The following is a 56,287-nucleotide window of genomic DNA, read 5'->3' as shown; positions in this document are numbered from 1 at the left end:
AGCTCATCCACTGCTTGACGTCGAGATGACGGTCGACAACTCGATTGTTGATCCATTTACCTCCGACGCTGATATTTTGATACGCATTGGTGAGTTGCACGACTCTGCTTTAATCGCGCGTAAACTTGGGGATTACGAAGTGGGGTTTTGTGCCTCCCCCGCTTACTTGCAGCACCAAGGGACACCTAAGGATTTAGAAGAACTAAAACATCATGCCTGTTTGGGGTTTGTATTCAGCCAGGGACAAACACTACAAAGCTTAAAGTTGGAAACGGATGCCTTTAGTAAGAACAATGCTCGCTTAGCCTCTAACAACGGACATGTACTCAAATCCGCTGCGCTTCAAGGGGCTGGTATAGTACTGCAACCGAAGATGCTCACAGAGAAAGAAATCGAGCGAGGGGAGCTAATTGAAATGTTGAGTGATTTCGAGCCGGAGCCAAAGCCCATCTATCTACTATTTAGAAGCCGAGCGTTATCTCTCAAAACTCGCACTTTTGTCGACTTTATCGTGGAAAGCTTACAAGATTAAACACGCGATAAAGCCGACCTCTAGTCTTAGATAAGGTTAATCTAATACTTTAATTTCTATCGCGAAGATGCCATGAACAGGGATCATTTCTTTGTATTCATGGAAGCTATAGAGTAGCTCGATACCTTCTTCAATGGTGTCACACAGCGTCGACAGTACTTCCATACCTTCACCCAGTAGCAAGGCTTTCGGGTCTGGATATTGCCTTACTGCCACAACTTCGACCGTGAGTGCATTTGGATCGATCACGTCTAATCCAATAAACGGAGGTCCCGAAATCACTTGGAACGAGATTCTGTCTCCAACGGCAAGCTCATCGTAACGAATCGCTTCGTAGCTGTTATTGGTTCTGATCTCTACTTTTTTTGAGCCCGCACGAATCGCTTCAAGTGGGCCTCGGTATATTTCTAATGGATGAGTGTTCATGATTTCACGCTCAATATTTCACGTTTGGAATAGTGTGCAAATCATAGCACGAAGGTTGGCCTAATAGCGTTGAAAGCACTAGCAAAATGACGCCCTCTTCACGCAACAATTGACGATCAAAACCTGTTTTTATCAGCTCTCGACCTTTGTAAACACCAACTGGGCTTTGTGCATTCCCTTACCAACTAACACTATCGCGACTGCGCCAATAAGCACCGGAGTAACAATAAAACCCCAACTTTGGGCTGAAAGCATGATCAATATTGGATTAGCCCCAGCAGGCGGATGTGTGGTCTTCGTTAGCAACATTGCGCTCACCCCTAGTCCAGTTGCTATCGCCAATGTAGCAGGAGTAACACCGACATATTGAGTGAAACACACTCCAATAAACGCGGTAATTAAGTGACCGAGAATAACATTTTTTGGCTGAGCAAGTGGGCTCTGAGGGACACCAAAAACCAAAACCGCTGTCGCACCAAATGGTGCCATGATTAACGCGACTTCTCCTAAAGACTTTTCCATGTAAGACAATAGCCCTATTGCCAATGCTGCGCCTAGCCCTGCAATACTCGATACAACAATATGATTCATAAACACCTCAAAAGTAGACCACTCTGTCTACACAAGATAGTAGACAGAGTGGTCTACCCATGTCAAACTCATTTTTTACCGGAGGATTCAATGAACCCAAAACGCCAACATCTGCTCGATACAGCTTTAGATCTGTTTTACAAAAACGGTATTAATTCGATTGGTATCAATGAAGTGTTAAAGGTTTCTGGTGTCGCCAAGCGCACGTTATATAGCCACTTTGAAAGCAAAGACGCGCTAATTCTGGCAGTGTTAGAACAACGACATAACACCTTTATGAGTTGGCTAGAAGGTAAGTTAGCGGGAACGAGTTCCAACCAAGAAGTCATCGAACAGCTCTTTGTAGGGTTAAGTGATTGGTTTAACAGTCAGGAGCCAGAGCTTGGAGAGCTTGGAGAGTTTAGGGGCTGTTTTTTTATCAATACATCCGCAGAATTTGCCGACCTTAACAGCGAGATCGCTTGTTATTGCAGCTCTCATAAACGACAGGTTAAACAGCTAATTGGCCAACATTTACATAGCGACAATGACAAGCTACTCAACGCGATTTGTATCATGAAAGAAGGCGCGATAATCAGTGCGTACATGACAGGCAATGGGGACGATATCGCCCAGCAGAGCATTGAGGTACTTAAATCTATAGCTTAGGCTGCCACAGTTAGGGAATACTTTAAGGTATCACCGCCTATAGCCACATAGACTCATCCGCTTGTACCTTAAAACTCTGAGCAAACAGAGTTACAGCTCTTTTTCGACTTTATCTAGCCAACAGGGTAATTTTTGGTTAAACCAATCAAGGTACATCGCGGCTTCTGGTTTATTTCGTTGTACCAACAAATTGCTCACTTCAACAGCGATCCAGCACTTCGCAATAATGAGCTGTTTAAGCAAGGCTGCTTCTGAGACGCGCGTATTATGGCGGGAGTATTGAGCAACCACAGATTCATAGTCTGCCATACTACCCATCTGATAAACCAAAGGCGCTAAATCAATCGCAGGGCTACCAAAACCAAAGCGCTCCCAATCAAACAACACGAGATCGCCATTGTGCCTCATACCCCAATTGCCATCGTTAGTATCGCCAGAAATCAGCGTCGAACATTCAAAAAGCGGATGGGCTAGCGTCTGGATGTGCCTAATACTCGCTTGAGTGGTTTCCGGCAAAGTGAGCGCTTGCAGTGCCTGTTCAGTCTCTTCTGGTATCCATTGGTGTCTTTTTACTTCAAAATTGGGTTGATAGTTTGAGCCGTGTATTGCTGCAAGTTGTTCGAACGTGCGCGTATCAGATTGCAATTGCTGCAAACTCATCGAATTGGGGATAAATTCAATGCATAACTCATATCCCTCTATGGCTACAACCTTTGGCGTGTGTACTCCAAGTAATGCAGGCGCTGCATGCTTATAGAATCCGATTTCAATAGCAGAGGCATTTCGTTTCTTAATGCAAGGTTCACCAGACACTTCAGTCATTGTGACCGTGGCTTGGCCCATTTTAGACAGTTCTTGCTCGCTCATTTTTGACCTCTCTCACTACGCTTAATCGCAATCACCGAGAAAGTATGCCAATGCTTCATCCGACCAAGTGACGTTTTCGCGTGTTCGTCACGTTCAGTGAAACTGATCACCTCAAAATTTGCCAGTAGATCAGCCACTTCAGCCCTAGTTAATGGCGTGGTCGGGCTACGATAATTCGACGCCCAACTGTCTTTTTCTCCCATAAAATCACCAGCAAACACCCCTCCAATATCTAAGCACGCCTCTATTCGCTGCCATACTTTTGGGAAGTATTGAGGGTCCGCAAAAAATAGGCTGGAATGAGCGACAACTAAACTCGCCTTCGGGTAATCGAAGCTTTCAAATGTAGATTGAGTAACGTCTACCAATGGCTGCCCGCCGAAACGATCCCGACAAATAGCAATAGCATCAGAATTAATATCAAACCCATGAACCTGATAACCTTTATCCGCTAAATAGGCCACATCACTCCCAGTGCCACAGCCACAATCAATCGCGACTTTGAGGTCACATTCCACTTTGCTCTCTGCCTCTTGGGTGGCAAAAGAATGAGGCCGCTTGAGTGCTTTTTCGTAGTACTTCCGCCAAATTTCTGCATTTTCTTCCATGAACATTCACTTTTTATTTTATTGCCTAAGAACACCAACGCCTTTCCCTATCTGGAGTCGATCATACCAATCTGATTACGGCATTCTCATTAACTCACGCTCGATCGGCGCCCATAATTGAGCAAAGGGCGTGAATTTCTGACGTGGGATAAACTTTTTCGCCGATAAGTTGGCATTGAGGAACACCTCTTCTAACGCCCACACGTGGTGATCAGCAAACATACCCCACGCTTTCACCCCATCGCTCAACGCTTCTTGGCTTAGGGACTTTTGCGTTTGATAGCCACGAATGAATGCGGTCGACTTGCTTACGTCCAGCTGAAACATGTAAGCGCACGCTCTTGCGACTTCATAAGCAGGCGGCATGTACTGCAATAAATCCCAATCAATCACACCACTGACGTTATCTTGTTCGTCAAAAAACAGATTAAAATGGTGGTAATCGCCATGAATTAAGGAACGCTGAGTCGTTGGAATATAATGATGATCATTAGACTGCGCTAAATAGTTTCTTTGCTGTTTAGCCCGCTGTAGAACCCATTCATCTTCACTGCCGGCCTTGCGAATTTCTTCTATCACTAAGTCTAAACGAGTTAACCATTCACTTTTGTCCCACTTAAGTTCAACAGTAACAAATCGTCCGGAGTCTAATTCAGCCAAGAGTTTGTGAAGCGTCGCGAGCATTTCCCCTGCACAAAAGGCGTGAGAAACCGTCAGATCCGATTGGCTAACCAACCTGCCCTTAGCAGCAGGAAACAACGCATAAGCCTTACCGTACATTTGCACAAAGCTCTTACCTTTTTCCGTCGGTAAAGGGGGAATAATTGCATCTACATGGTTTGATAATGAGCACAACAAATCATGCTCAGTTTGAATCTTTTTCAGATCGTCAGTGCGATATTCCCTTAAGTAGTACTTTGCGGGAGAGCCGAGGGCGAAAACACGGTTAGTCGCACCTAAAGATTCTGCAAAAATAGAAGCAGGCTCAACGCTATACCGCCACTGCTGAAGGACGCGTGTTAATCGTTCGCTTTCCATTTTTGTCCCTCACTGGTTATCTGAAATTCATAAAAAGCGATACACACGTTCAACTTCAGCTAACGCCAATTGGTCCGCTGCAATATCGATTGGAGCGGAGCCAATTGAGTACCACTCTACGGCGTCCGCTTCTAGCGACACGATGTCACCTTCCCATACATCAACGATGTAGTAATGGAGCAGCTGCAACTCTTTAGTCGGGTGATAAAGGGAGCACAAATAATGGTAATGGGTTGGGGTAACATCGAGCTCTTCTTTCATTTCACGGTGGAGCGCTTGAATTTGATTTTCGCCCACTTCGATATGACCACCGGGAATGGCAATAAGACCTGGGTCAGTTGCCTTATCTAGGGCGCGCTTTTCGAGCAGTATTTGGTCTTTATTCACTAAAAGAAATGATACACATTCATGCACTTTCATCTGTTGTTCCTATACAAACGGTCTGAACTGAGAGATCTAGGTCAAAAGTAGCAGCCAAAGCCTCCTGACAAGTTTTGACATTACCACCCTGTAAAGTGCCAAACAAACTCACATAACATCAATGAGATATCATTATGCTCACTCTCGATTCTATCGTGCTGTATGTTGACAACGTTCAAGTCAGTCAAACCTTTTATACGGAGACTTTCAACTGCACAGCGCAGGTTCTATCCCCTACTTTTGTCGCGCTAGATTTTGCGACTAACGTAAAGATCACACTCAAGCAAACGTCAGATCTCGCTCCAATAAGCAATATAACAGGAGGCGGTACAGAACTTTCCATACCAGTACCTGACAAAGCGAGCTTCGATAAGCTGTACCGGGATTGGACGGAACAAGGCGTCCAATTCGCACAATCACCAGAAGAAATGATATTTGGTTTTAACTTTGTAGCATTAGACCCTGACGGACATCGCATTCGAGTGTTCACCGCTTGATCACGGATAGCACCATCAAGCGATGTTATTAGCTGAGGGTATTTTTTCTACTCAAACGTAAGGCTGAACGACGGCATTGCAGCGATCGATGGTCGCCTGCTTTTCGCCTACTGGAGCGACGTAATGAATCGCGGCATCGGCTTGCTGCTGGCCTGAAAGCTTAGTCAGCATCCAATGGGCTAAGTAGTACGAAGACAAACAGCCGCCAGCGGTTGCAATATTACCTTTGGCATAGAAGGCTTGTTCCAGTACAGAAACTCCAGATTCGATCACCCAAGGTTTGGTGGTTAAATCTGTACATGCTGGAATTCCTTCCAGCAGTCCGAGCTTTGACATCAATAACGTGCCGGAGCATTGGCCGCCAATAATCTGAGTTGTCGGGTCTAAATCCAAGCGTGATAACAGCGCTACGTCGGTGGCAATGTCTCTGGTTAGTGCGCCACTGCCAAACAACACTGCATCAGCATTGTTAGCAAACCCCAAGGGCTGCTGGGATGCTACCGTAACACCGTTCATTGAGGTGACGGTTTCACTAGGGCTAGTGATCTGAACATTCCATCCAGCCTCTTTCATCCGATTCATTATCCCAAAAGCAATGAACGAATCGAGTTCATTAAATCCTTCAAAAGTGAGTACCGCAACGTCCATATTTGTTATCCATTCCTTGTTTTTATTTATGTTCTACCAAACCCAACCAGTGCTATTGGCGAGAATTAACGAAGCTGTAACCAACCGGATAAGAATGGAGCCCATCGAAGTCTCCTTTACTCAATTCAACACCTTGTGAACGCGCAATTGCATACACCATACTCATATGAAACATATAGTTAGGGATAATGTACTGAAAGATAAAGTCTGACTGACACAAGTGAATTTCAGAGAACCCCGCTTTCTCTTGAATAAATTGACGGTCATCTGGGACTACATTTCTTTGAGCTTCGAGATAGGCGAGCGTGTCCGCGATTTGGTTTAACAGCGCACTTTTACCAGACTGCTCCCGAACAAAAGATACAGACTCAACACCTAAAAGCGGGCAGTACCCTCTAAGAATAAAGTTGGCGGCGATTTTTGCGTTTTTCTCTAACGAAAACATATCGTCAGACAATGCAGTGGAAAACAACTCGTCTGGTATTTTGCTGACAATCACTTCAAGCTGAACCAGATAGGCTTTAAATAATGACTTGATATTGCTACTCACGGTGCACTCCATGTGTGGTAAATAGATCGTTCGCGCCAGCTTCGTAAAGGCATGCGCTAACGATTTTAAGCAAACCTCTTCTCACGGTCGCTTCTAGCGCTATGGCAACATAGACTTTCTCATTCGAAGATCGGTTATCACCTTCCCTTCAAACTCCTCAGAAACGCTCTCTTGAGTGAATTCAAAACCTCGCTTGGAATAAAATTGAATCGCCGTTTGATTACTGTCTAGCACGTATAGAGAAATCCACGATGCCGACTGGATTCGGGCTAGACTCTCAACATGCTCCATCAGCAGCCCACCCGCTCCTTTGCCATAAATACTCGGGCAAAGATAAAGCTTATCCAACTCTAAAGTGTCTGGAGCCGATGGTTTTATCTGATATGAGAGGAAACCCACCACTTGTTGGTTCTGCTCAATAACACTCACACCAGTGGTATCGAGTTTGATTGCATCATGCCATTCAACCAGCCTCAACGCTTTGGTATATCGGTTGATGTAGCCTATTGGCATTAATCCTTTAAAGGCTGCGTGCCATGATTCAACATGAATGGATGCTATGGATTGAGCATCCCTCTCCTGCGCTGTTCTTATCGTGAATGTCATCGTCGTCCGTTGAATATAAGTTCGATTATTGAAAGCGTTAGCTCTGAGCAAGCTGACATCGCATCTCTATCAGTTGGTGTTCTCCAACCACTTCAACATCACGTATGAACTGAAAGCCAAACTTTTCATAGTAGGCTCTTAGGTATTGGTGCGCATGAATTTCTATAGAGCGAACACCGCTTTTTCGAGCGTAAGCCATCACAGCATCGACAATTTTAGAAGCAACTCCAGAGCCGCGAAACTCTTCTAGTACCGCCACTCTCGCCATGACCGCATGGCCAGTATCAATGTGTGATAAACGAGCGGTAGCCACCAATGAGCCGTTACTTTTTACTAACGCGTGGCTTGAGGATTCGTCTAATCCATCAAGATCCAATGCTTGAGGGATGTTTTGTTCGATGACAAAAACTTGCTGTCGAATTGTTTGAGCGTGGGCGATAAGCTCAGAAGAGTTTCCAATGACAACTTCCATGAATGAATGGCTCCTATGTGTGCGATAAGCTTTCCTGAGAGGCAATCACAATCCATGAATTCGACAAAATTCATGCCCCTATTGACTCAGGTACTGATTTCATTGGAGCGAAAAACACTCAAGTCTTCAAGCTTATTTTATAAACTGACGAATAAGACCGCTGAGGTGATGCTGAATAAACGCCACATCCGCGGAAAAGAAATCTTGTAGGGGAATATCTTGCGGGTTTAGCCAATGAAAAGTTTGCTGGCGTTCAGGGTCTATAGCTTGTGGTCTTGCTGCACTAGGAGCACTGAACACAATATAATGAATGACTCCACCATATTCGTTTTCAGCTTGATGGCTGGCCACCGCCGTTAACTCGCGCAGACCGACTTCTTCCCACAACTCCCGTGTTGCAGCTTGCTCGCCAGATTCCCCATCGTCAACCGCTCCACCAGGAAACTCAAAGACCATGCCTTGATTAGTTCTAAACCTTTGTTGTATCAGAACCTTACCGTCTTTAACGACCACCGCCATAGATAAGTTTTTCACTTCACATTCCTTGTTTAGCAATTTCTATAAAATATAAAACGGTGTGTTAAAAGGCGCTTTAACCATAGATTCCCAAAATAGCTAGCTAGTTCAACATCAGACCGCTAGCGTTTTTTCCATGAATAACAATCTCTTGCTTTGGAAGTCGCCAGTTTTAAAGATTTTATAACCTAGTTTTTGATAGATATGTTGGCCTCGTTCATTTTCAGCAAAAACATCGAGCCATACTCTTTTTCCACCAAACTGACTGGCACAATAGCCTTCCATCAAGGTCACGGCAGATTGACCAATGCCTTGGCCTTTCTTGCCCACAACAATGCGTCGAAATTCGATATCGTCATTATCGTGAACTGCCAAAATAATAAAGCCGGCCAGTACTTGATCATCATAAATAGACAAATAAGTGATGAGCTCATTTTCCATTTCCAAACGATGCCGCTCTGCGGAGTAGGGAATGATGAAATCAGACGTGTCACTTGCCGACTCAAAGGCGACAAAGGTCGGGATATCTGCAAAGGTCGATTCTCTTAACTGGATCATGGCTACTCACTGACTATTCGTTAACGAATGCTAAAGTGCCACGGGTTTCGAATCACATCAAACGGCACACGTTACTTCGTGATCCATTTCGTTACCAATAGAGAAAAATCGACGATTACACTTTCTACTTCTCCACAGCTCCACTTATCCAACGCCTTCACTCTAGCCATTCAAGATAGTTAGTAAACCGATATTCATTAGCCTGTGAAATAATCTGAAACCAACAAAAAAGCCCCACTCCAAACTGGAGCAGGGCTTTAAATTCGTTAGCGTTTATTCACTACAGATTGTTTGCTCTTGAAGGCAAAAAGACTTCGCCAAGCATGCAACGAACTGAACCGCCGCCAATGTCTTCAATGGTTTTCACATTGAACGGAAGCAATTTACCATGAGTCGACAATTGCGCACGTTGAGCCGGAGAAAATGCATCATAAGCAGATTGCGACATAGCGATCACTTTATCACCATTCACTGTTTCCAATTGCAGAATGTTGCCGCAGAAACGGTTCATCTGATCAAGAGAAATAGAGATCACCTGCTTATCTTTTGCCAAAGCTTTCACGACGAATCGTCTTTCAAACTCAGGGATCACTTCATCGCAAATCACGCAGAAGTTTTCACCAATCGCCATCATAACGTTGGTGTGATAAATAGGGTGACCTGAAGGCAACGCCGTTTGGAATGAAATCACACGCGAGTAACCAATTTGCTTCGCGTAATCTTCCAACACTTCACGATCACAACGTTGAGACAACGCTGCGTAGATTGTTTTGTTAACGTGATCGATCACCATCACACCTGTGCTTTCTAGGTAAGAACCTTGAGCAAGATAATTTTCAAGCGACGCCGTTTGATTAACGATGCGGCCCGACTCTTCAAGCGCTGCTATTAGAGCATCAGGTTTAACTTCGTGCTGACGGTTTTCGCACGCCATTGGGAACGTATAAAAACTACCATCAGCGCAAGTACTAAACCAATTATTTGGGAAGACAGCGTCTGGGGTCGAGACCTCTGATTCAGGGTAATCAAACTCTACAACCTGCACGCCTTCTTTACGAAGCACGCTCACCATCGACGAAAATTCCGCCATTGTTTGTTGCTTCACTTGCTCTTGCGTTAAATTCACTTGGTTTTGGAATTCATTGTCTCGCGCCGTTTCTTCGTTATAACGAAACTCTTTTGGTGGCACCATGACAACACAATTGGCATTTTGAACACTAGAAGTATGCAGTGGTTTATTATGTAGGTTTAACATCTCTTATATTCCCTATCACGTTACTAATGGGAATTGTAAACAAGTTGTTACGCTAATTTTCACTGAATTCCATAAAATTCATCTCTTCGAACAAAAAATATTACTGAACAAAACCTCATTTGCCGTAAAATTTCCTGCGTTTGATCGATCAAGAAGATATACCTGCTTGAGTACGTAAAATCACTCGCATAATCAGCCTAACTATCACTATGGAACTGGTTACATTTCGTTCCATTTAGCGGTACGATTGTCACATCAAGTTATGAGTGCAAATTCTCTTAGTTGCCCTCTTCTTCCAACCACTTTTTCACTGCCTGATCCAGCATCAGGTTCTATTGTCTATTAATCAAACTCTAACAAGATGTATTTCTAAAATCGGAATACGCAAATAACAACAATAATGGCTGTAAAGCTCCGATCACAGCGGAGTTATTTAAGGAAAATCTATGTATAAGAAATTTGAAAGCTTCACCGAAGCTTTTCCAAAAGGAGAGCCAATACAACCTCCTAACGGCATTTTTGCCTTTTGTCGTCACTACACGAAAGGCTTCGAAAAGCCGCTATTAATTCTCGCTTTCATGAGTATGACAATAGCGATTATCGAAGTGTCTCTATTTGGTTTTATGGGCCAACTGGTTGATTGGCTATCGACGAGTAATCCAGACACATTTCTGGAAGATAACAAGAGCACGTTAATCGGCTTAAGTGTGCTGCTTCTCGTGATCATGCCAATCATGATTGCTGGGTATTCGTTGCTTATCCACCAAACGCTATTGGGCAATTACCCAATGTCGATTCGATGGTTGGCGCACCGCTACTTATTAAAGCAAAGCTTGTCTTTCTACCAAGATGACTTTGCGGGCCGCGTCGCGACTAAAGTCATGCAGACCTCATTGGCCGTTCGCGAAACCGTCATGAAAATGGTCGATGTTTTCATTTACGTCTGTGTGTACTTTACCGCCATCATTTTCATGCTCGCACAAGCAGATTGGCGCTTAATGGCTCCAATGCTGATTTGGCTTTTCGCTTACATCGCTATCCAGCTTTACTACGTACCAAAGCTGAAAGATGTATCGTCTGAGCAGGCAGATGCTCGTTCATTGATGACAGGGCGTATTGTTGATAGCTACACAAACATTGCGACTGTAAAACTGTTCTCTCACAGTAAACGTGAAACAGAATATGCTGAAGAAGGCATGGAAGGGTTCCTAGACACGGTTCACCGCCAAATGCGTTTGGTCACAGGGTTTAACGTGTGGGTCGAGCTTGCCAACTACATTCTTGTTTTCACAATCGCTGCAATTTCTATCTTCTTATGGATGGAAAATGCTATCAGCGTCGGTGCTATCGCGATCGCCATTAGTTTAGCGCTACGTATCAACGGCATGTCTAAATGGATCATGTGGGAAATCGGCGGGCTGTTCGAAAACATGGGTACAGTAATAGATGGCATGAAAACGCTTTCTAAACCTATCGATATTCAAGACAAGCCACAAGCTAAGCCCCTTGCCGTACCGCATGGCGGCATTACCTTTGATAACGTTAGCTTTAACTATGGTGAGAATAAGGGCGTGATCAACAACCTTAACCTAAACATCAAACCTGGTGAGAAAGTGGGGCTTGTTGGGCGTTCTGGCGCCGGTAAATCTACGCTAGTGAACTTACTACTTCGCTTCCATGATGTTGAAGGTGGAGAAATCCGTATTGATGACCAAGTGATCTCGGATGTCACTCAAGATTCACTGCGCAGTAGTATTGGTATGGTGACGCAAGATACTTCCTTATTGCACCGCTCCATCAAAGACAACATTCTTTATGGTAATCCAGATGCTAGCGACGAGAAGCTTTACGCCGCGACCAAACAAGCACACGCTCATGAGTTTATTGAAACCCTGACCGACCCGTTCGGTAACATTGGTTACGATGCTCAGGTTGGTGAGCGAGGTGTGAAACTGTCGGGTGGCCAGCGTCAACGTATCGCCATTTCTCGTGTATTACTGAAAGATGCGCCGTTACTTGTACTGGATGAAGCGACTTCAGCACTCGATTCTGAAGTAGAAGCGGCTATCCAAGAAAGCTTGATTGAGCTAATGGAAGGGAAAACCGTTATTGCGATTGCTCACCGTCTATCTACGATAGCGGCCATGGATCGACTCATCGTGTTAGATAAAGGCAACATCGTCGAGCAAGGCAGTCACCAAGAGCTTATCGACCAGCAAGGCATCTATGCACAGCTATGGGCGCATCAAACTGGTGGATTTATTGGCGATGAGCTAGAACAAGAAAAGCTAGCTTAAATGGGCCTATGAGGTAAAACTCGACTCACATCACGAAAGCTGCTGAGTTTTTCACCGGTTACATTAACAGTTTGATGTACGATAATGGTATATTACTCAGCAGAAACCAAGACGCTTCGCTTGCGCGTTCTGGAATAAGGCTAGACTTCGGGGGGAGGCTAGCCTTTCTTTTAGCCCTCCTCTTCCTTCCTTAATCGTTTTTTCTTAAAATCTCGCCCAGTTACTTACTTTGAGATGAATCATGAACAAAAGTTTATTCACTAACTTGGTCGCGCTTGCCTTACTTGCGATCGGTTACACCACGCAGAACGACTTTGCGCTTTACGCGGGTTTGTTTGCATTTTCTGGCGCGGTAACCAACTGGTTAGCTATTCATATGCTATTCGAGAAAGTACCAGGCTTATACGGTTCAGGCATTATTCCAGCGCGCTTTGAAGAATTTAAAGCGGCGATTAAACGTTTAATGATGGAGCAGTTTTTCACTGAAACCAACATTGATCGCTTCCTAAATAATGAAATGGCAGGAAAGTCTTTAAACCTAGAGCCTGTGATCAAAAAAATCGATTTTAACCCTGCATTTGATTCTCTGGTTGAAGTGATTGCCAACTCTTCATTTGGTGGAATGCTAGCCATGCTGGGTGGCACAGAGGCACTACAACCACTCAAAGAACCGTTTGTCGAAAAGATGCAAGAATCTGTCGTTGAGATCAGTAAAAGCGACACAGTGAAAAATGCGATTAAAGAAGAACTAGAATCGCCAGCGATGATGGATGAAATTAAAGAAAACATTGAAGCTATCATCGATCAACGCTTAAACGAACTGACTCCTCAACTCGTAAAAGAAATGATTCAACAGATGATCAAAAAGCACCTTGGATGGCTGGTCGTTTGGGGTGGCGTATTCGGTGGTTTGATCGGTATGATTTCTGCCGCGCTAACGCTATAAAAAACAATTAAAAAAGGGAAGCACATGCTTCCCTTTTTTATCTCTCTTGGCTACTAACCTAATGTAGCCAACAGTTCAGCATTCACGCCAAAACCTGATTTGTGCTCTTCGATAACCACTTCACTTCTTGTCTGAATTACGCCAGGTAACGTCCCAAGCTTGCTCGACATAAACTCCTGATACGATTTCATATCCTTTACTCGAACTTTAATCATGGTATCGAAATCGCCAGATAACGAATAACACTCTTCAATTTCAGGCATCAGATCAACGGCCTTAGCAAATTTGTCGAAAATAGAGAAACTCGACTGATCGAGACGAATATGGATAAAGACTTGTACATCTAAGCCCAGTTTCTCGGCATTTAGCTCTGCGTGGTAACCTTTTATATAACCTTCTTTTTCCAGTCGCTTTAGACGATCTGAGCAAGGTGAAGTCGTTAAGTTCACCTGTTTAGCTAGCTCTACAACAGGCAAACGGCCTTTCGCATGCAATATCGTTAATATCTCTTTATCAATACGGTCTAGTTGGGAATTGGCCATAAATGTGCTTCATTCATCAGGGATTTCATTATTATATTCTATGTGAGCTTGTCAGCTAACCTTTTTGCACCACAAGTTAACAAATATCACGTTTTATTAACCACTTACGTCAGCAATAGAATCCGATTGAGCTTTAAAATAAAGTCAATTATCAAGAGTTCCCCAATAGTATTAGAGTATTTGCTGTATTATGAATCGATGTCACACAATTCACTTTATACAACAAATATAGTAGGTTAGGTTATTTATAAGAAACAGCAACACTACAGGTTAAATTATAAACAATGGGCTTGAGTGTTAATATATGCACATATCTTTGACCTAATGAATAAACAAATTGAGCTATATAGAAAAGTAACATTAGGTATCTGGATGAATAATGGAATGACTTTAGGGGAAAGGAGAGCTCAACAATGATGACACAACAATTAGCATACAAACCATTTGGAATTGGCTCATGGACGCACGCCATCGTATCTAAAGACGTGGCGCTCGCTTTAGCGAAAGAATACGCCAGCTATGGTTGGCCAGTAACGATTGATGGTCATCAATTGGAAGAACTTTCAAAAGCGGCATAATCAAAAAAACAAAATTGACCGCAGATATAGAGGTTAGAGGGTAAACGCCCTATTCGCTGCTAGATAGAAACAAATGCGTGGCTCTCTAACTCCTTCGCTTCTGCCTTACAATTACAAGTTCGGCAAAAATGCTGGCACTCCATTTCATAGTAGTGCTTACCGCTCACAAACTTACTCAGTAATTGCTGCATGCTCAGTAATCGACCTGATAGATTCTCTGGCACAACTTCACAACGTTTCATGATCGATTTATGTAAAGTCGTCTTTTTACATGCTTTGCAATATAGGTCTGGCATACCTTGTCCCATCAGGTCGTTTGAGTTATTGATAATTGACACATATTGTCCAAACGAGTTCCACAAATCATTGTCCTAGTGCAAAAAGTGAGGGATAAGTTCAAAAAACACTCAACTTGTATTTCACTTTTTTGACCTCAAACATCTGTTTGATCCCAAAACTCCATTACTCACAAAATGTTAGGCTGCCACTTGTTTCTTTAAGTAATAACGGTAATAACCAATGAGATTACTCGTAATGAACAAGACTTCCATCAACACAGCCGTTGGTGAACCAATCAGATAGTTGTGTAGTAACCAAAAGCTCGTCCCTATGATCATGAGTTCACGTAAGCGCTTATCGTCTTGATTAAAGGCAGCGACCGTCTGGAATAACGAGCCTAGGCAACTCACAATGCTGACCAATCCTGAGTACGTCACCGACGTCGCCAGTATTGAACCGCCGCAGAACAACCATTTCAATTTGGATGAGGTAGTAAAGATGCTAGTGAGATATCTCGTGGTGGCAATGATCATCAAACTGGCGGCAGTCCACTGTTCAAGCAGCACAAAGTGGCTAGAGATTAAGAGCCCCGCGCAAAACAAACATGCAACAATTCGCTTTCGGTCTTTAAATTGAAACGACATCAAATCGAAAATAATGGCGATACCAACCAAGACCTGTGACATGAAAAACAACGACATGAACTTCCCTATCCAATCACTTTACACTGTAAATAAGTCTCTACTATAAGAGCCTTACTTGTTGACCAATGGAACGAGAGTCTATCATCGTTTTTTATAAAGTCAGTGAGGTAACGCTCGTGCTGTTCACACTCTTCATACCTTTCCTCGATAACAAACTCAGAAATCGCCAAAGTTGCCGAGATCTCAAACAAGCCATACGTATCACTAAAGCACCGTTCTTCCTCTGTCACAGACTTTAAAAATTCTATTACGTGAAGCCAACCCGCGAACAAACGATAGAACAACTCCCCCTTCAATCCGGTTCATCACTGATTATCTAGAATCAAGATATGAAAAAGCCCGCCAATTTGGCGGGCTCGCTTAGCGTTTAAGTATTCACCTTAAACACTCAATTAGAACTTAACTTGGTAGTTTAAAGTGTAAGTACGGCCACGGCCTTTGTATTCAAACATATCTGAGTCACCATACCAGTGTTTAGCACGTTGGCTCCATACTGTTACGTAGTCTTCGTTCAGTAAGTTTTTGATACCAAAACCTAAACTACCGACTGGTAACTGGTAGCTACCAACTAGATCAAAGACCGTATAACCATTTAGCTCACGTTGATCAGCGTCTGTGTAGTCAAACATCGTTAAGCTTTGTAGTTTAACGCTGTAGTCTGCATCGTACCAACCCGCCCAAGCACTCGCTTTTGACGTACTGGCTTCCATCGCTTTGAAATCTTCCCAACCGGTATCTGTTTCTTCTTCCGTCACCACATAATGGCCCGACGCTCCCAATTGAAGGTTGTCCATTACCCAGTAAGACGCCAACGCTTCTAAGCCATAAACTCGTTTAGGCTCTGAAAGACCTGAGATAGTAAATTCGTCGGTATACTGAATCGTAGCGTCCGTATAGGAGTAATAGAGGGCAGATTGGAAAGAAAAGTTATCTGAGTCTGTTCTGTAGCCAAGCTCGTAACTATCTGTTGTGATCCCTTCTAACCTAGAGTTATCAACGCTGCTATTGGCATCTTTACCGTAGTATTTTGCAGCATTCGGAATATCAAAACCTTGCGAGAAATTAGCCCAAACCTGCGAGCTAGGTGTTAGCTTGTAAATCGTACCAATATTGAACAAGCTTTCTGAGTAATCAGTACTACCTCCCGGCACAAAATCGGAAGCTGCATCTTTTTGGAAATCAGAAATCTTTGTGTTGATGTACTGGTAACGATAGCCCGCTTGTAACGACCAGTCATCCGATACCGCAAATTCAGTTTGAACAAAGGTTGCTAGAGCTTCGGTGTCTACGCCTGGGTAACGCCCTGCCATCTCATCGATGACATGAACTAAACCGCCACTGCCTTCTGTAATCGATTGGTCATAAAGCGCATTATCACTGTCGAACTTGTCTAGGTAACCATCTATCCCGTAGGTCACTTTCGCTTTGCCAGCTGAAATGCTCATTGCGAGTTTTAACGCTAAAATATCAGTAGTTTGGCTTGAAGAACTGGTTTTTAAAGTACTCTTACCTGCTGAAGTATACGGGGAGAATGTATGATCTTCAGTACGATATGAAAGCTCCGCCATCAGTTGATGTCTTAAGAAGTCATCATTTAAATAGGCTGCACTCAACATCATCCTTTCTGTGCCTTGTTGCCTTTCTGAAGAATACCCTTCACGAACATCCACAAACTGATAATTGCCGTTTGCATCTTTTTCGAAATAAAGCCCATACGGCGAATCTTGCTGGCTATCGTAGTATTGAGCCAAAAGATTTAATCGCTGTCCTTCCGACAAATTGATTTGTAGATTACCAAGCAAATCAACAGTTTCGTTGAATTGCGTCGACCCTTGCGTAATGTCAGGAGTGATAATATCGCCGTTCGCATCAAAGTAGCCTTGAGTTTTGGTATACGCAACAGAAGCTCTGCCCTGAATTTTTTCGTTACCGCCCGCCACAGATTGAGCTAACTTATAATCCAAGTCTTCGCCTGAAGTAAATCCAGAGGTACCACCAACGAAAGTTTCGAATTCAACCTCTCCTTCCGTCGCTTTTTTAGTCACAATATTGATCACACCACCAGCCGCACCAGCGCCGTAAATCGACGTTGCACCAGATAAGACTTCAATACGTTCAATATTGAATGGGTCGATAGAATCCAACTGGCGACTAATAGAACGTACCGACTGTAAAGAAACCCCATCAATCATCACCATGATGCTGCGGCCACGTAGGTTTTGCCCTGAATGAGTTCTGCCACCACTTGCGACATCTAGAGACGGAATAGACGCTGCCAGAATCTCATCAAGGTTTTTACCACCTCGGTATTCTTGTTCAATTTGTTCTGCGTCGATGTACCAAACCGTTCCGGCGACATCACTGATCGCTTTCGGTAAGTGGCTAGAAACAACAACCATTTTCTCTTGAGTCGTTGTGTACTCTTGGGCGTGAGTTAGCGTTGGAGCACTAGCTGCGGCCATCGCTATAGCAATGGTAGATAGCGGAAAAATTCCTTTTATTACGTTCATTTCTTTCTCTATGTTGATTTTTAAAGGCTCAAAATTTTTAGGCAATACATTCGGTTGCCTTAACTACTGCGTTAGAAAATGAGCTTTCGTCTTTTCCGATAATTGCTAAAAGCGAAACGTCTCTTCTCTAATCCTAAATAAGAATCATTATTATTGTATTTTTGATGTGAAAAAACAATATGAGAGTGCAATTTTATTTGGAAGATGCGAAATAAGAGAAATGAGGCGCTTACTGTATCAGTATGAAAATGACATTAAGGAGAGTTGCAGATACGGCAAAGCACCTTGAAGATCACAAGGTTGAGCGTAGTTAGAACCAAAAATAGTGCGAAGGAAGTGTTCGACAGCCGAGAACGAGGCTGCCGAATAAAACTAGCGGTTTGTTACGGTAATACTCTCAATAAGGCTGTCACGTTGTGAGCGAGAAACGTTCATCACATCGTTATAGGTGCGTTGCATGACTCGAATATCGTTTTCCAATAGCTGAGACAGCTTGGTTGCTGCTGAAGAATTGTCACCCGCCAAGACCATTTCAATAATATCTAAGCGGCGCTGGCATGATTTACTCACCGAAGATTGGATATGCATAGAAACTAAATCCGTCGCTTTTCGAAGGCGGTTATGCTGCTGCATGACACTAAGTAAAAAGCGGTTGCCCGAACAAGAAGCAAGTAACTCATGAAACTCTGCGCTAAGGCTGAAAAGGTGACTAGCCGAAATCGAGTGTGGTTCTTCTATCGCTTGAATATGGCGGGCGCGGCAGCGCTCTAATGCTGGGCGATCTAGCTTCCATGTCGGTTCACGTAACCCAGCAGGCTCGAAAATCAACCGACACCGATAACTCTCGGTATGTCTTTCGAGCGTGTTAAGCACCCCATCGACTTGCCACTTATAACCTGGGCTTCGTCGGAAAATCGCGTCATTCTCTAATAAGCGAAGTACATTCTGTATTTCACCACGGTTAGCATCGTAGCGCTGCTGAAGTTCTTTTTCAGAGAAAGTCGCGTCTAACTCATCAAAAAAGAGATCCATAAGAATTCTTAGATATAACTGCTCCTGACGAACCTGCTCATTATCGTTTTGGGCGTCCGTTTCAATCTCTACAGCGTCGACTTGCAGTACAAAACCTTTGTACGGGACGGCTTTAGCTATGCCCTGAGAAGACAAATATTTAAGTACCGCGCGAAGAGGTGTCCTCGATACCTCAAATTGTTGCGCCAAAGAGGATTCATTTAAGCTGCTTCCAGCTTTGGCTTTCTCATCCTTCAATCTCGCAACGATCTTAAATAATAAGTCTTGTTGAAGTCGAGTAATTGCAGTCATGTCCATGTGATTCAAAGTCTTTTTTATTGTTGTCTCCATGGTAAACATAAACGTAAGTGAATACCATGATTGTATTTTCACACCAAAAACACAATAATTACTCTACAGTAGACAATAGGCTGCAACGTTTCATTGGCACCGCTTTTAAATTAGCAAGTCTCTCTAATATTAAGCATGACGACCATTTAATAACCCCTAGACACCCGCCAAATTTCACAGGTAAACGGAACTATAATCGCTTTGGATATAGAAAAATTGAGTCATGAATAGACCACGGGTGATTAAGCCTTAATATCGGTTCCAATACTATGAGAGAAGTTGAAAATTACCAATAAAATCAATAAATAACATCATAACACTCATTACCACCTCATCAACAAAGAGCTCAAATACTGCCTGCGCCTTAAATATTATGTCAGTTATAAACAACAATAAATTTCACTTACCCGTCATTAGCCTTACAGCGGCGTTAATGGGACTAGGCCAAAACGGGCTACTCATCGCTTTACCTTTTCTGGTTGAACAATCGGTATTTAGCTTGCCAACATGGTCGATCCTTATCGCTGTCGGTAGCGTTTTATTTCTACCATTCGCCCCATTCTGGGGAAGATACAGCGACCAACACGGTCCCAAAAAAGTAGTCGTTCAAGCCTTGATTGGAATGGCGATAAGCTTCGCTCTCTTGAGTTACTTCGCAGTCTTCAGCCATGATGAAACCACTTTCATCTTAGTAAGCTTTCTAGGATTGCTGATCGCTCGAATTATATATGGTTGCACTGTATCGGGGATGGTGCCTGCGAGCCAACTTTGGGCGATGATGCTATGCGGTGAAAAGCAGCGTCTTCAAGCCATTACTTCTGTCAGCATTGGCTTAAGTGTTGGGCGATTAGTTGGCCCCCTCATCGCAGTCGCAGCCCTAAAGGTTTCCCCTTTCGCACCGTTGTTTCTCATGATAATACTGCCTTGTGCTGCGTTGATACCCGTATTGTTATTACCGAATCCACCAGCAGATAACGCGCAAACCTCAGCCGATCAATCTTCTTTACCTTGGCTGCCTCAAAGGCCATTGAGGCCTTTTCTCATGAGCGGGCTTTTACTGTGTGCCGCTATCGCCCTACTACAATACAGTTTTTCCCCACTCATATACTCAATTACATACTGGCCAACTGAGAAATTGAGCAACGCTATCGGGGCACTGCTGACAATTAGCGCTGCATGTACGTTGTTAACTCAGCTACTAGTGATTAAGAAAAAGAAACTATCAGCGCAAACGATGTATCGCCTCGGAGCGGCAGGCCTCACAGCTGGATTTGTTGTTTTCTTAATACCGAGCATTTGGCTATTTGGCCTCGCGATGATGTTAGCGTCCTTTGGTGCTGCACTATTGGTTCCTGCCTATACTTTGTTCGCCACCCAGCAACAACGCCAAACGCCAGGGGCTGCTGCGGGCTACATTTCTATGTCTCATACCATTGGCTATGGGCTAGCGTCATTATTGGCGTTTACTTCTACGTTACAGCCTATCTACCCCATTTATTTATGCTTATTGTTCGCCGGCGTGATCCTGGTAACTGCGTATCGTAAAGCTGAAAAAGAGCCCATTCAGGCAGCTCCATAGCCTAGTTTTTTGCACCAATAACAGCGTGCAGAATATCTACTGAAATGGAATAGAAAGTAGATTGTTCTGTACCCCATCTTCAAGCACATCGAGCACTTTACTCCTAAGCCACAACATCGCCGGATCACGCTGGTTTCTGACATGCCAAGACATAGAAATCGGGCCTGGAGCCATCGTAAATGGGGGCTTTTTAATGACAAGTACACCTTGGTTAACACTCTCTAAGATGATCGGCAACGGTATGGTCGTGATCATGTCGGTGTGAGTGAGTAACTTAGGAATATTATTACAGTGATTGACCGTCATTGAGATACGCCGAGTCAGGCCTTGTTTCCTGAGCTGAATATCAACGCCACCTGACGCTTCGCCAGACAAGGACAACAATAAGTGCTCCGCGTTGATGAAGGTTTCAAGAGAGAGTTTTTCATTTGCCAGTGGGTGTTCCGATCGCATCGCACATACAAAATGGTTATCGAACAAATGCTGGGAATGAACTTGAGAGGAACTTCCTTCAAAATAATCCAAAACCATGTCCACATCTGCATTCAGCAAAAGCGCTTCGCCATTCACATTGTATGGCACAGCATGAATGTTCACGCCCGGCGCCTCTGCTTCTATCCGCTTCCTGAGTGGTAGCCAAAACAAATCCGACATCCAGTCGGTAGTCGCAATTCGAAACGTGCGCTTTAAAGTTGCAGGATCGAATTCTTTTACTTCCGTTGCTAAGCGAATTGACTGCAGAGGCTCTCCAATGTTATTCCACAGCTGGACCGCATAAGGCGTCGGACGAATACCTCTACCTTGTTTGACGAACAACGGATCTTTCCAAATATGGCGCATTCGAGCCACCGCATTAGACACTGACGGCTGTGTCATAGCCAGTCGTTCCGCCGCGGCGGTAATGGATTGCTCTTGCATAATGGCATCAAAAATTACCATTAAATTAAGGTCGAGATTCGCCAATTATCTAAATCCTTTAGATTCCATACACGGGTAATCAGTATCGACAAACTCATCACAATTATCAATGAGTATCATACAAAGCATCAATTAGACGATGTGAATTAGGTTGGGCAAAGTAGTAATCACAAACCACTAATAACGGCTTAGCCACACTAAGAGCTTATTACTCATATAAAAGGAATGCCCATGCACGCTGTCTACATTGAAGAATACGGAAATGATCAGAATTTGATATTTGGCCACCTTACTAAACCTACAATCGGCGCCAATCAAGTACTCATAAAGGTGCGAGGTGCTGGTGTAAATCCGGTTGATTGGATGGTTCGAGAAGGGCTACTAAAAGACAGTGGCGAGCACACATTACCTCTTATTCTGGGCTGGGACGCCGCGGGAGAAGTTGTCGAATGCGGAGAAGCTGTTGGCAATGTTAACCTTGGAGAGAACGTCTACGTTTATGCCCCGATTTCAGGTCAAGGCGCTTACGCCGAATACCTAGCCGTAGACAGCAACCTTGTCGCTCCCGCTCCTAAATCACTCGATATGGTTACCGCAGCGGCAGTACCATTAGCAGCAACAACCGCGTGGCAAGCCTTAATCCAAGGTTGTCATCTTACCTCAGGGCAAACTGTCCTAATTCATAATGCAGCAGGCGGCGTGGGCAGCTTCGCAGTTCAAATCGCTAAAGCACAAGGCGCTTATGTCATTGGCACCGCTTCAGCAGCTAAAGAGTCGTATGTAAGAAGCCTAGGCGCAGATGAATTCATCGATTATCAATCTCAACGTTTTGAACACATCGTTAATGAAGTCGATGCGGTTCTGGTTGCTATCGGAGGAAACGACATAGCCAAACGCTCTCTACACGTGGTTCGCAAAAATGGTTATCTCGTCTCATTACTTGATGAGATAGACACTCAAACAGCACAAGAACGAGAAATCAATGCACAGCGTTGGTGGGTAATGCCTAATGCCAATGATCTACAGCAGATCGCCACCTTAATCGATACTGGTGCGGTTCAAGTCAACATCGACAAAGTTTATCCCCTAGAACAAGCCAACTTAGCCCATCAATGGAGTGAATCCAAAAGAGCCCAAGGGAAAATAGTACTGAAAGTTTCAGCATAACAACATTAAGGAAGAGGACACGAACATGGCGACCAAACAGGCTTATAGAAATAAGAACCTACCAGACATGAGCAACGCCTTTAGCTGGGGACTTAAATTGAGCGATTTCAATGAAGTATTTTTTGTCACCGGGCATGCCGATTGCGATCCTAACTTCATCACCCAGCATCCGAATGACCCCGTCGCTCAGACTCGTTCAATTCTGGCTCAAATGAAAGATTTTCTGGAAGAGGCAGGGTTCAGCGTCAACGATATTGTGCGAACCGATTGGACTTTCACCAATGATGTAACGTCACAACAATTCGCTGAGATCGCCCAAGTATGGGAAGAGTTTTTGTTGGATGTCGAAGTCAAACCTGCGACAGGCACACTACGTTACGTACAGCGACTGGGGATGCCGGACATGTTGGTGGAATATGAAATGATGCTGGCTAGGTAGCCGAAATCGTTGCAAAGCACACGATTATCTAATTGAAGGTATTCTTTCCAGTAAACATAAGGTGACACCTGATATAGGGTGTCACCTTAAAGTTATCGAAGTTTGTTACTTATCTGAATCGGTTGGCGCTTCAGAGTCACAGCGTTCTAGATCATAGTCTTGAGTTGTCCCACTGTTTCCTCTGAAATTCATTCTAACAATCATGCCGTTTTCGACAAACCAACGTAAGTTATCACAAGAAACTCGGTAGCTGCTCTTCATCACTTGACCTGTATTCCATCTAGACTCGCCAGGTAACGTCTGCACATAATAAATAACCCCCTTTTCTGTCACCGTCATCCCTTTAATATCGCTCAAATGTTCAATTGCAATATCTATGGTCTCTTGGGTCGCAGTCGGCTGTAAGTCATCGATTGATACGATCTGACATGCGGATAAAAGGAGTGGAGATAAAAAAGCCATCACTGCGTTTTTAGTTTTCATTTATATTTCTCAGGTTAATTGTATTAATTATCAATTTATAAAACCGAGATTCTATTTCAAAATTAAATAAGTTTAAATTCAAACATTTAACAGAATTATACAAGTGAGAGCTAATTGACCCTAATTTGTGAGCTATCTAAAATCTCTGGCGATTCGGCGCTCTAGTAAATCAGCGGTCACCTGACCGTTTGCGTGAGCCACCAAGTTATCTATTCGGAGTACGATGGTTTCTTTAGACATCGGGCGAGACGTAGCAGTAATGCTCCAGTTATTGTCGCTCTCTGGGTTTTGCTTTACTCGCAATACATAATAAATATGCTTACCTTCAGCTACCGCTTCGAGAAGCTTTGAGCGCTCTCGTTCCATTTTGCTCATCAACTGCTGAGAAGCATTTTTTGCCTTCGCTTCATCATTAGAGCTACACACATTCACCGCGCGATTTTTCCAATCAATAGCACCAGGGTTGTTCCAACCAAGGTAAAAATAAGATTGTTCATTCTCACATGACCAGTCATAAGGGTTGGTCATTGGTGCTTTAAGCAATACGGCGCAAAAGTCTGTGATGTTCAAAGTAACTCCAGTCGCTAAAAATGAAAGAGGTCACAATACTAACAAATAGAACACATACGGTACATCAAACCATTTAGTGAAATTCGAGCGCATTCATATTATTCTGCCCTACACAAAAATCCCCCTAATAGGAGGATTCTAAAATGAGGCATCAAGTTTCTATACCAGTAGGGAGTCTGGTATAGGAAACGACTTGTCGCTATTACGCTTTACAGTAGACACGCGCTTCACGTGGCGTGTAGATACCAAATGTCACAGTGGCCAGTAAACCATTCACAAACGTTTCCTGAACCTCTACTTTAGCGACTTTATCTGCTGATCCACATACCTGTGCGGCATCGATCTCTTTTCCTTGCGCCAAGCCATTAATGAAGAAGTGATGTGACGTTTCCACTTCAGGTTCGCCTGCTTGAGGATCCATTACGAAAGTTTGTTGAGCGCAGCCAGTTACAGCAACAGACAAAGCAGCAAGTAGAATCAGTTTTTTCATGTTATCTCCGGATAGTTTATTGCGATTAAGGTAACCGGAAGCAACAAAAACGTAGACCTGCGTCCGACCTGAATTGCTACCTATCATTCCAGAGTGGGATTGTATTTACTGTATGGGTTTGTCAGCGAACTTCTTACATCATAGCTAAGCGCTATTTCACAAGCAGGAAATGCACTTGCGCCAGAAGCACCGACTCATCACCCAAGGTGGGCTATTTCATTAACAACCCTGTCGTACGATCAATCGTGCCATCAGAAAGTAAGCGGGAGATCGCCTGCTCGACTCTAGTTTTAATTTCTTCAAAATTTGGGGCTGATTTAGACAAGGAGAAGGTCTGATTAAACGTCTTAAACTGTTTGAAGTGAACGTTATCTGAATCCGACAAGAACACATCCATTTTCTGCTTGTTGGCGTATAAAAACTTCGCCCTTCCGAGCAATAACATCTTAGTAGCAGATTCGATGGTCGCAGAAGGGAACACGGTGAGTTTCTCTTGTTTTTCTGCTTCCCAAACGCCCGGAAGAATAGACAAGCTCCAGCCGAAGACACAGATAATGCTTTCGCCGTAATAGGATTCCAACTCCGTAGGTATTTGGTCCTCTGGCAACGTTGAATACATACCAAGTTTTGCTGGAACATTGAACTCTGTAAAGTGAACTCGGTTTTCCAACATTTTCAATTGAGAAGCGCTATTAATCACACTACCAAAATGCAACGAGCCTGAAATCAGCTCTTGTTCGACTCTTTTTTTGGGTAACGAGCGAAACACGCAATTCAACTCAGCTTCATTACAAATGGCTCGAAATGAATCTATCATCGGCCCTCGAAAACTCTGCGAGGCGGGATCGTAATAATAAACAGGGAAACCATCACTGACTCCTACCGTCACATCAATAGGTTGGCTCGAAGCAGCGACAAAACTAGAAAAGAACGCCAAGACACTTATCAAATATTTCATAATGACCATCCTTGTATGGATGGTTACAAGTATAGTCACGCAAATCTCACATCTAGATAAAAGCGAGAATATTCACCATTCCTAACGGCTATTACGCCTGTGGGAAAGTCATGGTGAATCGAGCACCATGTAATTCACTACTGTGCCCAACTTCAACGGTCGCGCTATGTTGCTCACACACCTTTTTCACTATCGATAACCCCAAACCATGACCATTCTTCGCCTTATTTCGGGCTTTATCACCAACATAAAATGCATCAAACAAATGAGCTTGATGAACTTCATCTACACCAGGGCCATCATCGTGAATCGAAATATGGAATACAGTTTCACTGTGCTCAATGGTGATCAATACTTGGCTATTGGCATACTTAAATGCATTACGCAGTAAATTATCTAAGGCTCGACTTAGCAACCTTTTGTCCACATTCACATTTAGAGGCAGGTTATCTTCTTGATTAGAGTTACGGAAATGGATCGGCAATGAAGTTTCTTTACTCCAACGCTGGATAGCAACAGGGAAATAAGATGACAAGTCTAACGCTTCAAAGCTGAGCTCTAATCGTCGATTATCTAACTTCGCGTAATACAGCAACTCATCCACCATTTGCTCCATCTCTTCCGTGTCTTCCACTATGCTTTCAACCGTTTGGCGTTGCGTGTCACTTAGAGGCGTGTCTTTAAGCAATTCTGCTTGCCATTGAATTCGAAACACTGGAGTCCGCATTTCATGAGCAACCGCATTCGTCAGTGATCGATTGCTTTCAATGAGGTGATGAATCCTCTCAGCCATAACATTGAATGATTGATTCAACGAACCTATTGCACTGCCTTTAGATGTATTGGCACGAGCGGACAAGTCGCCTTCGGCAAAACGTAACGTGACTTGTTCAAGTTTTTTCACGCGTCGGAAAATAATAAAAAGGTGCCCTACGCCATAGACCATAAAGCCAGAAATAAAGAATGCCCAAATCAAGTTATCTTCTAGTGCGACTTTCTCCCTGACAAAAGTCTGTTCGTCAGGCAGGTAGTGGTAAGTGTTATTACTGTCAGACAAGCGAAACCATAGTTGGCGATCATCGTCATGGTAAATCGTTTGATTGGGCTGAGACGCGAAAAAATCAGCCACTTCTTGTGGCAGCTCATCACTTGGTGAGTGGATCACCAGTTTACTACGCGCGGTATCGGCAAACTGATAGAGGGCTTGATGCGCAGCTTCAAGGCCTTGATTGGTCGCGATATTATCGACCATATTTTGGTAAGCAAGCGCTTCATAGTCTTCTAGTACAAACTCATAATCCGTATTGAGTTGGTACACAGAAATCTCATACAAAAACAGGCTTGCGATGAAGCAGCCAAACAAACCTAAAATCGATTCAAGATAAATACGTCGCATCATTATTCTCTTTGGGTGCGCCGCTTATCGAGCGCAGTTATGTCCAAGCGGTAGAAACAAACAAGTAGCCTTTTCCTCGGATGGTTTGAACCTTTTCCGCGGGCGCTTTGTCATCTCCAAGCAACTTCCTTAAACGTACGACCTTATTATCGACCGTGCGATCAATGCCGTCATACTCAATGCCACGCAACTCTTGCGTTAAGAAATCACGTGAAAGTGGTGTATCTGAATGGCTCGCGAGCAACCACAATAAATCAAATTCACTGTCTGTGAGTGGCAACACTTGCCCTGATATTTCGCACTTTTTATACCGATTCTTTAAAGTCAAATTACCAAAACACAACTGTTCATCGTCTTCGATAACTGGCGTATTTTGCTCTTGGCGGCGAAGTAATGTGCGCACTCGTGCCAACAGAACCCTTGGTTTGATCGGTTTAGTCACGTAATCGTCTGCACCAGTTTCCAGCCCCGCGACATGATCAAAATCGTCATCACTGGCAGTGAGCATTAAAATCTTACCTCGGTAGGATGAGCGTGTCTGTCGGCAGATTGTAAGCCCATCCGTTACAGGCAACATAAGGTCGAGCAATACAATATCAGGCTGCTCTGCCACTATGGTTTGCGCCGCGTCGCTACCGTCGTCCAGAGCTATCACATCGAAGCCTTGCGAAATAAAATAGTCTTTTAGCATTTGCTGAAGTTTGAGGTCATCTTCAACAATAATCATTTTGTGATGCGTCATGCCGTTATCTGCCCTGTATTTTTACGACGAGTATTCATATCCAACCAACAACAGAAACCTTGCCCGAGTTTCCGTAAGCTGCAAGCTATTTCCAAAATTATAAACCTTTTCATTCGTTTGGCGGGTCACTTACCTTTCTATTCAGCCTATCAATACAATCCCATACATAACAAGGACAGTAAATTACATTTCAAATCAATAAGCTCCTCATATCACTTAGATTGAGGTATTTACATGAATCACTATCGCTCGCTTTTATTGGCTGCGCCGCTATTACTGCTTGCTGGCTGTAACTGAAGTTCAAACACGCAAACCTCCGCGTCAAAAACGAGTGCTAAGCCGTTGGCAAATCATCAATTTACTATTGCAGAACGCACAGAGCTGCTCGAAGAACGTCAGGAAATCCTTGATTCGATACGTTTGATGCTAGGTGGGAACACTTACACTAAGCTTGAGTACGCCGAATCTCTGGGAGAGGACGTCACCTTACTTAAACTGTCTGACAACAATAACAATCATGTAGATCTGCTGTTACAAGCCGCCGACAGCAGTGAGCCATGCATTGTTTATCAACAACCCGCGACCGTAAACGCTTTCTCTTGTGGCCAAGCTCAACGCTCGATCTCCAATGATGCCACCTTAATTAGCTCTACCGCTCTACCGAAAAACCTTTCTGTACAACTGGAGTATTATTCAGAAGCGGAAGAACACTTTGGTAGCATTGGCTCTACCATTTTGACGCCAAGCCAGACGGCAAACCAAGTCAACATCACCACATCATTCGCATTTGACGACTTTTTCAATCAAGTCTTGGGCATGAATCGCAGCGATGAGCGTATCAACTCCACTCTCGGTGTCACTACTTACACCCAGCTCAATCAGATCGTGCAGGGTTACTCAGGCACTGAGATGACCGTCAAGTTTAACAATCACATCGGCGGCAGTGCCGATGACGATATCAACATGTACACCGGGCTGCTCATCAACAGCGAGGCGATGACCACCATTGTCACCCCAACTGGGTCTGTTTTCTCTGGGGGAACGGATCTCTTTGCCGCAGGTAAATCTCGCATTTTACAAAGATCTGCGAATCAACCGATCGAACAAAACAAACAGATTGGCGTACATAGTTGGGGACAAGGCGATAAAACAGCTAAAGACTTCCCATACACTGACGAAAGTCATCGCAAACAAGCGACCTATTTCAACAAGGTAATGGGAGACAAAGGCATCGATTTTTACCTGTTTACGTTAGATTCAGCGCCTGCTGATGGTGAGCATTGGGTAACGAAGACAGAATCAGACCAATACGGCTTTATCACTCAAATGGATTAATGCCTCGCCGTTCAGCTGCTGTCTAGCACACTTTAGGTAATGAATTCACACGTCATTACCTAAAGCTAAGTTATCGCTCGTCGCACCACATTTGAGTTGGGAAAATAATGAAAAGGTGTAGACTCAAACAATCTCAGCTGATGATCTTAGGGGCACTCAATGCGACACATTAATAATCAAGACTTACTCTCTTTCATGGTATCAGAGCCAGCGCAAAGCATTGCCGTCCATAACCCTGCAAATGGTGAGTTGTTAGGTTACGCCCCAATATCAACTGAAGAACAAATATCAGAATGCATTAAGCAGTCCCATATTGCGCAAAAATCTTGGGCAAAGTTGCCGGCCAAGGCTCGCGCAGCCAAGCTTCAAGATTGGTTCAAGCTCCTTCATGCAAATAAAAACGACTTAGCGCGTTTAATGACATTAGAACAAGGAAAACCGCTAGCGGAAGCCTTAGGAGAAGTGGCTTACGGGGCAAGCTTTATTGAATGGTTTGCCGAAGAAGCCAAGCGCACCTATGGGGAAACGATCCCAGCACCGTCTGGCGATAAACGTATCATGACCATCAAGCAACCCGTCGGCGTTGCCTGTGCGATTACACCTTGGAATTTTCCGATCGCGATGATCACACGTAAAGCCGGGCCAGCATTAGCCGCTGGCTGCAGTTTTATTGTCAAACCCTCGGAGTTAACCCCATTGTCAGCGTTTGCTGTGGTTAAGCTTGCCTACCAAGCAGGGATCCCACGTGAAGTGCTACAAGTAGTCTTGGGAGAAGATGCCCGCCAAGTCGGCGCAATATTCACCTCTCATCCGCTCATTCGAAAACTCTCTTTTACAGGCTCAACCCAAGTGGGACGCATTTTGATGCAGCAAAGTGCCCACGATGTTAAAAGAACTTCGATGGAACTTGGTGGCAACGCGCCGTTTATCGTGTTTGATGACGCCGATATTGATGCTGCGGTTAAAGGGGCAATGGCGTCAAAGTTTCGCAACGCGGGTCAAACTTGCGTCTGCGCCAATCGCTTTTACGTGCATAGCAAGGTCTATGATGAGTTCGTTGAAAAGTTCGATGATGCCGTGAAGCAATTAACCATTGGCAACGGCTTAGAAACTGGTGTGAACCTTGGCCCTATCATTAGCCAAGCAGCCAAAGAGAGCATTGAGACGACAATCGAACGAGCAATTGAGCAGGGCGCACAGCCAACTTCACCACTCCGTCACTTAGAAGGGCTCTTCCTCGCCCCTGTTATTCTTAAAAATGTCACTCACGATATGGATATTGTGCAACAAGAAATCTTTGGCCCAGTCGCTCCAGTCATGCGCTTTGATACAGACGAAGAGCTAATTGCTATGGCAAACGACACCATTTATGGCCTCGCAAGCTACTTCTACAGCCAAAACATCCATAGAGTGTGGAACATCGCCGAGGCGCTAGAGTATGGAATGGTTGGCATCAATGAAGGGATCATCTCGACGGAAGTTGCACCATTCGGTGGCGTGAAACAGTCGGGTATTGGTCGAGAAGGTGCCAAGCAAGGTATCGATGAATACATGGACATCAAATACTTGTGCTTCGGTGGGAACGAATAAAAGCAGAGTAACGAATAATGTCTTTATTAGAACCGAATCAATGGCATGAGCTAGAAAACGGCAACGTTTTTTGGGCGCCCCACTTCTTTGACGAGCAGCAATCTCAGCAACTATTTGACGCTCTTTATCATCAAATAGAGTGGCAAAGTGACGAAATTACGATCTTTGGTAAAACCATGCCAATTCCTCGATTGCAGGCTTGGTATGGTGATAAGGCCTATCGCTACTCAAATTTGCTCATGCAACCTAAGCCTTGGTTAACGATTTTGCAGACGCTCAGGCAGCGCTGCGAGCAAGCGGCGCACACTGAATTCAACTCCGTACTGTGCAATTTATATCGAGATGGCAATGATTCAAATGGCTGGCATAGCGATAACGAACCCGAATTGGGGGCTCAACCTGTCATTGCATCAATCAGTTTTGGGGAAACGCGTAAATTTCACCTCAAACATAGAGTTACCAAGCAAAAGCATACTTTTGAGCTCACTTCAGGCAGCCTATTGATCATGGCTGGCGATACGCAAAAATACTGGCAGCATACCGTTCCTAAAACCAAGCTAAAAAAATCACCTCGGATCAATTTAACCTTCCGAAATATCGTCAATTAATTGAATCACGGTCTGCAATCAAGCGTTCAAAATAAAGGAACGCAAAATCAAAAATAACCGCCTTTTAACATTCTACGCTTTCCGCGACTTTTCAATCTGTTACATTGAGCAACCTAAATTATAACGAATAACAAGGTCAGTTATGGACATCGCTCAACTAGACACTCCGGCACTTATTGTCGATCTTGATATCTTGGAGTCTAACCTTCAAGAAATGCAAAAACGTATCGACTCATTAGGCTTAACGCTTCGCCCACATACTAAAGCTCACAAGATCCCGGCCATCGCTCAAATGCAAATTGACGCTGGCGCACAAGGCATTTGTACCGCTAAGCTGGGTGAAACCGAAGTAATGGCCGAAGGTGGCATCAAAGATATTCTGATCACTACCCCCATTGCAGGCGCGGCTAAAATTCAACGTTTGATCAAGCTTCATCAGGACTATCCTGACTGCCAATTTATTCAAGTGATCGATCATAGCTATCACGTTACTGAGATCAGTAAAGCAGCCTTAAAAGCTGGTTTAACCATTCAACTAATGATCGAAGTAGAAAGCGGACAAAACCGCTGTGGTGTAGAAGTGGGCGACGAACTTATTCAATTAATCGAGTTAATCAATGCCACCCAAGGTGTTAGCTACGCTGGAGTTCAAGCTTATAGTGGCCACTTACAACACGTAAAAGGTTACGACGAGCGAAACCAGCAAGCGAAAAGCGCCGTCATTGAATTATTCAAATTTATTGACTCGGACTTAACACCTAGAGGGTTAGCTCCAGCAGTGATAAGTGGCGGCGGCACAGGCACCTACGCGGCATACCAAGATCTAAGTTACAGTGAAATCCAAGCAGGTTCTTATGTGTTTATGGATGCCGCTTACCAAGCGATTGGCGACGAAAACCACCAGCAAATTAACCAACAGTTCGGCCCAGCCCTAAAAGTGATTAGTACAGTGATCAGCCACCCGAAAGCTAATCGAGCAGTGGTCGATGCTGGTATGAAGTGCCTGTCTATCGATTTAGGAATGCCAACTGTTGATGCATGTGATTCCATTCGCTACCAAACGGGGGGTGACGAACACGGCATCCTTCACCTATTGGAAGGGCAACGCGAACTCACCCTTGGCCAGCAAGTTACTCTCATTCCAAGCCATTGCGACACCACTCTCACCAACTTCAATACTTTGCATGCCGTTCGAAAGGGCAAAGTCGTTGGGCAATGGACGATACTAGGCCGCGGTCGTTCAGATTAGTAAACGGAACCCTTACAAAGCTAGGCATCTACCGGTTTAATTTCGGTATTAGTCCTCAAATTAAAAAAGGAGCGAATGACGCTCCTTTATGTATTTTACTACCAAATTTCTTCGAGAAGTTTATCTTTTAGCGTATTCGCTTCAGCGATTTGCTCCGTCGACATATAACGTTTTACGTCTTCAATCTCTTTTGCCGCATCTGGATCACCATACTCTTCTGCGACCTCAAACCAAGCTAACGCTTTCGTGAAATCACTCCATGTTCCGTGACCATTTCGATAAGAATAACCCACCATATATTGGCTGTAAGAATCACCTAGGTTAGCCGCTTCTGTGAAGTACGGAAGAGATTTCTTGTAATCTGTCTTTTTTAAGCCGCATGATTTTTTGTACTTCGGGTAATAATAAATATCCCCCATTTTCGCGTAGGAACGGGCATGCTCATCGGTTTCAATCGCCTGAGTGAACCACTTAATAGCCGTCGCACAATCAATGGCAACGCCTTCACCATTTAAGTACGCCACTCCGGTGTTATACATACCACTCGCATCACCAAGCTCCGCCGATTTTTCTAACCAATACAGCGCCTTTTTCAAATCTTGCTTAACCCCTAGCCCATCGTTATACGAAAAGCCCAGTTGATACATAGCGTCAGAATACCCAGCTTCCGCAGCAGCACGGTAGTATTGGTTCCCTTTCTTATAATCGACCTCTGTGCCTTCGCCATCAAAGTACATAACCCCTAAACTGTACAGCGTATATGGGTCTTTACTCGGCTCTGCTTTGTGGTACCAAGCAAGAGACTTCCCATACTGCTCGTCACTGTAGTAATAATCGGCCACATACAACATCGCTTCCAAATTACCGGTCTCGCCCACTTTCTTCAGATATGAAAGCCCATGATCGGCGTTCTCTTGCATCATGGCTTCATTAATAAGGAGCTCACCCGCTTGCATTAATAATGTCGGATCTGAGCTTGTTTCCGCTGATTTGAGCATTGCCATCTGTTCGTCTTCAAACACTTCCATGCTTAAATCGTATGCCGATGCATTTGATGACAACACCATCGATGTTGAAATCAGTAAATAACCACCGAGTCTACGCATTCCTTTCCCACCTAACTGACTATATTTAAAAACAAAATTGACGATATCAACGTGAAAAACTATTAACCTAATACACAATAATGATTACGAGATCTTGTTAAGGCTTTATCGAAAATTTCAAAGTAAGAAGCAACCCCAGATCACAGACTCACCTTTCAATCATTCTCAAAAGTGATGATTCGATCATTTATTACACAACCACCTAGAATCTCATCGAGAAATTGTGATTGAACTTGGAACGAACGATTTTAGTACGAACATTCAACCACGCGAGAAATGGGCAGACTTAACGGCCTTCAAACACGACAGGAGCACAACCTGTTGACCAAGCTTCGCCAGCGCTATGGAGAGGTCCCTGTTGTTTCTATTGGCAACTATGTATAGCCAAATAATGCGTTATTACCAGGACTGGAAGACGTACAAACTCAACTGAAACAGAACGACCTTTCGACAATCAACGTTGTCACCCTTACCACCAGTTTAGAAGGGTGTTTATAGCACCCTACGGAAACAGAACATAATGTAATCGCGGACACACTCTCCGACTACATTCTTCAGAAACAGTTATTCGACTAAACAAGCGCCTCGCAGGGTAAATCGTTAACCAAACAAAAACGGCTCTCAATGGAGCCGTTCATTCCAATTCAGATCTAACTTAAAAAAATTGGCATGTGCGATTTGGCAATATACGCGATCATGACGAACACAACGCACGTTAGCGAAGCAAATACTGAGCGAACTTTCGGTGACAAGTTCGGTTTAAACGCCAGCATGGCAAATGCCACATACACACCTAGCAGCACTAACTTTTCCGTTAGCCAAGCGTCTGAAAATGGGTATTGGCTGATCATAAAACAAAGCGCTAGTGCTGACACTAACATACCAAGTGTGATCACTTTATGGGCGGTAAATGCGAGCTTATTCGCCAACCAAGGGGATTGTTTATACCCCCATCCCGTTCGTAAGAGAAAGCTTAAGAAGCTGAGTAAAATGAGCGCGAGATGAGATTTTAATAGCAGTAAATACATGCCGTTCCTTAACGTTATTTATACCTATTTATCGGAACGCCAAAATACCCTAGCACGTCACCACTCATCATGATGTAAATCAATTGTTAAATAAAAGTAGTGCTTTAACTCTATTTATTATGACATGCCTCACTACTATATCGCGCGAACAGGAATACGCGTTCGGCCAAATCCCTGATGAAACTGAACAAACTTTCCATGTATCGCATGGCCGCAGAACTCGCAATGTCCGCTAGGATCAAGGTGATACTTCCCTAGCTGATACCAATCTCGCTCAATCACACACTCGTGACAATTTGGGCAATAAGTCGAATCACCAGCACTATCATGAACATTACCGACATACACATAATTCAAGCCATGCTTAAGCGCGATTTTCCTGGCCGTCTGCAACGTACCAAGCGGTGTCCTTGGCTTATCAAGCATTTTGAAATCAGGGTGAAACGCGCTGAAATGAAGTGGGACATCGCAACCTAAGTTTTCTCGAATCCAGCCACACATCAAATTCAGTTCTTCAGAGGAGTCATTTTCTCCCGGGATCAACAAAGTAGTGATCTCTAGCCATACTTGAGTTTCATGATGAATGTATTTGAGTGTGTCGAGAACTGGGTCTAAATGTGCGCTGCACAGCTTGCGATAAAAGCGCTCCGTAAAACCTTTTAAATCGATATTTACTGCGTCCATTGCGGCATAAAAATCTTGCCTTGGTGTATCGCAAATATAGCCAGCACTCACCGCGACCGAATTGACTCCAATTTCTCGACAAGCTTGAGCGGTATCGACCGCGTATTCTAGAAAAATCACCGGATCGTTGTAGGTAAAAGCGATACTTTCGCAGTTGTGGTTAACTGCGGATTGAGCAATCTTTTCTGGCATCGCAACGGTGCCTAACGCATCCATTTTCCGAGATTTACTGATGCTCCAATTCTGACAAAATTTACACCCTAAATTGCAACCGGCAGTACCAAACGACAAAACCGAGCTGCCGGGATAAAAGTGGTTTAACGGCTTCTTCTCTATTGGATCAATGCAGAAGCCACTTGAACGGCCATAACTGGTCAGAACGATTTCGCCCTGATGTGCCATCCGCACAAAACACGCCCCTCGCTTCCCGTCTCGTAAATGGCATTGTCTGGGGCATAAGTCGCACACGACTCGCCCGTCGCTTAATTGATGCCAATATTGAGTGGGGTATTTGTCTAGATTGGCCAGCATAAAGCTCCCCCAAAATGCCAATTCGTTTCTACACTAAATATAGTCGCTGAACATTAAGGTGGGATCATCATGAACACTCGCCCTGCAATCGTCGCGGGTACTTTTTACGACGCTAACCCAGAGAAAATTCGTGCCCAAATTAACCCTTGGTTAGATAAACCAAGTTCTCAAATAGACGCAATCCGTGCCATGATTGTGCCTCATGCTGGCTATGTGTATTCAGGATTTACGGCAGCATGCGCTTATCGCCAGCTACTGAGTTGCAAAAGTAATTACAACAAAGTCATTGTCGTAGGGCCTAGTCACCATGTAGGTTTTGTTGGATTAGCACTGCCTAGCGTCGAGTCATTTTCTAGCCCACTTGGCGACATTCCCCTCGACCAATCGGCTATCGGTTCGCTGCTCGAACAAGACAGCGCTTTAATTTCGGATGAAATCCACGCTCCAGAGCACAGCCTAGAAGTGCAGTTTCCTTTTTTACAGTCATGTCTCGATGAGTTTTCACTGATACCAATTATTACTGGAAAAATAGAGCCGGAAACACTCGCCGATCATCTTGAACCCATTTGGGACAAAGATACTTTACTGGTGATCAGTAGCGATTTAAGCCACTACCACACCTATGACGAAGCACAAAGAGTGGATGGCCAAACCTGCCAATTAATTGAAGCGCACACACCATCATTAACGCCACAACAAGCATGCGGCTGCACAGGAATTAATGCTCTGTCCGCCTTAATGCAGCGCGGTCACTATCAGTTACAGCAAATGAAATATCAAAATTCAGCGCACTTTAGTGGTAACAAAGACAGCGTGGTAGGTTATGTCAGTTATGTCGCCTCAACGGTTCAGTGATGCCCAAATGGCGCGCTTACTCACCGTTGCCGAGCAAGCCATCCGCGACTATTTTGACGATGGTATCGCTAAACCTCATCAACTGATCAATAACGACTTCGCCCTCAGTGCTAAAGGCGCTTGTTTCGTCACTCTCAAAGTTGCAGGTAAGCTGCAAGGCTGCCTAGGTTCACTCGATGCCCATCAACCTCTGGCACTCGAGGTTTACGACAAAGCTTTTTCCAGCACCCACTTAGACAGGCGATTTTCACCTTTGCCTGAAAGCCATTTATTCGCACTGACAATAGAAGTATCGGTCCTCTCGCCATCGATTGATTTCGAGGTAGAAAATGAAAGCGCACTGCTTGATCATTTAACTCAGCATAAACTGGGGGTGATATTAGAAGATCAACAACGCCGGGCGGTGTTTCTACCGCAGGTATGGCAGCAACTCCCCAAACCGGCCGACTTCATCGCTCATCTCAAAACCAAAGGCGGTTGGGAGGCAGACTATTGGAGCTCTACAATGAAAGTGTCACTGTTTGGTGTTCAAAGCGCAGAAAAGCCTTATTCGAAAATATCATCATAGCCCGTTCATCTAGTGCCCCTGCACAATCAAATTGACGAGTGCTATTGCGCTTGTTCAATTCCCATCACCCATTTCTATCTAGACGATTAAAAACCTGATTAGTTGAAATTCAGGCTATCTGATTAAATCCCCGCTGCAGAAAAGCTTGTCCTTTCCATTGTTTTATCCAAGGTGTTTAAATGTTTGCAATTGACGATCGCGTTGTCGCAACAAAAGGTGTAGATCTAGGTCAGATGGTGGTTACTGGCATCAGTGGCGGTGGTTATTATGTCCACGTCAAAGCCGGTGACATCACGCTGACTTACCCAGCTCAAGACTTACAAAAAGCCTAGTTCAGGCAAATTCAGTTCACTAAAGGTAGCGTTCTCGCTACCTTTTTGTATTTAGCCTCTTATCGTCCTACCCCTTTCAACGTCTATGCTCGACAGTGAATCTCATTCATTCCTGTGCCAAATGAGAGATGAACGAATGCAAAACAGCGGGTAGCGAGCAGTATTTTTGATACATATTTCGACTCTCTACCATGATTGAAATCAGCCGCTTCATCGATTCTGAATCGTTCATTGAAATTGAGACTAACGCCATAGCCTATGAGCGCAACTCACCACCTTTCCCTGCAGATATCTAAACTCCGGCAATAACCGCTCAGCCAACTACACTTCTGTTAACCAAGGAGTCTGTATGTCGGAAAAAGAACGTATCATCGAAACATTAGAAGATTACGCGCGCGCCTACTGCGATAAAGATATCGATGCGTTAATGCACGTGTTTGATTCCCAAGGGCATATTTCGGTGATTGGCACAGGCGAAGACGAATTGTGCTCTGGTCAAAGTGCTGTGAGGGCGCTTTTCCTACGTAACTTTTCAGAAGCTACGGCAACGAAATTTGAGTGGAAATGGATGGATGTGGTGATGGCCGACGATTTAGCGCTTGTCGCACTCACGCTCAATATCCATTTGATATGCGACAACCAACCGCTACTCGTTCCACTGCGCTGGAGTGTCACCTTAAAGAAAACCGACCGGTGGATTTGGCTACATCGACATGCATCAACCGCAGCCAACTCGCAACAGCAGGGTAAAGCTTACCCAAGCAGTTCCGTGTAACCGGCAGTGTGACCAAATCGTACTAAGTCAGCTTACGAGAGATAACCTCTTAAATAAGTTGAGAGACTGTCTGCACAAAACCGCTTTAAGTGCTAACAAAAGAGCCACCATAGCGGTGGCTCTAATTTGAATATTGAGTGAGTCATACAAAACAAAGAGGCTGAGGAGGTGTACGCAATCGCCACTTACCTCTGTTATCGGCTCACGACTTTAGTTTCATTTTCAAACACATCAACCACCACGTAGCTAACCAATTGACCATTCACGGTTTTCTGGCGACTCGTCACCGTATTGCCGTCTACGTTCAAGGTTGCAAAATCACCGTAGAACCATGCTTCCCATTCCAACGACTGTACCGATTTATTGGTCAGTGTCGATTTATCCAGTCCATCATGACGCACCACCAACTCATGTTCACCCATCGGCAGATAGTCGACTTCTAGCCAACCAATGTCACTCGTCAAATGAGAAGCCGTCGTCACTCGATTATTGGCCGCATCGGGTTTAATACCCATCAAGCCCTCAATCGTGTTTGCAATAAAGGTAAACGATAACTCTGGATAATCACCATTGGTGCCTTGCGTCGGACGTTCGTGTGGCTGATCTTTGGTGTCCATGATGTACTGCATCCATTTCCACGCTTCTTCATTACGATTGTACGGGAAGTAGGTTTCAGGAATGTAAGTGTACGCTTCAATGTTATGCGGTGCTTCCGGTGTCGAGCCGATTCCATCACCTAAGTTTTCAGCGATAAAATCCAAATAGCGATCATTTCTCTCTCCCGGTTCGGTGATCAACTTCATTGGCATGAACCAACTGTTTTCTTTACCGAAGTCGTTTAATCGCAAGCCATCTTTCTGCACAATATTGACATAGTTATCAAGCGGTTTGGCTGAATCAGCAATGCTCCACTCATCGTTAAAGTAATCTTTTAGTTGCTGAGCTTTCTCGCGCCATGCCGCCGCATCGCTGTATTCACCTCTAGCCTCTAACATTGCAGAATAGGCAACCGTCGCTTGGTATTGAGAGCCAATGCCGTCTCCCGCTTCAATAGGAAACTCACCACGCTCATTATAAGTGGCAGAGCCTTCGAAAATTCCACCATAACCTTCTGCAATACCATTCGGATCTTGGTCGTCATGTAGGGCGATATAGTCTGTCAGCACCTTAGTGTAAAACTGCCATAAGTCTGCATCTTCAATGTATCGCTTGTCGCCCGTCCACTGATATTGCTCCCACGCTTTCTCTAAAAATTCGAACTGAGCTGGGACTTCTCGAACAAACCAATCATCGTCTTCATAATCTATCGTATGCGGAGTGCCATCAAAATTGATCGCCCATAAGGTGTACCATTTTCTTGATTCGGTTGAGTGCTTGGCAAACGTCTTAAACATAGAGAAGTTTTCTTTGTCTAACCCCGCCAACTTAGCGCCCACTGCTTGGTGAAGGAAATCACGAGAATAGAAAGCGGTGCGGTCAAAGTACCCAGCCCAATAAGAAGGAATGTAGTCTGCTGTGCCAGTTCCATCATTATTGTTTTCGTCGCGATTCACCAAGTCATGTTGACCGGTCATCACAAACTGACGTGTTTTGTCGATTGCCCACTGAAACGACTCTTGCAGCTTATGATTATCTGATTGCACCGATACTTGCTTAGTTTTCTCGATTGCAGTCGCCGTCCAACTTTCGGTGCTTCCTTGCTCGTCCACTAAAGTAAGCGTCACAGGCTGTGAGAAATCAACGATGTCACCAACCGAAAAAGAAGGTTGCGAGCCTGGTGACACAGCCAAGTTTTCAATCACTAAACGACTTAAATCTGTGCCATACGGAACATGAAATTCGAGCGTGCGCGTCGATTTGTTCACTGCCGTGACACCAGACTGATTCGCGACCTCGAGCATCAACACTTGGTTAAAGCTCAACGGCTTATTCTTATTACTTTTAACGAGCTCAACGTTATCAACGCTCACTCCACCAGCGCTTGAGCCAGTAAAGATTACTTGTATGTATTCGCCTTTTTCGAGCGGGACGTGCTTTATCTGATTACGCTTGTACTTGTTACTCTTTTTAACCGAGCCACTGGTTTGTACATCTCCGACTAGGTTAGCAATTGCCATCGTTGCGTCGCTATTTGGGCTCATGGCATAAACAGAAAAATCATAGTACCCCGTTTCGTCAATCAATACGGTTTGGCTAATGGTGTGATTAGTTCCTTGAGCAATTCTGCCGCGATAGTCACCTTGGTAGGCTTTGTCATCTTTAATGTTGGCAAACCAGTAGCTCCAACCTAAGCCTTTGTCTTCAAAGCTAGGGTTAGTGATCAAATTGAGGGTTTCTTGTTGTGCTGCGACGCTTCCAGAGAATGCGAACGCGCACGCAACAGCTGGTGCGAGTAAAGTCAGTTTCATCAGAGTCTCTTATTGAATTAAGTGGGAATCAATCCGCTCTTTGGCGGCTTACAGAAATTAGCGAGCCCTTTAAGCATCAGCTCGCGTTATATCAGCTAGTAAATTAGAGCGCCTGAACTGGCTTACTTGCTCCTGCAGCTTCATTATCGCTGCTGCCATTCGTAATATGGTCGTACTTTTCAGTGAGGTGATCCTGAATGTTTTGGTGGAAGGCACCATTGAGCTTGTAGTAGCGGAAGTACATGAACAAGGCGATAGCAAAGAAGAAGCTCGGTAACCCAATCATGATGCATTGCATACCAAATATCGTTTCAGCACTTTGCTCAATATTCGGTACATAGTTGACTGCGGTCAGTGTGATGCCAATAAAGAAAGCCGCAAAAGCTGAACCAGCTTTAACCACCAAGGTCTGCACTGAATACGCCACACTTTCACAACGAACGCCTAATTTGTACTCTCCATAATCCACCGTATCAGCCACCATGATAACGTTGAGTACCCAAAACAGCGCCGTACCGATCTGTAGGAACACGCCCGCAGTAGAGATAAGTAAAATGCTTTGCTTGTCGTACATTCCGACATAAATCAGAACCGCACTGCCAAGGATTGGGAAGCTAGATGCACAAGCCCACAGCACACGGCGGGAAAAGAGTTGAGACAGCTTAGGGAAGAGAACCAAAGTGATTAAGTTAGCAACGCCTGCATACGCCATGTAGTAAGGGAAGAGTTCTTCGTTACCAACCACATAAGTAAAGTAATAAACAGCAAAGGCGGTAATGATATTGGTCGCTAAGTTGTACGCTAGCGCCATACACAACACGGCAGATAATTGGTCATTTTTATAGATAAGCGACAGCATTTTCTTCAGAGTAATTTTCTCTTCGGCCACTGAAGTATCGAGTTTATCGGTGGAATAACGCTCTTTAACGTTACGTAAGGTGATGAAGGTAGAAACTATGAAACAAACGATGAGTAATAAGGTGAACACCTGAAAGCCGTAGCCTTTGTCTTCACCGCCAACGTAATTCACAAAAGGCATGGCGATAGCGGCTGTGACTAACCAAGCTAAGCTGGCAAAAAATCTTGGATAAGGGACTAACTCTTCACGTTCACGTTTATCTAGGGTTAAGGTTGGGACCAGTGACCAAAAAGGTATATCCATTAAGGTGTATGTCATGCCCCACAAAATATAAGTCACTGCTGCGTATGCTATTAACCAAGGCCCATCAATGTAGTGCGCGCTAAATAACATAAACAGCACCACGGAATTGGCGATCGTTCCTATGAGCATCCAAGGCTTGAACTTGCCCCAGCGCGTGCGGGTATTGTTAACGACCCAGCCCATTATCGGGTCGTTAACGGCATCCCAAATTCGCGCGACCAAAAATATCGTTCCCACGACCCCAGCCGAAATCCCGACCACATCGGTGTAGTAATACATCAAATACATGTAAACGATCGTGATCGCGAAATCCTTCCCGAAAGCGCCAAAGCCGTAACTTAGCTTGGTATTCATCGTAATGCTCATAGTTGCTCCTTGCGCCTCCTATTAAGGAGGCGTCATCCAATTTATTTCACGTTAATGTGTCTTCATTTTTGTCTTTATTTTTATAGGTTTATTTGCCGACCCATTCCGGCAACCAGCCTTGGTGCGCGTCAATAAGGTCATCCACTAATGCATAGATTTCTTCAATCCCGAGCACAGCCGCAGTATAAGGGTCAAGCATCGCAGCGTGATAAATTCGCTCTCGGTTCTCCGTCAAAATCGCTTCAGTCAGCAGGGTTTGAACATTGATATTGGTTTGCATTAGCGCCGCCAAATGGCTCGGTAGTCTGCCCGCTTTAATCGGTTGCACACCATTTGCATCCACCAGGCACGCCACCTCGACACAACAGCCATGAGGCAAGTTATCAATTAAAGCTTCGTTCTTAACATTGCCGTAAATAACACTCGGTGTGCCCGTCCAAATCGAGTTCATAATGGTACTGGCGTACTCATGAGACTCTTTCACACTAATTTGGTCAGCATCTTTAAAGGCTTGTAGGTCTTTTTTCCAATCGGCAATTTGCTCGACGCAGCGCTTAGGATATTCATCCAATGGCACTTTATAGCGTTCTATTAAATCTGGGCGATTCGGCTTGATAAAATAAGGGGTGTATTCAGAAAAATGTTCCGACGATTCCGTCACGAAGTAACCGAGCTTTTTGAACATTTCATAGCGAACTAAGTTGGTACAACGTCCCGCGTGGTGTTGCCCTGGTTTGGGAGCTTTCCCGCTCTCAAAAGCGTCGAGTAGATCTGGGTAAATATCGACATACTCCCCCTGCTCATTTTTCTTTTCGAGCGTAAGGTAATACGCCATATGATTAATGCCAGCACAGGTGTAGCGCAAGTCTTGGTAATCTAGGTCTAGATCATGAGCGAGCTCTTCCGCCGTACCTTGAACAGAGTGACACAAACCTACCTGCTTGATCTGCGGGTACTTTTCGTACATTGCCCACGTATTCATCGCCATAGGGTTAACATAATTAAGCATGGTGGCGTTCGGGCAGACCTGAGTCATGTCTTCACACACGTGCCATAAGTGAGGGATAGTTCGGAGTGAACGCATGATCCCACCAGGCCCTAATGTATCGGCAATGGTCTGCTCCAATCCGTGGCGTTTACACACTTCAAAATCGGTCACAGTACATGGCTCATAGCCGCCAATTTGGAAAGCGATCACCACAAAGTCAGCATCTTGCAGCGCTTCTTTTTGGTTTAAGTGGCAGCTGATTGAGCCTGTAGCTCCCGCCGATTCCATCAACTTGCTGACCACTAAATGTGACTCTTCTAAACGCTGCTCATCGATATCCATAAGTGCAACGTGTGCGTCTTTCAATGCCGATTTATGAAATACATCGCCAAGAATATTTTTGACAAAAATCGTCGAACCAGCACCGATAAAGGTAATTTTTGGGCATTTCATTAGTGAATCCTTTTCTATCAATCAAACTCATTTCGATAGATACAAGTTACACCCACGTCATTCCTGTTAGCGTCTCGCTAAATCACAGCACTGTCCTGTTTCCTCACATTTAAAATCCACCGATAAAAAATATGAGGAAACAGGATACATATCTGCAAATTCAGGAGGAAATAGCGGTCAAATCATAAGCCACCGTTATCATAAACAGTGCGTTAGTTCCGTTACTGACAATCCTGCCAACTGACTTGCTCGTCCTATGACTGACATCTGAGTTTCATAACCACAAATTTGATAGAAAGAGTCAACTCACAACTTCCCAAGGAACCGCCATGCCGACAGATTCTCAAGATGCTCTCTCCGTTGTGACGCAAGAAAATTACTCTCCAGAAAGTGTCTGTGTGAGCCCTCTCTCACTCTACTCGTCGTATGAAAAAATCGATATCGAGCTCAGAGCGCCTCATGAAATGCCCGGCTACCACTGGCATGGACAAGTTGAGGTGAACATCCCTTTTGGTGACGATGTCGAATACATAGTGAATGGCAATCCAATCGTGGTAAAAGATGGAGCGATTGGCTTGTTTTGGGCATCGGTGCCCCATCGACTTACCGATCCGGGAAAGAGCCACAACATGGGGATCATCAACATTCCGATTCATCATTTCATGTCTTGGCCGTTAAACCGAGAGCTAGTCAATCAGATCACCCATGGCGCAGTTCTACAGTCGAATTCATGCTCTCTGATCAGCGAATTTGAGTTGGCACGTTGGACCGAGGAAATGAGCCACCCTTCAGAAAGCCGACAACAATTGGCAGCCGATGAAATAGGATTAATGCTAAAACGAGTCTGCCTGGATGGCTGGCAGCAGCTTTGTACTAACCGAATGGAAAAGTCGTCGAAAAATGGAGTATCTAAGCATTCACAGTTTTACGTAAGCCAAATGTTGGAATACATCGCGACGCACCACGATACTCCGCTTACAGCGAAACAAATTGCCGAACACGTTGGGCTAAACGCGAACTATGCGATGGGCATTTTCCAACGCACCATGCAGCTCACCATCAAACAGTACATCACTGCAATGCGAGTTAACCACGCGCGCGCTTTACTGAGCGATACCGAGCGAACCATTTTAGATATTTCTTTGACCGTAGGTTTTAACTCAAGCAGCCGATTTTATGAAACCTTCCAAACCTATTTGGGCGTCACTCCTACCCAATATCGAAAGCTCAGCCGCGAAGATCACCGTTGGGGTTTAAAAGGCAGTAGTCCTGTTCACCAATTAGAGAAAGGGGCATGTGACGGCAAGAGGCCTGTAGGGGTAGCAAGGCAGAGTTCATAGTATGTCGAACCAAACGTAAAAAGCCCGTAAAACAATTAGCCACCCTAAGGTGGCTAATTGGATTTTAGAAAAGAACTGAGTGGGAGGCTTAAAACTTCTCCAAAGCCAGTTGCGACAGTGCGCTTTGTGCCTGCAGTTTAGATTGGCTCGCGTACTCGTCACCTAAACCCATACCATGAACGGGCACGACCGACACATCTTCAATACCAACAAAGTTCAAAACATGAGTTAAATACGGTACTTGGAAGTCCATTTGCTTTGCTGGCTCTTGAGTGAAATCACCACCAGCTGTCGCAATGATCAGCGCTTGCTTATCTTTGAGTAAACCTTCAGGGCCAGTTTCATGATATTTGAAGGTCAAACCAATACGGCAAATCTGATCAAGATAAGACTTCAGTAAAGTCGTGACACCAAAGTTATGCATTGGCGATGCAACGACGATGATATCTGCAGACTGCAACTCTTCAATGTATTGCAATGAAGGGCTCACCACCGCCACTTGCTCATCCGTTAGCTGATCCGCTGGTGTGTAGAACGCATTAAAGATTTCGGTATCGTAAATTGGCGCAGGTGTCTGTGCCAAATCACGTACCACAAACTCATACTGCTCGTCTTTGTTTGCAAACTGATCCATGAAGTAGTTAGCCATGTCATTTGAAACAGAGTATTCAGCGCCTGGGCTCGATTTGATGATCAGTACTTTTTTGCTTGATGTAGTCATGGGCTTTCCTTTCATGAGAACTGGGTGAACAAACTATGGTTAAGATCGATGATTCGATGCTTAACTCTTGCTCTCATTATTAAGCAAAGTTACATTGTTGATAATACGCACTTTTCGAAATTAACTGTTTCAAATGGTGAACAATGGACACTCAGCTCATCTACTACTTCGTCAACATCGTGAAATTTGGCAGCTTTACTAAAGCCGCTGAAGCGCTCAAAGTTCCCAAGTCATCCGTCAGTAAAGCGCTCACTAAACTCGAACAAACAACGGGAACAAAGCTATTGATCCGCTCCACTCGTAAGCAGCATTTAACCGATGCTGGGCGAACGTTCTACGAAGCGTGTATCGGCCCAATTCAAGCTATGGAGGAAGCCGAAAAGTTACTCCACGGTCAAGACGATTTGATTTCCGGTACCATTAAAATCACCGTACCAGAAGACTTCGAGCTATTTTTGCTCTCTTCCTGCATCCAATCGCTTTGCTGCCAATACCCCGACTTAAAGTTCATCATCAATAGCACCAATCAAATGGTCGACTTAGTCGGTGAAGGCTACGATTTCGCCATACGCATTGGTCCGCTAGAAGAAAGCAATTTGAGAGTCCGAAACATCGCGTACATCAAACCGATTACCGTTGTGTCTCACGCTTACTACGACTCGATAGAACTCAACCACCCTAGCGACTTACAAAATGTGCGCTGCATTGGGCTGACCACAAATAAGCCTTATCAGACGTGGAACCTGACTAAAGGCGATGACACCGTTGTCGTCAAAACGCCACTTGTGGTTGAAACCAATCAGATAACCAGCGTTCATAAACTCACGCTTTCCGGGGCAGGCGTGTCCGCATTACCGCCTTTCTTGTGTGAAAAAGAACTCGCCTCTGGCGACTTAGTTCAGGTGTTAGCAGATTGGGAGTATCAGGATGTGCCTGTATCGCTCATCTCGCCACTATCCACCATCAATTCGGCGCGCTTAACCGTAGTCAGCGATGCGATTGTGGATGCACTAAGACAAGCGCTGTTCTAGCCTGCCGTATAAAACTCCAAAGTGCTCATACAAAAATAGGAGGCCGAAGCCTCCTATTTTCCAATCATTCAGCGATTACACCAAACGACTATTGAGTGGACGAATTGTCTCTATTTTTATCCGCTGTTTTTTCTTCAGCTGGATATGACAAAGCTCCAAAACCAAGCCAAATGCCATCGCAAAATAGATGTACCCTTTGTTAACGTGAATCGCGAAACCTTCCGCCATTAACAAACCACCAAGCAATACTAAGAACAGTAATGCTAGCGTTTTAAAGCCTGGATAATGAGTGACCAAGTTGTTGATCTTCTCTGCCGTTAACACCATCACTATCGCCGATGAAATGATTGCTGCGACCATGATAGGAATATCGTTGGTCAAGCCGACAGCTGTGATCACCGAGTCCATCGAGAACACCGCATCCACCGCAACGATTTGCAACAATACCACCGCTAACCCTGTTCTCACATGAGTTGAGTGACCGTGCTCAGTGTGCATTAGCCACGCCCAAAGCTCGTGTAAGCTTTTCAACAATAGGAAAGCACCACCAGCAATCATGATAAGATCACGTCCAGTGAATGACCAACTAGCGATATTCAATAAAGGTTGCGTTAACGACATCAACCAAGAAATTGAGAACACCAATGCTATTCGTGCAACCACCGCTAGGCCGATACCCAAATTACGAGCAAGCTTGCGTTGATGTGGCGGCAGTCGTTCACACAGAACAGAAATAAACACGACGTTATCTACGCCAAGTATCACCTCAAGCGCAAACAATGTGGCAAATATTGCCCAGGTTTCAGGTTGTAGAAAGAGTTCAATCATAGGGTCACCTCCGAGAAAAGGAAGTGCGGGAAGTTTTTCAGCCGACTAAAGGGGTCGTCCATTCAATTTAATGCCTCTGTTACTTAGGAAGCGCAAGTAAATCACCAAATCAAAGTTTCAGCAATCACCCAATTGTCAGCGTTGTGTAAAGCTTTATTGCGTCTAAATGCCCTTAACATCGCCGAACTTGCCCCTAAGAACCAAGGTTAATCTTTTATGAAGGCTCTTGCGGCACTTCTGACAACTTATCCCATAACTGCTGTGCTACTGGGCCATGTTTCGCATTTCGATTGCGAAACATATGCAGATCTCCTGTCGAGCGAACCGGGATCCCCTCAACATTTACTGGCACCAACAACCCTTGCTGTAATTCTCGCTCTATCAAATGTTCAGGCAATCCGCCCCAACCAAAGCCAGCAACAATGAGATCTTTCTTTGTTGGAAAATCATTGACACTCCATGACTCCCGATTCGAAGTTGTATAGAAAGAAGCCTTCTCCGATTGCTTAGCACTGTCTCGCGTCACTATTTGGTCGTAATCCGCCACTTCTTCTAGGCTAATGAGCTGCTCTGGTGGGCGGTTAAAATAGTTCGGAGCCGCGACATTAATCACCGTAACTTGCGAAACGGGGAATCTTTCATGGTGAAGGCTCAAACCCATTTCAGGACCAAAAGCGAGATCCGCTTCTTCATTGTTGATCCGCTCAACCACACCGTTTAAAGACTCCGTATAAACCTTAAATTGAGTATTGGGAAAGCGATCGATGATGGGTTTTATCTTGGCAAGTAATGGCGGCAAGTGGAACACAATACTCACAACAATGGTAAAGGTCGGCTCTATACCTTTGGTAAGCTGCTGACCGATTTTATCGAGACGATTGAAGTGATCCATCGTTAGTCGGGCATTGTGATAAAAGGCTTGGCCTGCCTCCGTCAATGATGGGCGATATTCATCTCGGTTGAACAACACCACCTCATAACGTTCCTCTAGAGCTTTGATTGAAGCGCTCACCGCCGCCTGCGTTTTAAAAATGGTTTTCGCGCCTTTGCGAAAACTGCCCTGCTCGGCAACGGCTAAAAACGCTTTTAACTGTTCATTGGTCATCTCACTTTCCTTGCTTATCCACTCGCTAACCAGATAGCTCACTAGTTACCTAAGCATGATAACTAAAACCTATCATTTTGACAGAATCATTTCGTTATCTTTCTATTGTTTGATTCTCTATCTTGTAATGACTGAGTGAGCGAACCGAGTTCGCGACACATCCTTTTACGAAATGAGACAGTAATATGTTGAAAAGTATCTTAATTACAGGCGCGAACGCAGGTTTAGGAAGAGAATCAGCTCGCCAGTTAGCATTGGTCGATGGCACTGAAAAGATCTACCTTGGCTGTCGAAACTTAGACAAAGCCAAGGCAGCCAAGCACGCATTGGAGCAAGAAACAGGCAAAAACATCTTTGAAATTCTGATTATCGATGTCGCCAATACCGAATCAGTGAAAGCCGCAGTGTCCGCACTTAAAGAGCCTGTTGAAGGGCTAGTCATGAACGCAGGCGGTGCTGGCGGTAAGGAGTTTAACCAAAAGACCTCTGATGGCGTGATTCAGCAATTTGCGGTCAATGTTCTCGGCCATGTGGTACTGACTGAAGAACTCCTTAAAGCCAACAAACTCACAAAAGTCGCCGTCTACGCCGGATCAGAAGCCGCTCGCGGCGTCAAAGAAATGGGCATGGAAACGCCCAATCTGAAAACCTCATCGATCGATGAATTCGCCTCCATTTGTGACGGTTCATTCTTCGGTGAAGTTGCCGATTCACAAATTCCGTATGGCCCAACCAAATACATGGGCGCGCTATGGATGTCATCGATCGCTCGCCAATATCCAGAAATTCGATTTGTCACCATGAGTCCCGGTGGAACCAAGGGCACTCAAGCATTAGAAAGCCTACCAACGGTCAAAAAATGGATGTTCCAAGGCATGCTGCAAATGATGTCTTGGTTCGGCAAAGTGCACAAAGTAGAGGTAGGAGCGAAAAGGTTCGTCAACGCTTTGCTTGATGACTCCTATAAAAGCGGCGTGTTTTACGGAAGTAAATCTGGCATCTCAGGTCCGCTTATTGAGCAGAGCACCTTGTTCCCTGCTCTCGATAACGCTGAGTTTCAAGACAATGCTAACCAAGCGATCCACCGGTTCATCCACTAACCAGATCCTATTTAGATTAACAAAGAGAGGAATTTATTATGCCAGCTTACATGTTAACTTTTGTCCGTATTCACGACCATGAAGCTCATCAGCGTGATTACCTAATCAAAGCTCACGCCATTTTGGAAAAACATGGCGGCAAAGCGCTCGCCGTCACGGACGATGTTGATGTCCATGAAGGCAATATGCCTCAAGGGCGCGTGATATTAGTGGAGTTTCCATCGAAGCAACATGCTGAAGCCTTTTACACCGATCCTGACTACCAACCACTGAAACAGTTAAGATCGACGCTATTGGACGCTGACATGGCTATTTTTGATGCGATTAACGCAGGTCAATCGTTATAAGATTCGTAAGCCACAAACTCAGCATCAAGATACTCCGTTTGAGATTGGCCAAATCATTTCTCAAACGGAGCTGTCACTTTGTGCTCTATTCTATAGGCTAAGCTGCAATACCTTGCTCACGAATACGCTTCACATTCAGGTTCATTAAATGGCGTAAGCCATAGCGAAACAGTACTTTCTTGACTCCCGATAAGTTACTGCCATATTCCTGATAGAAGCTATCAGGTTGCTCGTAAACCCCATAGTCATCTGCAATACCGTCACTTTGAATGTAAGTATCCTGTCCGTTCCAATCAATTTGCGGCTTCTTCAAGCATTTGGTCGCAATACCGTAGCCAGAAAACGCTTCACTGCTGTCTGCAAAACGAGCCTGTACCTGCTTAAGGTATGACCTATCAATGATATAGCCTTCTAGGTTGACCCAAGCTTCGTTGACATACACTTCGACCCAACTGTGAATAATACGCTCAGGCGCAATCATGAATAAATAGTTAGGGATCGCTCCACGCTGCAATTCGTTATAAATCGTAAAGCCGTGGAAACGTGTCGCCACTCCGACCGCTCTTAAAAGCGCCATTAGCAATGTGCCTTTGGTATTACACTGACCATAGCCATCTTGTAGAACCTGGCTCGCGGGTAAGCGATCATCGGCGTTGTAACCGAATTGGATATCATCACGAACAAAGGTGTAAATTGCGCCAACCGCATCGTACGGTGAAAGTGTGTACCAGTCTTTGGTCGTCACTAGTTGTTGGATACTTGGATGTTCAAAATCCAGCATAGGTGTGGTGCTAAGAAATTCGTTTAATTGAGTCGTCATGGGCGTGCTCCTTTTCGTTGATATAAGGAGGATACCGCCCCGCTATCGAGATAAATTGAATAAACTGGCTAATATGAGCAACTAAACTTTTTCGAAATTAATGTGGCCTAAAAATAGCATTGGCTTGGCGTATCGTCATGCCGAAAGTCTTACGAAAAGTCCGGCTAAGATGAGCGCTGTCGGAAAAACCCGCCATATGCGCCGCTTCCGTTGCTGACATACCGGAAAAAATCGCTCTGACAGCACACAGTATTCGACACCACAGTAAATAAGGCCGCCACGGCACCCCAACCTGATCACTAAACACATGCAGAAAGCGGCTTTCTGATAGAGCCAAACTTTCTGCCACTTCAGCCGCTCGCCACTGATTCGGTTTGATACACTCCCCACCTAAACACTGCTGCAACTCAGCTAATAATGTTTGAATGCGCTTATCTTGCACTTGGCTTTGATTGACCAGTTCGAACTGCTGGACAATGCCCATGGTATTGAGAAGCGGAGCAAGTAATTGAGAAAGCTCTTCGCCACACTCCATCGTTGGAGAAGAGAAAAGCGGTATATCGAGCGCCATAAAAGTCTGTTCAGACAGATGCTGTTCAAGTTCACCACCAAGGACGCTTGTCGGCTCAACCAATAAGATCCAACCTTGTTCCATGTTCAGTTGATGCTCAACATTAGAGCCAATGATCAAAGGCGCGTTGATCCGTTCTCCATCCAAAATGCATTGCGTTCCTTGCAAAGGCCACGCGAGTTGAATGGCGTGGTGCCGATGGGCATCGGCATCAATGGAAGCCCCATAAATAATCACTAACCCCGGTTTAATCCATACCTTAGATTGCATCTCGTCCCTTAAATTTACTCACCACGACTCATTCACGTTATTGCCTGCACTCCATTTATTGTAATCGAAGTCATACTTGGCCTAAATGTTGTCGTTTTTATTCAATACCCTCGCCCCGCCTTTCTCTATTCTTGCTCCCACAACGCGGCAGTGGGCTTTCCATATTCGCATCGTTTATTAGGTAATTGAAGCAATGTTAGAAATCAAAAAACTAGAGGCAACAAGCGTTCTTAGCACACTAAAAGCCGAATATTTTTCACACACCACCGATCCATTAGACGGCATGTGGCACTTTGGGTTTGCCCCAATGGCCCAACATTTTGGGTTTTACGAACACGACCAGTTGGTGGGTTTTTGCTGTATTAATAGCGATGATTATCTGCTGCAATATTACCTGTCACCACACGCAATGACATCGGCAGACGAACTGTTTGCATTGATAGCTCAAGATAACAGTAACGTGATTGGTACTATCAATGGCGCTTTTGTAAGCACATGCGACCCCAAATTTCTGTCGATGTGCTTAGACAACAGCACATCAATTAAGGTTAACGCTCTAATGTACTGCGGCATTCATAAAGCTGCTTCGAAACCTGCAAACATCTCACTGACAGAGGCATTCGAAGATCAGATCCATACCTTTGTTGAATTTGCAGCCCATGCGATTGGGGCACCTAAAGAATGGCTAACGAGTTACTTTGGCAACTTAATCGCAAGGCGCGAATTGTTTGGTTACTGGGAAAAAGGTCAGCTCGTCGCGAGCGGTGAATGCAGAAAGTTTGATGAACACCAAACCGAGTTCGCAGACCTAGGCATGATTGTATCGCCTGATTATCGTGGGCAAGGAGTCGCAACAGAAGTTTTGCGAGCGCTTATCCTACTCGCTAGTTCTCAGGGCTTAACCCCAATGTGTTCAACAGAGAAAACCAACATTCCAGCACAGAAAGCGATAGCGAAAGCTGATTTACTCACTCACCATCGCTTACTTCAAGTAGAGTTTAAGTAAGTACACAGGCCTTTTCATCCTTCTAGCGTATGCTTTTGGTAATATGTCATAAGGTTAGAGAGTCGGGGAACATCATGCTCCATTGGATTATTCCATCATCCAGCAAGCTGAGTCACTTAATTGAGTGTTTTTGGTTTATTGAGAAAGCGTCAGGGTCGGGGGAAAGCTTCCCAAAGCTAAATCCAGATCCTTGTGCACATCTAATTTTTGCGCCGAGCTCTGAACCTTATGCTTACACATGTGATACACATTCTGAGTCTGGATTAGGCAGCCATTATTTATATGCGCACCAGAAAACCTTTGAGTTAAACCATTCAAAGCCTTTCACTCATTTAGGGGTAAAGTTCAAAGTGGGTGTGCCTTATACCTTAGCAGTAAGTGAAAACAATGAAGTGACATTAGATCGCGCTATTCAATTAAATATCAGCGAGTTATTGAACCTTTCAGACGCGAATCTAAACGACTTGTTAGCATCAGCAAGGCATCGCCCTGAAGATTGCATCGCGCAGTTGGAAACCCTGCTCTCTCCTTGGTTCGAACAAGCTAAAGGTGATCAGCATAGTCAGTTAACCAACAAGGTTGTCGATGAATTACAACGTTCGGTAATTTCAGATCTGGCTGACAAGCTTCACTGCTCACAACGCACCATTGAGCGAAGTTTTCGCCGTGTTACTGGACTAACGTTAAAGCAGTACCAAGCCATGACCAAGCTTGAGAAGATGCTGGAATATCTTCATCAAAAGCAGTCAGAACAAATCGACTGGGTAGATGTTGCCTTCGAATTCGGCTTCAGCGACCAACCGCATTTGATCCGATACTTAAAACAACAAATCGGTACCACCCCGACTCAGTATGTTTCTGAGCGAGGCTTTACTATCGATATCTACGGTAGCGTTAGCTCATCGTAAGCCTTAATGAGTAAGCTCAACATGATTAGAAAAATGCAAGATTCGGAGCTCAATACCATAGTGTCACTTTGGTATCACGCATCAGTGCAAGCCCACAGCTTTATCGATGAAACATTCTGGCGAAACCAAATGACGCCAATGAAAGAACTCTACCTACCAAACAGTGAAACTTACGTTTATGAAGAAAACGGTAATATCCTAGGCTTTATTTCTTACTATCAAGGTTTTATTCCAGCTCTATTTGTTTCTCCTACCGAACAGTCTCAAGGTATTGGAGGCCAGCTATTAGCATTTTTAAAGGCTCAACATAAACAACTCAAACTTACCGTTTATGCTCGAAACCATGGAGCGCAGCGCTTTTATTTTGCTCAGGGTTTTACGGAAAGTGACCGAAAGCCATGCGAACATACTGGTCATGAAGAGGTATTGATGAAATGGTGTCAGGAAGCACTTTAACCATATCCATGCACACTTTTATTTGATAACAGTTGATTAAGCTGAAGTCAGCTTCAACTGGCGCCATAAACGGCCATCAATAGCCGAGAGTCCTAAAGCAATCAAACCCATCCCGACCAAATGGATAGTTTCTAGTGACTCATTCAAAAATAACCACCCTAAAAGAATCGCGGAAACTGGGACCAGTAAAGTCACTAGAAGCACGTTCGTAGCCCCTGCTAGCTCCAAAATTTTAAAATAAAGTACATACGCCGCTGCAGTAGATACCACAGCCAACCCCACTATTGCTCCCCATGTTTCTATATTGACTGAGCTGATATCAATAGCCCCATCTACAAAGAACGTTATTGGAAGCAAAATCAGAGTTGAAGCCGTTACCTGCCCTGCAGCGGTAACCAAAGGATTTACTCCCAGAGACTTAAACCTTCGACCATAAACCCCTGAAAACGCATAAGAGATAGCGGCGAATATAATCGCGAGTTGGGCCATTAAGCTGCTGTTACCACCTAACGCAGGCACTCCTATCATTACGACAACGCCTGTAAAACCAAGGATAACGCCGACAAGTTTCAATGGCGTTGGCTTCTCATCTGGTAAAAGAATACCTGCAACCACAACCGCAAAAATTGGAGTAGCTGCATTTAAAATAGAGGCGACCCCTGAGGCTATCTGCGTTTGTCCCCAAACAATCATCACAAAAGGAATAACATTGTTAAGCAGCCCCATCCCCAAAAATGCTAACCAAACTTTTGTCTCTTTCGGTGGACGTAACCCCAAAGCAGCGACAGCGCCCCACAAAACCAGCGCAGCGATACCTACTCGTAGGGTAACAATGGTTAAAGGAGGAGGAGAGTGGACTGCAACCCCTACGAAAAAGAATGATCCCCCCCATAATACCGAGAGCAAGATTAACATTGCCCAAACCTTGGTACTCATAGTGTGATTGATGGTAGCAGTCATGTGATTCACCCGTTTAGCGATAAGTAATGAAATAGTAGCGACCGCCACCTAATAGAAACATCCGTTTCTTGCGCCATATTTAAAGTTATCGATTCAAGCATCTAAAATAATTAGTCAGCAAGAATCAGATGTTATTGTAGAAGATGATGTGATGAAGTATTAACCATATCAATAAAAGAGAGATTTCTGCCATGCCTAAGTTATCTGAAACTGAAATGGACTCTGCTGTTACTCGCAGAGACGCCTCATTTGATGGGCAGTTTTACTATGGTGTCATTACGACAGGAGTTTTCTGCCAGCCATCTTGCTCAACAAAAGCAGCCAAGCCGGAAAATCTTAGATTTTTCTTTCATACAGAATCCGCAATGGCTGCAGGCTTTCGCCCATGCAAGCGCTGCTGCCCGCTAAGAATCAATGACAGAATCGACAAACTTATCGAAATCGCTCGCTATATCGAAGTGCATGCAGACGAGAAACTGACGTTGACCCAATTGGGCAATATTGCCAATTTGTCTTCTTCTCGACTACAAAGGCAATTTAAAGAAACGTTTGGTGTATCTCCGAAACACTTTCATGATGCCGTCAGAATGCGAA

Annotated in this window: 61 protein-coding genes and 1 pseudogene (2 of these 62 cut by a window edge); 25 read left to right on the top strand and 37 right to left on the bottom strand. The window is 44.5% G+C overall.

The genetic code is table 11. From position 1 onward, the window contains the following. Positions 1-532, top strand: partial view of a LysR substrate-binding domain-containing protein gene (locus ELZ11_RS06470; protein WP_137356565.1) — the 3' portion only. The gene continues 347 nt to the left of window position 1, outside the view; the window shows 532 of its 879 coding nt (coding positions 348-879); its start codon lies off the left edge, out of view; its stop codon occupies positions 530-532. A 36-nt stretch (positions 533-568) separates the two neighbouring features. Here the strand turns inward: ELZ11_RS06470 and ELZ11_RS06465 are convergent, their stop codons facing one another. Then, complete coding sequence (locus tag ELZ11_RS06465; protein WP_137356564.1) at positions 569-958, bottom strand: ASCH domain-containing protein; 390 nt, start codon at positions 956-958, stop codon at positions 569-571. A gap of 132 nt (positions 959-1,090) precedes the next feature. Beyond that, positions 1,091-1,549 (bottom strand): HPP family protein, encoded by a 459-nt coding sequence (locus tag ELZ11_RS06460; RefSeq protein WP_137356563.1) that lies wholly within the window; start codon positions 1,547-1,549, stop codon positions 1,091-1,093. Positions 1,550-1,639: 90 nt separating this feature from the next. On the opposite strand from ELZ11_RS06460, the gene ELZ11_RS06455 reads away from it, so the two are divergent. Next, positions 1,640-2,197, top strand: a complete 558-nt coding sequence (locus ELZ11_RS06455) for a TetR/AcrR family transcriptional regulator (RefSeq protein ID WP_137356562.1) — start codon at positions 1,640-1,642, stop codon at positions 2,195-2,197. A 90-nt stretch (positions 2,198-2,287) separates the two neighbouring features. Here the strand turns inward: ELZ11_RS06455 and ELZ11_RS06450 are convergent, their stop codons facing one another. The 4 genes from ELZ11_RS06450 to ELZ11_RS06435 form a co-directional block, all read right to left on the bottom strand. Further along, positions 2,288-3,064, bottom strand: coding sequence for a phosphotransferase family protein (locus ELZ11_RS06450; RefSeq protein WP_137356561.1), 777 nt, complete (start codon positions 3,062-3,064; stop codon positions 2,288-2,290). After that, complete coding sequence (locus ELZ11_RS06445; protein WP_137356560.1) at positions 3,061-3,672, bottom strand: class I SAM-dependent methyltransferase; 612 nt, start codon at positions 3,670-3,672, stop codon at positions 3,061-3,063. The genes ELZ11_RS06450 and ELZ11_RS06445 overlap by 4 nt, the downstream gene beginning before the upstream one ends. Before the next feature lie 75 nt (positions 3,673-3,747). After that, positions 3,748-4,710, bottom strand: a complete 963-nt coding sequence (locus tag ELZ11_RS06440; protein WP_137356559.1) for a phosphotransferase enzyme family protein — start codon at positions 4,708-4,710, stop codon at positions 3,748-3,750. A gap of 27 nt (positions 4,711-4,737) precedes the next feature. After that, complete coding sequence (locus tag ELZ11_RS06435; protein WP_137356558.1) at positions 4,738-5,130, bottom strand: NUDIX hydrolase; 393 nt, start codon at positions 5,128-5,130, stop codon at positions 4,738-4,740. Positions 5,131-5,264: 134 nt separating this feature from the next. Here ELZ11_RS06435 and ELZ11_RS06430 point away from each other — a divergent pair, with 134 nt between their 5' ends. Beyond that, positions 5,265-5,627: a VOC family protein gene (locus ELZ11_RS06430; protein ID WP_137356557.1), complete on the top strand. Its 363-nt coding sequence runs from the start codon at positions 5,265-5,267 to the stop codon at positions 5,625-5,627. A gap of 51 nt (positions 5,628-5,678) precedes the next feature. Here the strand turns inward: ELZ11_RS06430 and ELZ11_RS06425 are convergent, their stop codons facing one another. The 7 genes from ELZ11_RS06425 to ELZ11_RS06395 form a co-directional block, all read right to left on the bottom strand. Further along, on the bottom strand, positions 5,679-6,275 hold the full coding sequence (locus ELZ11_RS06425) for a DJ-1/PfpI family protein (protein WP_137356556.1): 597 nt from the start codon (positions 6,273-6,275) through the stop codon (positions 5,679-5,681). 52 nt (positions 6,276-6,327) lie between these two features. Further along, positions 6,328-6,825, bottom strand: coding sequence for a DUF1993 family protein (locus tag ELZ11_RS06420; protein WP_244291619.1), 498 nt, complete (start codon positions 6,823-6,825; stop codon positions 6,328-6,330). Positions 6,826-6,924: 99 nt separating this feature from the next. Further along, the gene (locus ELZ11_RS06415; protein WP_137356554.1) at positions 6,925-7,431 is read right to left on the bottom strand and encodes a GNAT family N-acetyltransferase; all 507 of its coding nucleotides are present in this window, start codon (positions 7,429-7,431) and stop codon (positions 6,925-6,927) included. A gap of 37 nt (positions 7,432-7,468) precedes the next feature. Continuing rightward, positions 7,469-7,903 carry a GNAT family N-acetyltransferase gene (locus tag ELZ11_RS06410; RefSeq protein ID WP_137356553.1) on the bottom strand — a complete coding sequence of 145 codons (435 nt, stop codon included), beginning with the start codon at positions 7,901-7,903 and terminating at the stop codon, positions 7,469-7,471. A gap of 132 nt (positions 7,904-8,035) precedes the next feature. Next, complete coding sequence (locus tag ELZ11_RS06405; protein ID WP_137356552.1) at positions 8,036-8,437, bottom strand: NUDIX hydrolase; 402 nt, start codon at positions 8,435-8,437, stop codon at positions 8,036-8,038. A 96-nt stretch (positions 8,438-8,533) separates the two neighbouring features. Next, positions 8,534-8,977 carry a GNAT family N-acetyltransferase gene (locus tag ELZ11_RS06400; protein ID WP_137356551.1) on the bottom strand — a complete coding sequence of 148 codons (444 nt, stop codon included), beginning with the start codon at positions 8,975-8,977 and terminating at the stop codon, positions 8,534-8,536. A gap of 280 nt (positions 8,978-9,257) precedes the next feature. Beyond that, positions 9,258-10,232 carry an arginine deiminase-related protein gene (locus ELZ11_RS06395; protein WP_137356550.1) on the bottom strand — a complete coding sequence of 325 codons (975 nt, stop codon included), beginning with the start codon at positions 10,230-10,232 and terminating at the stop codon, positions 9,258-9,260. Between the two features lie 446 nt (positions 10,233-10,678). On the opposite strand from ELZ11_RS06395, the gene ELZ11_RS06390 reads away from it, so the two are divergent. Together ELZ11_RS06390 and ELZ11_RS06385 are read left to right on the top strand one after the other, a co-directional pair. Beyond that, positions 10,679-12,529, top strand: a complete 1,851-nt coding sequence (locus ELZ11_RS06390) for an ABC transporter ATP-binding protein (protein ID WP_137356549.1) — start codon at positions 10,679-10,681, stop codon at positions 12,527-12,529. Between the two features lie 241 nt (positions 12,530-12,770). Continuing rightward, positions 12,771-13,475, top strand: a complete 705-nt coding sequence (locus ELZ11_RS06385; protein ID WP_137356548.1) for a DUF445 family protein — start codon at positions 12,771-12,773, stop codon at positions 13,473-13,475. Between the two features lie 53 nt (positions 13,476-13,528). Here the strand turns inward: ELZ11_RS06385 and ELZ11_RS06380 are convergent, their stop codons facing one another. After that, complete coding sequence (locus ELZ11_RS06380; protein WP_137356547.1) at positions 13,529-14,017, bottom strand: Lrp/AsnC family transcriptional regulator; 489 nt, start codon at positions 14,015-14,017, stop codon at positions 13,529-13,531. Positions 14,018-14,430: 413 nt separating this feature from the next. Here ELZ11_RS06380 and ELZ11_RS23760 point away from each other — a divergent pair, with 413 nt between their 5' ends. Then, on the top strand, positions 14,431-14,595 hold the full coding sequence (locus tag ELZ11_RS23760; protein WP_167494639.1) for a hypothetical protein: 165 nt from the start codon (positions 14,431-14,433) through the stop codon (positions 14,593-14,595). 59 nt (positions 14,596-14,654) lie between these two features. On the opposite strand, the gene ELZ11_RS06375 is transcribed toward ELZ11_RS23760, so the two are convergent. The 4 genes from ELZ11_RS06375 to ELZ11_RS06360 form a co-directional block, all read right to left on the bottom strand. Beyond that, positions 14,655-14,891: a hypothetical protein gene (locus ELZ11_RS06375; RefSeq protein ID WP_137357025.1), complete on the bottom strand. Its 237-nt coding sequence runs from the start codon at positions 14,889-14,891 to the stop codon at positions 14,655-14,657. A gap of 180 nt (positions 14,892-15,071) precedes the next feature. Continuing rightward, positions 15,072-15,575 carry a YgjV family protein gene (locus ELZ11_RS06370; protein ID WP_137356546.1) on the bottom strand — a complete coding sequence of 168 codons (504 nt, stop codon included), beginning with the start codon at positions 15,573-15,575 and terminating at the stop codon, positions 15,072-15,074. A 395-nt stretch (positions 15,576-15,970) separates the two neighbouring features. Then, positions 15,971-18,088: a TonB-dependent receptor gene (locus tag ELZ11_RS06365; RefSeq protein ID WP_137356545.1), complete on the bottom strand. Its 2,118-nt coding sequence runs from the start codon at positions 18,086-18,088 to the stop codon at positions 15,971-15,973. A gap of 372 nt (positions 18,089-18,460) precedes the next feature. Continuing rightward, the gene (locus tag ELZ11_RS06360) at positions 18,461-19,417 is read right to left on the bottom strand and encodes a GntR family transcriptional regulator (RefSeq protein WP_137356544.1); all 957 of its coding nucleotides are present in this window, start codon (positions 19,415-19,417) and stop codon (positions 18,461-18,463) included. Positions 19,418-19,823: 406 nt separating this feature from the next. On the opposite strand from ELZ11_RS06360, the gene ELZ11_RS06355 reads away from it, so the two are divergent. Continuing rightward, complete coding sequence (locus ELZ11_RS06355) at positions 19,824-21,029, top strand: MFS transporter (protein ID WP_137356543.1); 1,206 nt, start codon at positions 19,824-19,826, stop codon at positions 21,027-21,029. A 36-nt stretch (positions 21,030-21,065) separates the two neighbouring features. On the opposite strand, the gene ELZ11_RS06350 is transcribed toward ELZ11_RS06355, so the two are convergent. After that, on the bottom strand, positions 21,066-21,992 hold the full coding sequence (locus ELZ11_RS06350; protein WP_137356542.1) for a LysR family transcriptional regulator: 927 nt from the start codon (positions 21,990-21,992) through the stop codon (positions 21,066-21,068). A 186-nt stretch (positions 21,993-22,178) separates the two neighbouring features. On the opposite strand from ELZ11_RS06350, the gene ELZ11_RS06345 reads away from it, so the two are divergent. Then, positions 22,179-23,114, top strand: coding sequence for an NADP-dependent oxidoreductase (locus ELZ11_RS06345; protein WP_137356541.1), 936 nt, complete (start codon positions 22,179-22,181; stop codon positions 23,112-23,114). A gap of 25 nt (positions 23,115-23,139) precedes the next feature. Then, positions 23,140-23,553 (top strand): RidA family protein, encoded by a 414-nt coding sequence (locus ELZ11_RS06340; protein WP_137356540.1) that lies wholly within the window; start codon positions 23,140-23,142, stop codon positions 23,551-23,553. A gap of 105 nt (positions 23,554-23,658) precedes the next feature. On the opposite strand, the gene ELZ11_RS06335 is transcribed toward ELZ11_RS06340, so the two are convergent. The 6 genes from ELZ11_RS06335 to ELZ11_RS06310 form a co-directional block, all read right to left on the bottom strand. Then, on the bottom strand, positions 23,659-24,036 hold the full coding sequence (locus ELZ11_RS06335) for a hypothetical protein (RefSeq protein ID WP_137356539.1): 378 nt from the start codon (positions 24,034-24,036) through the stop codon (positions 23,659-23,661). 132 nt (positions 24,037-24,168) lie between these two features. Beyond that, on the bottom strand, positions 24,169-24,606 hold the full coding sequence (locus ELZ11_RS06330; protein WP_137356538.1) for a hypothetical protein: 438 nt from the start codon (positions 24,604-24,606) through the stop codon (positions 24,169-24,171). A gap of 202 nt (positions 24,607-24,808) precedes the next feature. Then, positions 24,809-25,096 (bottom strand): Bor family protein, encoded by a 288-nt coding sequence (locus ELZ11_RS06325; protein WP_137356537.1) that lies wholly within the window; start codon positions 25,094-25,096, stop codon positions 24,809-24,811. 211 nt (positions 25,097-25,307) lie between these two features. Continuing rightward, a complete protein-coding gene (locus ELZ11_RS06320) occupies positions 25,308-26,054 on the bottom strand; it encodes a transporter substrate-binding domain-containing protein (protein ID WP_167494638.1) in 747 nt (248 codons plus the stop codon). Positions 26,055-26,145: 91 nt separating this feature from the next. Continuing rightward, positions 26,146-27,450, bottom strand: coding sequence for a sensor histidine kinase (locus ELZ11_RS06315; RefSeq protein WP_137357024.1), 1,305 nt, complete (start codon positions 27,448-27,450; stop codon positions 26,146-26,148). 37 nt (positions 27,451-27,487) lie between these two features. Beyond that, complete coding sequence (locus tag ELZ11_RS06310) at positions 27,488-28,192, bottom strand: response regulator (protein ID WP_137356535.1); 705 nt, start codon at positions 28,190-28,192, stop codon at positions 27,488-27,490. A gap of 234 nt (positions 28,193-28,426) precedes the next feature. Here ELZ11_RS06310 and ELZ11_RS06305 point away from each other — a divergent pair. The 4 genes and pseudogenes from ELZ11_RS06305 to ELZ11_RS06290 all read left to right on the top strand — a co-directional run bounded on the left by ELZ11_RS06305 (position 28,427) and on the right by ELZ11_RS06290 (position 32,974). Next, positions 28,427-29,527: pseudogene (locus ELZ11_RS06305) on the top strand (alpha/beta hydrolase). Between the two features lie 159 nt (positions 29,528-29,686). Continuing rightward, positions 29,687-31,117: an NAD-dependent succinate-semialdehyde dehydrogenase gene (locus ELZ11_RS06300; RefSeq protein ID WP_137356534.1), complete on the top strand. Its 1,431-nt coding sequence runs from the start codon at positions 29,687-29,689 to the stop codon at positions 31,115-31,117. Between the two features lie 17 nt (positions 31,118-31,134). After that, positions 31,135-31,725 (top strand): alpha-ketoglutarate-dependent dioxygenase AlkB family protein, encoded by a 591-nt coding sequence (locus tag ELZ11_RS06295; RefSeq protein ID WP_137356533.1) that lies wholly within the window; start codon positions 31,135-31,137, stop codon positions 31,723-31,725. A gap of 142 nt (positions 31,726-31,867) precedes the next feature. Further along, positions 31,868-32,974: a DSD1 family PLP-dependent enzyme gene (locus tag ELZ11_RS06290; RefSeq protein WP_137356532.1), complete on the top strand. Its 1,107-nt coding sequence runs from the start codon at positions 31,868-31,870 to the stop codon at positions 32,972-32,974. Between the two features lie 98 nt (positions 32,975-33,072). On the opposite strand, the gene ELZ11_RS06285 is transcribed toward ELZ11_RS06290, so the two are convergent. From ELZ11_RS06285 to amrS, 3 genes are all read right to left on the bottom strand, one after another. Continuing rightward, positions 33,073-34,080 (bottom strand): tetratricopeptide repeat protein, encoded by a 1,008-nt coding sequence (locus ELZ11_RS06285; RefSeq protein WP_137356531.1) that lies wholly within the window; start codon positions 34,078-34,080, stop codon positions 33,073-33,075. Between the two features lie 650 nt (positions 34,081-34,730). Beyond that, positions 34,731-35,108: a SirB2 family protein gene (locus ELZ11_RS06280; protein WP_137356530.1), complete on the bottom strand. Its 378-nt coding sequence runs from the start codon at positions 35,106-35,108 to the stop codon at positions 34,731-34,733. A 135-nt stretch (positions 35,109-35,243) separates the two neighbouring features. Next, a complete protein-coding gene (amrS, locus tag ELZ11_RS06275) occupies positions 35,244-36,323 on the bottom strand; it encodes an AmmeMemoRadiSam system radical SAM enzyme (protein WP_137356529.1) in 1,080 nt (359 codons plus the stop codon). Between the two features lie 69 nt (positions 36,324-36,392). Between amrS and amrB the strand changes: the two genes are divergently transcribed. The 4 genes from amrB (at position 36,393) to ELZ11_RS06260 (ending at position 38,853) form a co-directional block, all read left to right on the top strand. Further along, the gene (gene amrB / locus ELZ11_RS06270) at positions 36,393-37,178 is read left to right on the top strand and encodes an AmmeMemoRadiSam system protein B (protein WP_137356528.1); all 786 of its coding nucleotides are present in this window, start codon (positions 36,393-36,395) and stop codon (positions 37,176-37,178) included. After that, positions 37,147-37,746, top strand: coding sequence for an AmmeMemoRadiSam system protein A (amrA, locus tag ELZ11_RS06265; RefSeq protein WP_137356527.1), 600 nt, complete (start codon positions 37,147-37,149; stop codon positions 37,744-37,746). Before amrB ends, amrA begins: the two co-directional genes overlap by 32 nt. Before the next feature lie 179 nt (positions 37,747-37,925). Continuing rightward, entirely contained in the window at positions 37,926-38,078 is a 153-nt protein-coding gene (locus tag ELZ11_RS23755; protein WP_167494637.1) for a hypothetical protein, read from the top strand. Between the two features lie 349 nt (positions 38,079-38,427). After that, complete coding sequence (locus ELZ11_RS06260; RefSeq protein WP_137356526.1) at positions 38,428-38,853, top strand: nuclear transport factor 2 family protein; 426 nt, start codon at positions 38,428-38,430, stop codon at positions 38,851-38,853. A 194-nt stretch (positions 38,854-39,047) separates the two neighbouring features. On the opposite strand, the gene ELZ11_RS06255 is transcribed toward ELZ11_RS06260, so the two are convergent. The 3 genes from ELZ11_RS06255 to melA all read right to left on the bottom strand — a co-directional run bounded on the left by ELZ11_RS06255 (position 39,048) and on the right by melA (position 44,230). After that, positions 39,048-41,261, bottom strand: a complete 2,214-nt coding sequence (locus tag ELZ11_RS06255) for a glucosidase family protein (protein WP_137356525.1) — start codon at positions 41,259-41,261, stop codon at positions 39,048-39,050. Positions 41,262-41,364: 103 nt separating this feature from the next. Then, positions 41,365-42,789 (bottom strand): melibiose:sodium transporter MelB, encoded by a 1,425-nt coding sequence (melB, locus tag ELZ11_RS06250; protein WP_137356524.1) that lies wholly within the window; start codon positions 42,787-42,789, stop codon positions 41,365-41,367. An 88-nt stretch (positions 42,790-42,877) separates the two neighbouring features. Continuing rightward, the gene (gene melA, locus ELZ11_RS06245) at positions 42,878-44,230 is read right to left on the bottom strand and encodes an alpha-glucosidase/alpha-galactosidase (protein WP_137356523.1); all 1,353 of its coding nucleotides are present in this window, start codon (positions 44,228-44,230) and stop codon (positions 42,878-42,880) included. Between the two features lie 329 nt (positions 44,231-44,559). On the opposite strand from melA, the gene melR reads away from it, so the two are divergent. After that, a complete protein-coding gene (melR, locus tag ELZ11_RS06240; RefSeq protein ID WP_137356522.1) occupies positions 44,560-45,570 on the top strand; it encodes a transcriptional regulator MelR in 1,011 nt (336 codons plus the stop codon). 88 nt (positions 45,571-45,658) lie between these two features. On the opposite strand, the gene ELZ11_RS06235 is transcribed toward melR, so the two are convergent. Further along, positions 45,659-46,291, bottom strand: a complete 633-nt coding sequence (locus ELZ11_RS06235) for an FMN-dependent NADH-azoreductase (protein WP_167494636.1) — start codon at positions 46,289-46,291, stop codon at positions 45,659-45,661. Between the two features lie 143 nt (positions 46,292-46,434). Here ELZ11_RS06235 and ELZ11_RS06230 point away from each other — a divergent pair, with 143 nt between their 5' ends. Beyond that, positions 46,435-47,322 (top strand): LysR family transcriptional regulator, encoded by an 888-nt coding sequence (locus ELZ11_RS06230; protein WP_137356520.1) that lies wholly within the window; start codon positions 46,435-46,437, stop codon positions 47,320-47,322. A gap of 75 nt (positions 47,323-47,397) precedes the next feature. Here the strand turns inward: ELZ11_RS06230 and ELZ11_RS06225 are convergent, their stop codons facing one another. Both ELZ11_RS06225 and ELZ11_RS06220 read right to left on the bottom strand, forming a co-directional pair. Then, positions 47,398-48,150: a TerC family protein gene (locus ELZ11_RS06225; RefSeq protein ID WP_137356519.1), complete on the bottom strand. Its 753-nt coding sequence runs from the start codon at positions 48,148-48,150 to the stop codon at positions 47,398-47,400. Between the two features lie 214 nt (positions 48,151-48,364). Further along, positions 48,365-49,255 (bottom strand): LysR family transcriptional regulator, encoded by an 891-nt coding sequence (locus tag ELZ11_RS06220; RefSeq protein ID WP_137356518.1) that lies wholly within the window; start codon positions 49,253-49,255, stop codon positions 48,365-48,367. Positions 49,256-49,440: 185 nt separating this feature from the next. On the opposite strand from ELZ11_RS06220, the gene ELZ11_RS06215 reads away from it, so the two are divergent. Both ELZ11_RS06215 and ELZ11_RS06210 read left to right on the top strand, forming a co-directional pair. Further along, entirely contained in the window at positions 49,441-50,355 is a 915-nt protein-coding gene (locus tag ELZ11_RS06215; RefSeq protein ID WP_137356517.1) for an SDR family NAD(P)-dependent oxidoreductase, read from the top strand. Positions 50,356-50,393: 38 nt separating this feature from the next. Further along, a complete protein-coding gene (locus ELZ11_RS06210) occupies positions 50,394-50,702 on the top strand; it encodes a DUF1330 domain-containing protein (RefSeq protein ID WP_137356516.1) in 309 nt (102 codons plus the stop codon). A gap of 97 nt (positions 50,703-50,799) precedes the next feature. On the opposite strand, the gene ELZ11_RS06205 is transcribed toward ELZ11_RS06210, so the two are convergent. Both ELZ11_RS06205 and ELZ11_RS06200 read right to left on the bottom strand, forming a co-directional pair. Continuing rightward, entirely contained in the window at positions 50,800-51,522 is a 723-nt protein-coding gene (locus ELZ11_RS06205; RefSeq protein WP_137356515.1) for a transglutaminase-like domain-containing protein, read from the bottom strand. 97 nt (positions 51,523-51,619) lie between these two features. Further along, entirely contained in the window at positions 51,620-52,363 is a 744-nt protein-coding gene (locus tag ELZ11_RS06200) for an AraC family transcriptional regulator (protein ID WP_137356514.1), read from the bottom strand. A 193-nt stretch (positions 52,364-52,556) separates the two neighbouring features. Between ELZ11_RS06200 and ELZ11_RS06195 the strand changes: the two genes are divergently transcribed. From ELZ11_RS06195 to ELZ11_RS06185, 3 genes are all read left to right on the top strand, one after another. Beyond that, positions 52,557-53,369: a GNAT family N-acetyltransferase gene (locus ELZ11_RS06195; RefSeq protein ID WP_137356513.1), complete on the top strand. Its 813-nt coding sequence runs from the start codon at positions 52,557-52,559 to the stop codon at positions 53,367-53,369. 74 nt (positions 53,370-53,443) lie between these two features. Beyond that, complete coding sequence (locus ELZ11_RS06190) at positions 53,444-54,277, top strand: helix-turn-helix domain-containing protein (RefSeq protein WP_137356512.1); 834 nt, start codon at positions 53,444-53,446, stop codon at positions 54,275-54,277. 21 nt (positions 54,278-54,298) lie between these two features. Then, the gene (locus ELZ11_RS06185; RefSeq protein ID WP_137356511.1) at positions 54,299-54,733 is read left to right on the top strand and encodes an N-acetyltransferase; all 435 of its coding nucleotides are present in this window, start codon (positions 54,299-54,301) and stop codon (positions 54,731-54,733) included. 36 nt (positions 54,734-54,769) lie between these two features. Here ELZ11_RS06185 and ELZ11_RS06180 read toward each other — a convergent pair whose 3' ends face one another. Next, on the bottom strand, positions 54,770-55,693 hold the full coding sequence (locus tag ELZ11_RS06180; protein WP_137356510.1) for a DMT family transporter: 924 nt from the start codon (positions 55,691-55,693) through the stop codon (positions 54,770-54,772). Between the two features lie 191 nt (positions 55,694-55,884). Here ELZ11_RS06180 and ELZ11_RS06175 point away from each other — a divergent pair, with 191 nt between their 5' ends. After that, positions 55,885-56,287, top strand: partial view of a bifunctional transcriptional activator/DNA repair enzyme AdaA gene (locus tag ELZ11_RS06175; protein ID WP_137356509.1) — the 5' end (the start) only. Its footprint extends 656 nt past the window's final position; only the first 403 of its 1,059 coding nucleotides appear in the window; its start codon is at positions 55,885-55,887; the stop codon falls past the right edge of the window.

The organism is Vibrio profundi (genome assembly GCF_005281835.1).
GTDB classification, from domain to species: Bacteria; Pseudomonadota; Gammaproteobacteria; order Enterobacterales; family Vibrionaceae; genus Vibrio; species Vibrio profundi.
The sequence above is the reverse complement of the archived record's forward strand: the minus strand, read 5'-3'. Positions and strand labels throughout refer to the sequence as shown.

What these genes read in the sequence shown, in the direction of transcription:
- amrA (WP_137356527.1), top strand. Translation starts at nt 37,147, where the DNA reads ATGTCAGTTATGTCGCCTCAACGGTTCAGTGATGCCCAAATGGCGCGC.
- ELZ11_RS06260 (WP_137356526.1), top strand. Translation starts at nt 38,428, where the DNA reads ATGTCGGAAAAAGAACGTATCATCGAAACATTAGAAGATTACGCGCGC.
- ELZ11_RS06215 (WP_137356517.1), top strand. Translation starts at nt 49,441, where the DNA reads ATGTTGAAAAGTATCTTAATTACAGGCGCGAACGCAGGTTTAGGAAGA.
- ELZ11_RS06365 (WP_137356545.1), bottom strand. Translation starts at nt 18,088, where the DNA reads ATGAACGTAATAAAAGGAATTTTTCCGCTATCTACCATTGCTATAGCG.
- ELZ11_RS06370 (WP_137356546.1), bottom strand. Translation starts at nt 15,575, where the DNA reads ATGTCGTTGTTTTTCATGTCACAGGTCTTGGTTGGTATCGCCATTATT.
- ELZ11_RS06435 (WP_137356558.1), bottom strand. Translation starts at nt 5,130, where the DNA reads ATGAAAGTGCATGAATGTGTATCATTTCTTTTAGTGAATAAAGACCAA.
- ELZ11_RS06425 (WP_137356556.1), bottom strand. Translation starts at nt 6,275, where the DNA reads ATGGACGTTGCGGTACTCACTTTTGAAGGATTTAATGAACTCGATTCG.
- ELZ11_RS23755 (WP_167494637.1), top strand. Translation starts at nt 37,926, where the DNA reads ATGTTTGCAATTGACGATCGCGTTGTCGCAACAAAAGGTGTAGATCTA.
- ELZ11_RS06400 (WP_137356551.1), bottom strand. Translation starts at nt 8,977, where the DNA reads ATGATCCAGTTAAGAGAATCGACCTTTGCAGATATCCCGACCTTTGTC.
- ELZ11_RS06180 (WP_137356510.1), bottom strand. Translation starts at nt 55,693, where the DNA reads ATGACTGCTACCATCAATCACACTATGAGTACCAAGGTTTGGGCAATG.
- ELZ11_RS06345 (WP_137356541.1), top strand. Translation starts at nt 22,179, where the DNA reads ATGCACGCTGTCTACATTGAAGAATACGGAAATGATCAGAATTTGATA.
- ELZ11_RS06210 (WP_137356516.1), top strand. Translation starts at nt 50,394, where the DNA reads ATGCCAGCTTACATGTTAACTTTTGTCCGTATTCACGACCATGAAGCT.
- ELZ11_RS06415 (WP_137356554.1), bottom strand. Translation starts at nt 7,431, where the DNA reads ATGACATTCACGATAAGAACAGCGCAGGAGAGGGATGCTCAATCCATA.
- ELZ11_RS06255 (WP_137356525.1), bottom strand. Translation starts at nt 41,261, where the DNA reads ATGAAACTGACTTTACTCGCACCAGCTGTTGCGTGCGCGTTCGCATTC.
- amrS (WP_137356529.1), bottom strand. Translation starts at nt 36,323, where the DNA reads ATGCTGGCCAATCTAGACAAATACCCCACTCAATATTGGCATCAATTA.
- ELZ11_RS06335 (WP_137356539.1), bottom strand. Translation starts at nt 24,036, where the DNA reads ATGAAAACTAAAAACGCAGTGATGGCTTTTTTATCTCCACTCCTTTTA.
- ELZ11_RS06205 (WP_137356515.1), bottom strand. Translation starts at nt 51,522, where the DNA reads ATGACGACTCAATTAAACGAATTTCTTAGCACCACACCTATGCTGGAT.
- ELZ11_RS06320 (WP_167494638.1), bottom strand. Translation starts at nt 26,054, where the DNA reads ATGAAATATTTGATAAGTGTCTTGGCGTTCTTTTCTAGTTTTGTCGCT.
- ELZ11_RS06300 (WP_137356534.1), top strand. Translation starts at nt 29,687, where the DNA reads ATGCGACACATTAATAATCAAGACTTACTCTCTTTCATGGTATCAGAG.
- ELZ11_RS06315 (WP_137357024.1), bottom strand. Translation starts at nt 27,450, where the DNA reads ATGCGACGTATTTATCTTGAATCGATTTTAGGTTTGTTTGGCTGCTTC.
- ELZ11_RS06230 (WP_137356520.1), top strand. Translation starts at nt 46,435, where the DNA reads ATGGACACTCAGCTCATCTACTACTTCGTCAACATCGTGAAATTTGGC.
- ELZ11_RS06375 (WP_137357025.1), bottom strand. Translation starts at nt 14,891, where the DNA reads ATGCCAGACCTATATTGCAAAGCATGTAAAAAGACGACTTTACATAAA.
- ELZ11_RS06325 (WP_137356537.1), bottom strand. Translation starts at nt 25,096, where the DNA reads ATGAAAAAACTGATTCTACTTGCTGCTTTGTCTGTTGCTGTAACTGGC.
- ELZ11_RS06225 (WP_137356519.1), bottom strand. Translation starts at nt 48,150, where the DNA reads ATGATTGAACTCTTTCTACAACCTGAAACCTGGGCAATATTTGCCACA.
- ELZ11_RS06360 (WP_137356544.1), bottom strand. Translation starts at nt 19,417, where the DNA reads ATGGACATGACTGCAATTACTCGACTTCAACAAGACTTATTATTTAAG.
- ELZ11_RS06280 (WP_137356530.1), bottom strand. Translation starts at nt 35,108, where the DNA reads ATGTATTTACTGCTATTAAAATCTCATCTCGCGCTCATTTTACTCAGC.
- ELZ11_RS06455 (WP_137356562.1), top strand. Translation starts at nt 1,640, where the DNA reads ATGAACCCAAAACGCCAACATCTGCTCGATACAGCTTTAGATCTGTTT.
- ELZ11_RS06295 (WP_137356533.1), top strand. Translation starts at nt 31,135, where the DNA reads ATGTCTTTATTAGAACCGAATCAATGGCATGAGCTAGAAAACGGCAAC.
- ELZ11_RS06310 (WP_137356535.1), bottom strand. Translation starts at nt 28,192, where the DNA reads ATGACGCATCACAAAATGATTATTGTTGAAGATGACCTCAAACTTCAG.
- ELZ11_RS06440 (WP_137356559.1), bottom strand. Translation starts at nt 4,710, where the DNA reads ATGGAAAGCGAACGATTAACACGCGTCCTTCAGCAGTGGCGGTATAGC.
- ELZ11_RS06465 (WP_137356564.1), bottom strand. Translation starts at nt 958, where the DNA reads ATGAACACTCATCCATTAGAAATATACCGAGGCCCACTTGAAGCGATT.
- ELZ11_RS06390 (WP_137356549.1), top strand. Translation starts at nt 10,679, where the DNA reads ATGTATAAGAAATTTGAAAGCTTCACCGAAGCTTTTCCAAAAGGAGAG.
- ELZ11_RS06450 (WP_137356561.1), bottom strand. Translation starts at nt 3,064, where the DNA reads ATGAGCGAGCAAGAACTGTCTAAAATGGGCCAAGCCACGGTCACAATG.
- ELZ11_RS06290 (WP_137356532.1), top strand. Translation starts at nt 31,868, where the DNA reads ATGGACATCGCTCAACTAGACACTCCGGCACTTATTGTCGATCTTGAT.
- ELZ11_RS06195 (WP_137356513.1), top strand. Translation starts at nt 52,557, where the DNA reads ATGTTAGAAATCAAAAAACTAGAGGCAACAAGCGTTCTTAGCACACTA.
- ELZ11_RS06355 (WP_137356543.1), top strand. Translation starts at nt 19,824, where the DNA reads ATGTCAGTTATAAACAACAATAAATTTCACTTACCCGTCATTAGCCTT.
- ELZ11_RS06185 (WP_137356511.1), top strand. Translation starts at nt 54,299, where the DNA reads ATGATTAGAAAAATGCAAGATTCGGAGCTCAATACCATAGTGTCACTT.
- ELZ11_RS23760 (WP_167494639.1), top strand. Translation starts at nt 14,431, where the DNA reads ATGATGACACAACAATTAGCATACAAACCATTTGGAATTGGCTCATGG.
- ELZ11_RS06190 (WP_137356512.1), top strand. Translation starts at nt 53,444, where the DNA reads ATGCTCCATTGGATTATTCCATCATCCAGCAAGCTGAGTCACTTAATT.
- ELZ11_RS06380 (WP_137356547.1), bottom strand. Translation starts at nt 14,017, where the DNA reads ATGGCCAATTCCCAACTAGACCGTATTGATAAAGAGATATTAACGATA.
- ELZ11_RS06235 (WP_167494636.1), bottom strand. Translation starts at nt 46,291, where the DNA reads ATGACTACATCAAGCAAAAAAGTACTGATCATCAAATCGAGCCCAGGC.
- ELZ11_RS06340 (WP_137356540.1), top strand. Translation starts at nt 23,140, where the DNA reads ATGGCGACCAAACAGGCTTATAGAAATAAGAACCTACCAGACATGAGC.
- ELZ11_RS06200 (WP_137356514.1), bottom strand. Translation starts at nt 52,363, where the DNA reads ATGCAATCTAAGGTATGGATTAAACCGGGGTTAGTGATTATTTATGGG.
- ELZ11_RS06285 (WP_137356531.1), bottom strand. Translation starts at nt 34,080, where the DNA reads ATGCGTAGACTCGGTGGTTATTTACTGATTTCAACATCGATGGTGTTG.
- melR (WP_137356522.1), top strand. Translation starts at nt 44,560, where the DNA reads ATGCCGACAGATTCTCAAGATGCTCTCTCCGTTGTGACGCAAGAAAAT.
- melA (WP_137356523.1), bottom strand. Translation starts at nt 44,230, where the DNA reads ATGAAATGCCCAAAAATTACCTTTATCGGTGCTGGTTCGACGATTTTT.
- ELZ11_RS06395 (WP_137356550.1), bottom strand. Translation starts at nt 10,232, where the DNA reads ATGTTAAACCTACATAATAAACCACTGCATACTTCTAGTGTTCAAAAT.
- ELZ11_RS06460 (WP_137356563.1), bottom strand. Translation starts at nt 1,549, where the DNA reads ATGAATCATATTGTTGTATCGAGTATTGCAGGGCTAGGCGCAGCATTG.
- ELZ11_RS06220 (WP_137356518.1), bottom strand. Translation starts at nt 49,255, where the DNA reads ATGACCAATGAACAGTTAAAAGCGTTTTTAGCCGTTGCCGAGCAGGGC.
- ELZ11_RS06430 (WP_137356557.1), top strand. Translation starts at nt 5,265, where the DNA reads ATGCTCACTCTCGATTCTATCGTGCTGTATGTTGACAACGTTCAAGTC.
- ELZ11_RS06445 (WP_137356560.1), bottom strand. Translation starts at nt 3,672, where the DNA reads ATGGAAGAAAATGCAGAAATTTGGCGGAAGTACTACGAAAAAGCACTC.
- amrB (WP_137356528.1), top strand. Translation starts at nt 36,393, where the DNA reads ATGAACACTCGCCCTGCAATCGTCGCGGGTACTTTTTACGACGCTAAC.
- melB (WP_137356524.1), bottom strand. Translation starts at nt 42,789, where the DNA reads ATGAGCATTACGATGAATACCAAGCTAAGTTACGGCTTTGGCGCTTTC.
- ELZ11_RS06385 (WP_137356548.1), top strand. Translation starts at nt 12,771, where the DNA reads ATGAACAAAAGTTTATTCACTAACTTGGTCGCGCTTGCCTTACTTGCG.
- ELZ11_RS06410 (WP_137356553.1), bottom strand. Translation starts at nt 7,903, where the DNA reads ATGGAAGTTGTCATTGGAAACTCTTCTGAGCTTATCGCCCACGCTCAA.